General features: G+C 57.8%; 48 protein-coding genes and 1 tRNA gene (2 of these 49 running past the window's edge). 27 read left to right on the forward strand and 22 right to left on the reverse strand.

From position 1 onward, the window contains the following. The 3 genes from MPAL_RS14005 to MPAL_RS00280 form a co-directional block, all read right to left on the reverse strand. Positions 1-223: the beginning of a PAS domain S-box protein gene (locus MPAL_RS14005; protein ID WP_012616766.1), read on the reverse strand. It extends 2684 nt beyond the left edge of the window; 223 of the gene's 2907 nt are visible here — the first part of the coding sequence; it begins with the start codon at positions 221-223; the stop codon falls past the left edge of the window. A gap of 219 nt (positions 224-442) precedes the next feature. Beyond that, positions 443-1321 carry a CBS domain-containing protein gene (locus MPAL_RS00275; RefSeq protein WP_012616767.1) on the reverse strand — a complete coding sequence of 293 codons (879 nt, stop codon included), beginning with the start codon at positions 1319-1321 and terminating at the stop codon, positions 443-445. A 54-nt stretch (positions 1322-1375) separates the two neighbouring features. Next, complete coding sequence (locus MPAL_RS00280; RefSeq protein WP_048144944.1) at positions 1376-2284, reverse strand: presenilin family intramembrane aspartyl protease PSH; 909 nt, start codon at positions 2282-2284, stop codon at positions 1376-1378. Between the two features lie 41 nt (positions 2285-2325). Between MPAL_RS00280 and MPAL_RS00285 the strand changes: the two genes are divergently transcribed. Both MPAL_RS00285 and fen read left to right on the forward strand, forming a co-directional pair. After that, complete coding sequence (locus MPAL_RS00285; protein ID WP_012616769.1) at positions 2326-2640, forward strand: hypothetical protein; 315 nt, start codon at positions 2326-2328, stop codon at positions 2638-2640. 1 nt (position 2641) lies between these two features. Beyond that, the gene (gene fen, locus MPAL_RS00290) at positions 2642-3643 is read left to right on the forward strand and encodes a flap endonuclease-1 (protein ID WP_012616770.1); all 1002 of its coding nucleotides are present in this window, start codon (positions 2642-2644) and stop codon (positions 3641-3643) included. A gap of 91 nt (positions 3644-3734) precedes the next feature. Here fen and MPAL_RS16740 read toward each other — a convergent pair whose 3' ends face one another. After that, positions 3735-3980, reverse strand: coding sequence for a hypothetical protein (locus MPAL_RS16740; RefSeq protein WP_236610496.1), 246 nt, complete (start codon positions 3978-3980; stop codon positions 3735-3737). Here MPAL_RS16740 and MPAL_RS14010 point away from each other — a divergent pair. After that, the gene (locus MPAL_RS14010) at positions 3868-5556 is read left to right on the forward strand and encodes a PAS domain S-box protein (RefSeq protein ID WP_236610491.1); all 1689 of its coding nucleotides are present in this window, start codon (positions 3868-3870) and stop codon (positions 5554-5556) included. The genes MPAL_RS16740 and MPAL_RS14010 overlap by 113 nt on opposite strands. 234 nt (positions 5557-5790) lie before the next feature. Here MPAL_RS14010 and MPAL_RS00305 read toward each other — a convergent pair whose 3' ends face one another. Continuing rightward, on the reverse strand, positions 5791-7227 hold the full coding sequence (locus MPAL_RS00305) for an MFS transporter (protein ID WP_012616772.1): 1437 nt from the start codon (positions 7225-7227) through the stop codon (positions 5791-5793). 461 nt (positions 7228-7688) lie between these two features. On the opposite strand from MPAL_RS00305, the gene MPAL_RS00310 reads away from it, so the two are divergent. Beyond that, on the forward strand, positions 7689-8573 hold the full coding sequence (locus MPAL_RS00310; protein ID WP_012616773.1) for a NosD domain-containing protein: 885 nt from the start codon (positions 7689-7691) through the stop codon (positions 8571-8573). A gap of 1128 nt (positions 8574-9701) precedes the next feature. Continuing rightward, positions 9702-10721 carry a hypothetical protein gene (locus MPAL_RS00320; protein WP_148208081.1) on the forward strand — a complete coding sequence of 340 codons (1020 nt, stop codon included), beginning with the start codon at positions 9702-9704 and terminating at the stop codon, positions 10719-10721. 63 nt (positions 10722-10784) lie between these two features. Here the strand turns inward: MPAL_RS00320 and MPAL_RS00325 are convergent, their stop codons facing one another. Next, the gene (locus MPAL_RS00325) at positions 10785-11444 is read right to left on the reverse strand and encodes a PrsW family glutamic-type intramembrane protease (protein WP_012616776.1); all 660 of its coding nucleotides are present in this window, start codon (positions 11442-11444) and stop codon (positions 10785-10787) included. Between the two features lie 398 nt (positions 11445-11842). Between MPAL_RS00325 and MPAL_RS00330 the strand changes: the two genes are divergently transcribed. Further along, positions 11843-12538 (forward strand): ArsR/SmtB family transcription factor, encoded by a 696-nt coding sequence (locus tag MPAL_RS00330; RefSeq protein ID WP_148208082.1) that lies wholly within the window; start codon positions 11843-11845, stop codon positions 12536-12538. A 93-nt stretch (positions 12539-12631) separates the two neighbouring features. On the opposite strand, the gene MPAL_RS00335 is transcribed toward MPAL_RS00330, so the two are convergent. Genes MPAL_RS00335 through MPAL_RS00365 form a run of 7 tightly spaced genes read right to left on the reverse strand, consistent with a single transcriptional unit; the run spans position 12632 to position 18930 of the window. Then, the gene (locus MPAL_RS00335; protein ID WP_012616778.1) at positions 12632-13225 is read right to left on the reverse strand and encodes a CDP-alcohol phosphatidyltransferase family protein; all 594 of its coding nucleotides are present in this window, start codon (positions 13223-13225) and stop codon (positions 12632-12634) included. Next, the gene (locus MPAL_RS00340) at positions 13222-13734 is read right to left on the reverse strand and encodes an adenylate kinase family protein (protein WP_012616779.1); all 513 of its coding nucleotides are present in this window, start codon (positions 13732-13734) and stop codon (positions 13222-13224) included. The genes MPAL_RS00335 and MPAL_RS00340 overlap by 4 nt, the downstream gene beginning before the upstream one ends. Then, positions 13731-14786 (reverse strand): pyridoxal phosphate-dependent aminotransferase, encoded by a 1056-nt coding sequence (locus MPAL_RS00345; protein ID WP_012616780.1) that lies wholly within the window; start codon positions 14784-14786, stop codon positions 13731-13733. The genes MPAL_RS00340 and MPAL_RS00345 overlap by 4 nt, the downstream gene beginning before the upstream one ends. Further along, a complete protein-coding gene (locus MPAL_RS00350; protein ID WP_012616781.1) occupies positions 14770-15897 on the reverse strand; it encodes an aspartate aminotransferase family protein in 1128 nt (375 codons plus the stop codon). The genes MPAL_RS00345 and MPAL_RS00350 overlap by 17 nt, the downstream gene beginning before the upstream one ends. Before the next feature lie 22 nt (positions 15898-15919). After that, entirely contained in the window at positions 15920-16837 is a 918-nt protein-coding gene (gene guaA / locus MPAL_RS00355; protein WP_012616782.1) for a glutamine-hydrolyzing GMP synthase, read from the reverse strand. 19 nt (positions 16838-16856) lie between these two features. After that, the gene (locus MPAL_RS00360) at positions 16857-18434 is read right to left on the reverse strand and encodes a CTP synthase (protein ID WP_012616783.1); all 1578 of its coding nucleotides are present in this window, start codon (positions 18432-18434) and stop codon (positions 16857-16859) included. A gap of 55 nt (positions 18435-18489) precedes the next feature. Then, positions 18490-18930, reverse strand: a complete 441-nt coding sequence (locus tag MPAL_RS00365) for a PaaI family thioesterase (RefSeq protein WP_012616784.1) — start codon at positions 18928-18930, stop codon at positions 18490-18492. A 61-nt stretch (positions 18931-18991) separates the two neighbouring features. Here MPAL_RS00365 and MPAL_RS00370 point away from each other — a divergent pair, with 61 nt between their 5' ends. The 4 genes from MPAL_RS00370 (at position 18992) to brxD (ending at position 23167) form a co-directional block, all read left to right on the forward strand. Then, positions 18992-19231, forward strand: a complete 240-nt coding sequence (locus tag MPAL_RS00370; RefSeq protein ID WP_012616785.1) for a hypothetical protein — start codon at positions 18992-18994, stop codon at positions 19229-19231. A 147-nt stretch (positions 19232-19378) separates the two neighbouring features. Next, the gene (locus MPAL_RS00375; protein WP_012616786.1) at positions 19379-20077 is read left to right on the forward strand and encodes a dolichyl-phosphate beta-glucosyltransferase; all 699 of its coding nucleotides are present in this window, start codon (positions 19379-19381) and stop codon (positions 20075-20077) included. Next, positions 20074-21879 (forward strand): tetratricopeptide repeat protein, encoded by a 1806-nt coding sequence (locus MPAL_RS00380; protein WP_012616787.1) that lies wholly within the window; start codon positions 20074-20076, stop codon positions 21877-21879. The genes MPAL_RS00375 and MPAL_RS00380 overlap by 4 nt, the downstream gene beginning before the upstream one ends. After that, a complete protein-coding gene (brxD, locus tag MPAL_RS00385; RefSeq protein WP_012616788.1) occupies positions 21860-23167 on the forward strand; it encodes a BREX system ATP-binding protein BrxD in 1308 nt (435 codons plus the stop codon). The genes MPAL_RS00380 and brxD overlap by 20 nt, the downstream gene beginning before the upstream one ends. Before the next feature lie 86 nt (positions 23168-23253). Here brxD and MPAL_RS00390 read toward each other — a convergent pair. Then, positions 23254-23326 (reverse strand) — tRNA-Gln (locus MPAL_RS00390). A gap of 32 nt (positions 23327-23358) precedes the next feature. Further along, complete coding sequence (locus MPAL_RS00395; RefSeq protein WP_012616789.1) at positions 23359-24093, reverse strand: thymidylate synthase; 735 nt, start codon at positions 24091-24093, stop codon at positions 23359-23361. A 446-nt stretch (positions 24094-24539) separates the two neighbouring features. Between MPAL_RS00395 and MPAL_RS14015 the strand changes: the two genes are divergently transcribed. Next, positions 24540-28244: a carbohydrate-binding protein gene (locus MPAL_RS14015; protein WP_012616791.1), complete on the forward strand. Its 3705-nt coding sequence runs from the start codon at positions 24540-24542 to the stop codon at positions 28242-28244. Between the two features lie 87 nt (positions 28245-28331). On the opposite strand, the gene MPAL_RS00410 is transcribed toward MPAL_RS14015, so the two are convergent. Together MPAL_RS00410 and MPAL_RS00415 are read right to left on the reverse strand one after the other, a co-directional pair. Then, the gene (locus tag MPAL_RS00410) at positions 28332-31061 is read right to left on the reverse strand and encodes a response regulator (RefSeq protein WP_012616792.1); all 2730 of its coding nucleotides are present in this window, start codon (positions 31059-31061) and stop codon (positions 28332-28334) included. Positions 31062-31207: 146 nt separating this feature from the next. Beyond that, entirely contained in the window at positions 31208-31819 is a 612-nt protein-coding gene (locus MPAL_RS00415; protein WP_012616793.1) for a translation initiation factor IF-2 subunit beta, read from the reverse strand. Positions 31820-31909: 90 nt separating this feature from the next. Between MPAL_RS00415 and purL the strand changes: the two genes are divergently transcribed. Beyond that, positions 31910-33991, forward strand: a complete 2082-nt coding sequence (gene purL, locus MPAL_RS00420) for a phosphoribosylformylglycinamidine synthase subunit PurL (protein WP_012616794.1) — start codon at positions 31910-31912, stop codon at positions 33989-33991. Positions 33992-34111: 120 nt separating this feature from the next. Here the strand turns inward: purL and ilvC are convergent, their stop codons facing one another. Next, complete coding sequence (gene ilvC / locus MPAL_RS00425; RefSeq protein WP_012616795.1) at positions 34112-35107, reverse strand: ketol-acid reductoisomerase; 996 nt, start codon at positions 35105-35107, stop codon at positions 34112-34114. Between the two features lie 126 nt (positions 35108-35233). Here ilvC and mptA point away from each other — a divergent pair, with 126 nt between their 5' ends. The 5 genes from mptA (at position 35234) to frhB (ending at position 40382) form a co-directional block, all read left to right on the forward strand. Beyond that, positions 35234-36187, forward strand: coding sequence for a GTP cyclohydrolase MptA (gene mptA / locus MPAL_RS00430; RefSeq protein ID WP_012616796.1), 954 nt, complete (start codon positions 35234-35236; stop codon positions 36185-36187). A 456-nt stretch (positions 36188-36643) separates the two neighbouring features. Next, on the forward strand, positions 36644-38011 hold the full coding sequence (gene frhA, locus MPAL_RS00435; protein ID WP_012616797.1) for a coenzyme F420 hydrogenase subunit alpha: 1368 nt from the start codon (positions 36644-36646) through the stop codon (positions 38009-38011). A gap of 10 nt (positions 38012-38021) precedes the next feature. Next, positions 38022-38567 carry a coenzyme F420-reducing hydrogenase, FrhD protein gene (gene frhD / locus MPAL_RS00440; RefSeq protein ID WP_012616798.1) on the forward strand — a complete coding sequence of 182 codons (546 nt, stop codon included), beginning with the start codon at positions 38022-38024 and terminating at the stop codon, positions 38565-38567. Then, positions 38482-39501: a coenzyme F420 hydrogenase subunit gamma gene (gene frhG / locus MPAL_RS00445; RefSeq protein WP_083766973.1), complete on the forward strand. Its 1020-nt coding sequence runs from the start codon at positions 38482-38484 to the stop codon at positions 39499-39501. The genes frhD and frhG overlap by 86 nt, the downstream gene beginning before the upstream one ends. A gap of 5 nt (positions 39502-39506) precedes the next feature. Further along, the gene (gene frhB, locus MPAL_RS00450) at positions 39507-40382 is read left to right on the forward strand and encodes a coenzyme F420 hydrogenase subunit beta (RefSeq protein WP_012616800.1); all 876 of its coding nucleotides are present in this window, start codon (positions 39507-39509) and stop codon (positions 40380-40382) included. 106 nt (positions 40383-40488) lie between these two features. Here the strand turns inward: frhB and MPAL_RS00455 are convergent, their stop codons facing one another. After that, positions 40489-41316 carry a tetratricopeptide repeat protein gene (locus MPAL_RS00455; RefSeq protein WP_012616801.1) on the reverse strand — a complete coding sequence of 276 codons (828 nt, stop codon included), beginning with the start codon at positions 41314-41316 and terminating at the stop codon, positions 40489-40491. A 122-nt stretch (positions 41317-41438) separates the two neighbouring features. Between MPAL_RS00455 and MPAL_RS00460 the strand changes: the two genes are divergently transcribed. The 10 genes from MPAL_RS00460 to MPAL_RS00505 all read left to right on the forward strand — a co-directional run bounded on the left by MPAL_RS00460 (position 41439) and on the right by MPAL_RS00505 (position 51144). Further along, positions 41439-42083 (forward strand): VTT domain-containing protein, encoded by a 645-nt coding sequence (locus MPAL_RS00460; RefSeq protein WP_012616802.1) that lies wholly within the window; start codon positions 41439-41441, stop codon positions 42081-42083. 232 nt (positions 42084-42315) lie between these two features. Next, on the forward strand, positions 42316-43593 hold the full coding sequence (locus tag MPAL_RS00465) for an Nramp family divalent metal transporter (RefSeq protein WP_012616803.1): 1278 nt from the start codon (positions 42316-42318) through the stop codon (positions 43591-43593). Further along, positions 43590-43796 carry a hypothetical protein gene (locus MPAL_RS00470; protein ID WP_012616804.1) on the forward strand — a complete coding sequence of 69 codons (207 nt, stop codon included), beginning with the start codon at positions 43590-43592 and terminating at the stop codon, positions 43794-43796. The genes MPAL_RS00465 and MPAL_RS00470 overlap by 4 nt, the downstream gene beginning before the upstream one ends. Before the next feature lie 14 nt (positions 43797-43810). After that, positions 43811-45088: a magnesium transporter MgtE N-terminal domain-containing protein gene (locus tag MPAL_RS00475; protein ID WP_012616805.1), complete on the forward strand. Its 1278-nt coding sequence runs from the start codon at positions 43811-43813 to the stop codon at positions 45086-45088. 278 nt (positions 45089-45366) lie between these two features. Continuing rightward, positions 45367-46902, forward strand: a complete 1536-nt coding sequence (locus MPAL_RS00480; RefSeq protein WP_012616806.1) for a nitrogenase component 1 — start codon at positions 45367-45369, stop codon at positions 46900-46902. Then, on the forward strand, positions 46899-48251 hold the full coding sequence (locus MPAL_RS00485) for a nitrogenase component 1 (protein ID WP_012616807.1): 1353 nt from the start codon (positions 46899-46901) through the stop codon (positions 48249-48251). The genes MPAL_RS00480 and MPAL_RS00485 overlap by 4 nt, the downstream gene beginning before the upstream one ends. A 250-nt stretch (positions 48252-48501) precedes the next feature. Next, positions 48502-49401 (forward strand): nucleotide-binding protein, encoded by a 900-nt coding sequence (locus tag MPAL_RS00490; protein ID WP_012616808.1) that lies wholly within the window; start codon positions 48502-48504, stop codon positions 49399-49401. A 150-nt stretch (positions 49402-49551) separates the two neighbouring features. Then, positions 49552-49800: a hypothetical protein gene (locus MPAL_RS00495; protein ID WP_012616809.1), complete on the forward strand. Its 249-nt coding sequence runs from the start codon at positions 49552-49554 to the stop codon at positions 49798-49800. Between the two features lie 93 nt (positions 49801-49893). Continuing rightward, on the forward strand, positions 49894-50139 hold the full coding sequence (locus tag MPAL_RS00500; protein WP_236610405.1) for a winged helix-turn-helix transcriptional regulator: 246 nt from the start codon (positions 49894-49896) through the stop codon (positions 50137-50139). Positions 50140-50400: 261 nt separating this feature from the next. Beyond that, positions 50401-51144, forward strand: coding sequence for a 4Fe-4S double cluster binding domain-containing protein (locus MPAL_RS00505; RefSeq protein ID WP_012616811.1), 744 nt, complete (start codon positions 50401-50403; stop codon positions 51142-51144). 104 nt (positions 51145-51248) lie between these two features. On the opposite strand, the gene MPAL_RS00510 is transcribed toward MPAL_RS00505, so the two are convergent. The 3 genes from MPAL_RS00510 to MPAL_RS14020 all read right to left on the reverse strand — a co-directional run. After that, positions 51249-53729 carry a phage/plasmid primase, P4 family gene (locus MPAL_RS00510; RefSeq protein WP_048144956.1) on the reverse strand — a complete coding sequence of 827 codons (2481 nt, stop codon included), beginning with the start codon at positions 53727-53729 and terminating at the stop codon, positions 51249-51251. A 5-nt stretch (positions 53730-53734) separates the two neighbouring features. Further along, positions 53735-53935, reverse strand: coding sequence for a hypothetical protein (locus tag MPAL_RS00515; protein ID WP_048144958.1), 201 nt, complete (start codon positions 53933-53935; stop codon positions 53735-53737). Between the two features lie 170 nt (positions 53936-54105). Then, on the reverse strand, positions 54106-57671 hold the 3' portion of the coding sequence (locus MPAL_RS14020) for a PKD domain-containing protein (RefSeq protein ID WP_012616812.1). Its footprint extends 1438 nt past the window's final position; the window shows 3566 of its 5004 coding nt (coding positions 1439-5004); its start codon lies off the right edge, out of view; it ends in the stop codon at positions 54106-54108.

Genomic DNA, 57671 nt, shown 5'->3' on the forward strand with positions numbered 1-57671 from the left:
CACAATAGATCGCTGAAATAACCGCTGAGAAGATGATTCCGCGTCGGGGAAAAAAGTACGCGGTGAGGATGATCGGAATATAAAAGAGGTGGGGGAGGACACTGGTCGTTCCGATCATGAGTTCGTATTCGTTCAGGATCAGAGTTATGCCGGTACTGACTGCGATCAGTGCAGCAAGTAGATTTGGACGATCTTGCAGGTGCTGAAGGAAGGAACGATCCATGTCGACAGACTCCCATTTTCTGGGAATAGTCTGTTACTTTTGGGGTATGAGTAATAATAGTTACTGCTTTTTCTCCGGATTCCTCTTTTGGAGTACCCCAGTGAAATAAGATCGTTGGGTTCTTCTTCATTGAAATACAGAAAAAAGAAGATTCGATAATGATCGAAATCTTTGCTCGGTGCAACGGACCTGCTATCAGGACACCCTGTTGGTGTATAATCAGTCTGTCGGGAAGACGCGGAGCACGTCTGACTGGGTCAGGATCCCGACCGGACTCCCGTTCTCGACGACGATCAGACGGCCGATCTCCCGCTCCTTGAACCGCTTCACCACCTCGAAGAGGCGAACCCCGCCGTCGGCTTCGATCACGTCGGGGGTCATCACCGTCGAGACGGGTGCACTGACCGGCAATCCCTCGTCGATCGCCCGGACGATGTCAGAGATCGTAACGATTCCTTTCATCGCCTCGTCGTCCATCACCGGAGCCCCGTGGATGTTTCTGGTATGGAAGAGATGGATCGCTTCGCTGATCGTCGCACTGGTGGCGAGCGTCAGGAGCGGTGTCGACATGTAGCAGCGGATCGGCAGCTTTGGAAGTGAGATCATCTCTGAGATCGAGATGATCAACCCCTGGTCGACCTCATCCTTCCCAAAGACCTCGCCCCGCACAAAGAGTTTGTTCACCGGCGTCGGGCCGATGGCCACCTGGTCGCCGATATCAAACCCCTTCACCGATCCGATCACCTTCACCACCGCATGGCAGACATCCGGGTGGCAGAGGGTGGTGAAGTCGATCTCGGTCGCCGAGACGCCAGGGAGTTCCTCTCCCCGCCGGGTGATCCGGACCTTGGCCTCACCGTCTGCAACCGATATGCTCAGTTCCTTGTAGGCGCGGGCGGTCGGGTTGTACCCCCCTTTGGGCCCTGGCACCCCGTCGACCAGTTCGAGTGCCTTCAAGGCCTGCATCTGATTTCTGATCGTGCCCGGGTTCCGCTTGATCACCTCAGCGATCTCCTCACCCTTGATCGGGTGCGAGTGCTGGTGATAGAGGGTGATCAGGGTGATCAGGATGTCCTTCTGGATGAGCGAAAGATCCATAATGATTAATCATACGGTTATCTTAAATAGGTTGGCGCACCGGCCATTCTCTGTTCAGAGCAGGGTCAGCCAGGCCCAGGCTCCCGTGGCTGCGCACCCGAGCAGAAATCCGAGGATCGTGCCGCCGTTCAGGGGTGGCAGCCCGGCCTGGGGCTTTCCGGTGTTCACGAACCAGAGGAGGACTGCGAGTCCAACGACGGACCCTGCCATCGCTCCGAGCGCAGGGAGGTTCAACCCGAGCGGTAACGTGGCTGGGAGGAAGACCGCGGCTGAGACGACCAGGATCGAGGGCATGATCAGATCTCCCATCCCGATGATGAAGGCCCCGCGCTCCCCGTCCCCGCCGAGGTCCCCGACCCCATCTCTGATAAACGAGTAATCCCGTTTCTTGGGGACCACGAAGAGGATCGGGGTCTTGAGACCGATGACCCCCTCGGCCAGGGCGATCATATGCTTGGTCCGGTAGACCGAGATCGCATCGTAGACAGCCAGCAGCAACAACAGCAGGAGCACCGGCAACAGACCGAGCGAGACACCGAATATCGCCGCGACGCCGGCCCCAAGCAGCAGCCCGAGTCCGTCGATCACGTACCATTCGGGATACCGGTACAGCAGCAGCGAGGCCAGGGCTCCGAGGAGGACGGCCAGTCCAAGGCCGAGGAGCGGGTCCGACAGCAGAGGAAAGACGAGGGCCTGGAAGATGTACACGAACGTCAGCCAGATCGAGAGGCCGATCACGGCGGAGATCAGTTTGAGGTGGTTGGCCCTGATCAGCACCAGCAGAAAGAGCGTGAAGGCCAGCATGATCACGATGAAGATCACCGGATCCGTGAGTGAGGTCGGGTCTTCGAATGCAGTGATCCCTGCGCTCTTCATCAGCGGGGCGAAGAGTACGGCCCCGGTCTCTACGATCAGCAGCATCAGCAGGATACCGAAGAATGGGATCAGGTTGGTCAGCTTCATGGATAGGTAACTTAAAATATACACCGCCATTACCTAAAAGTATGGATATACGCGAATCTCTTCTTGATATCATTCTGACCATTGTACTGGTCATTTCAACCCTGGTGCTGGTCTTCCGGCTCTGGCAGGATGTGACGATCGCGGTCGCTGCCACGCTGATGATGCTCGCCCTGGGCGGGCTTTTCCTCTCGTTCGGGGCCAAAATCTCCATCCTCGACAATACCCTGATCGTGCGCGAACGGTCGATGCGGCTGAACCTTGAGGAGACCTCTCTGATGATGAGCGAGAAGTACGAGACGACTGTGGCGCAGATCGATGCGATCATCCAGGACTTCTCGCGCAGGATGTACCGCTGACATGGGTGTTGCTCTCCGTGAGGTGCTGACCGAGTACAAGCATCCCAGAACCTGGGAGACCCTGGCCGGGACCGCCGCCATCGACGGGAACAATGCCCTTTACCAGTTCCTCTCGATCATCCGGCAACCGGACGGCACCCCGCTGATGAACAGCGAAGGGAGGATCACCTCTCACCTCTCCGGGGTCTTCTTCCGCACGCTCCGGTTCCTTGAGAAGGGGATCCGCCCGGTGTATATCTTCGACGGCAAACCCCCTGCTCTGAAACAGGAGACGATCGAGAGCCGGCGGGAGGTGAGACGGGAGGCCGGCGTCCAGTGGGAGGCTGCTCTGGCCCGGGGGGACCAGGAGGAGGCGTACAAACAGGCCCGTGCCTCCTCCCGGGTCACTCCTGAGATCATCGCCACCTCAAAAGAGCTGCTGACCCTGATGGGCGTCCCCTGCGTGCAGGCTCCGTCCGAGGGGGAGGCCCAGGCCGCCTCGATGGCCGCTTCCGGGGCGGTCACCTACGCCGTCTCGCAGGACTACGACTCCCTCCTCTTCGGAGCCCCGCTGCTGGTCAGGAATCTGACCGTCTCGAGCAAACGGCGGGTGCAGGGGAGGACGATCGCAGTCCAGCCCGAGTCGATCCGTCTCGATGAGGTGCTCGGGGGACTCGGGATCACCCGTGAACAGTTGATTGAGGCCGGCATTCTGATCGGCACCGACTTCAACCCCGGCATTAGGGGAGTCGGACCGAAGACAGCGCTGAAGATCGTGAAGAAGGACGGGTTCGCCGACATGATCGCCGAGAAGTTACCGGACTTCGACCCGTCCCCGATCCTACAGTTCTTCCGCTCCCCGCCGGTGATCGCCAACCTCTCCCTGGACTGGCAGCCGCCGGACCAGGCAGGGATCGAGGATCTCCTCTGTGGGGAGTACGGGTTTGCAACAGAACGGGTAAGAACTGCCCTTCAGAAGATCAGCGGCCCTCCCGGGCAGAAGACCCTGGACCGCTGGTTCTGATTTTTTTGCGTTGAAAGTGGAAAAGACGGGGGAGTGATTGGAAAATTTATTCCGTAACCAGCCGGGAAATTTTCCGGGGAACATCCCTTCGTCAAAAACACAGGATGATACCGGACAGAACATTTTTTGGAATATCCACAGAATAATGAATAAGAGGAGATGTCTGGATGAATTTTTTCGAATTTCTTTTCATCACCTCCTCATTACTTCTTATTTTGCTTGGAATTTTTGTTTTCACCCGGGACCCGAAAAGTCCCCTGCACCAGGCATTCCTGTTGTTAACCCTTGGTGCGTTCTGGTGGGCGTTCTCCTTATTCATGTTCAGGTATTCATCCACCTATTCCGAAGCTTACTTCTGGATGAGAATGAGTGCCTTCTGGACGTTTGTCCCTGCTTTATCGTTGAATTTTATCTGGATATTCAGACGATCTGCTGCACAACGGGGGAGTATCTGGATATATCCGTTCATATACATCCCTGCAATAATCTTCTGCATCCTTGAACTGGTAACGGATGTTATCAATGTCAGACCTGTCAGTGAATATTGGGGATATTCCTTTGGTCTGTCAGAAAACCTGTGGATCTATTATATCGAACTCGCATGGGCATTTAGCCTGATCATCATCTCACTGCTCGTCTGCCTTCACTATTACCTGAGTACTCGTGATATCCGGAAGAAGAAGCAATCCCAATTTATTTTGATTGGATTTGCTTGCCCTGCGATTGCTGTTTTCATGTATCTCATCATATTGCCAGTTTTCGGCATCGCGGTTCTACCGGTCATCAGCATCGCTTTTCCAGAGATAGTCATTATTTTTGTCCTCATCTTCTCCATCTTTGTCGGGTATGCGATCTGGAAGTACGATCTCTTTGTCCTGACACCTGCGACAGCGGCCGACACGATCATCTCCACCATGACAGACCTGTTGATCATGCTGGATGGAGAAGAGAACATCGTTGTGGTGAACCGTGCGACGAGGGAGATGCTTGGATATACTGAAGATGAACTCATCGGAAGTCCAGTGAGCATATTGATCGGTGACCACCCTGAAAAACCCGATTTTTTGGCTGATATAATCAACAATGGGGGTTCGCTCTCTGATATAGAGATGGTATGCCGGAAAAAAGACGGGACCGCCATGCCTGTCAGTGTTTCCGGTTCGGTCATTAGTGATAATGCCCGGAGCATCTCCGGCGTTGTCATCGTATTACGGGACATCACCGAACGGAAACAGGCGGAGAATGCACTGATACTGGTATTGGAAAAATTGAAAAAAATTAATCTCCTCTCCAGCATCACCCGGCATGATATCCTCAACCAGCTGACTGTACTGAAAGGCTATCTTGAGCTCGCAGAGACACTGGAACATGATCAGGATATCGTCATGTATCTAAAAGAGATGCAGGAGATAACTGATGTGATCGACGAACAGATATCGTTTATGAAGGATTACGAGGAGATGGGCGTGCGGGAACCTGTATGGCATGATGTTGCTGCAGGAATTCGGCGATCCATTGCCTCCCTCCCGATGCGAAATGTCAGGACGGTGATCGATATGCATGGTGTAGAGGTGTTTGCTGATCCGCTCTTTGAGAAGGTATTCTACAACCTCATCGATAACGCGTTACGGTATGGTGGGGAGAATCTTACCATAATCCGATTCATGGCCACTGAATCTGGTGCGGGAATCCTACTTGTCTGTGAAGATGATGGCAGCGGGATCTCTCCTGATGACAAAAAAAACCTGTTCATGAAAGGATTTGGGAAACATACCGGTCTTGGTCTCTTCCTGGTCAGGGAGATCCTTTCGATCACTGGTATCACCATCACCGAGAACGGGGGGTCGGGACAGGGAGCCCGGTTCGAGATCATCGTGCCGCAGGAAGCGTACCGGTTCCCCGACATGCACTAACGGTGCAACATGTGGGTCCAAAACCCACCTTCACCGGTAATCCCAAATTGATACACAAAAATCCGCTGAATGGAGCGTTCTGGTCACCGGCTGCGTACATATGACCTGCACCCCTCGTTAGAGATTTCCGCTGCATGTGAAGAGAACGAAGGCTGTTAGGTAATGGTGCGTTCACCACTCCACCTGTCAGAAAAAGGATGGATCTGTCGGGGGATGAACGTATTCCCGGGCACGCTACTCGTCAGCAGAACTGCTAACCGCCGGGGCAGGTTCTCTTCTCTCCCGTACAATGACTGAGAACACGAAGGTAGCGATGGAGAGTACGAACCCGATCAGCGTGGAAAAATGGAAGCCATGCATGAATGTGCCAAGATCCAGGTCGGAAAATGCTACAATACCCCCTCCTGCAGTTGTAATCGTAAAAGCCGTTGCATAGAGCGCAATACCAATAACACTTCCGAGATATATTGCCGTGACCATCAGGGATGATCCGGTCCCTTCTTCGCCAGGGGGGGCATGATCTACAACTCTACTGGCAACCGGTCCTCCGGCAAATCCCCAGAACAGGCCCATCAGGATGAGACCTGCTAAGAGCGGAACAACTCCCATCTCCGGGAGAATTATCAGGTAGATTCCGTTCACTGCAATCAATACCAGACATGCTGCAAGAGCGAACGGTCTGCGGCCGATACTATCCGACCATCTCCCGAGCGGGATCCCGATGATCGTCGTGAGTGCGGGTGGAATCAGCAGATACAGACCGCTCATTGCCGTATCGAACTGCATGCCCGCCTGCAGGAAGAACGGCAGGAGGTACAGCATCCCCGCGTATATAACATTCATGATGAGAAATGCGAGGAATACTGCAGTGAATCTCCATGCGGTAAAGACCCGGATGTTCATCAGCGGCGTTGTACACCGGAGTTCTCGAAGAAGAAACGCGATGGTACATACAAGACAGAGAACGGTGCAGATCTGTATTTGCTGATCGGTGATGCCCAGATGGGGAATACGTTCCAGGGTATAAACCCCGAATCCCATCATGCCGAAGAGCGCGACAGCACCGAACAGGTCGAACGGCTGTTTTTTCCGGGTGTTGTCCTCTGGAATGACATGCAGGGCAAACGGCAGAGCAAGGAGTCCTATTGGGATATTGATCAGGAAGACCCAGTGCCAGGAGAGGTAGTGAGTGAGGAACCCGCCGATCGCAGGGCCTGCAGCAAATCCGATGGAGCTTGCCATGGTCATGGCACCAAGGGCCATCCCCAGCATGGTTTTTGGGAGGTATGTCACGCAGAGCAGGGGTGCGGATGCAGCGATCATGGCCGCCCCTATTCCCTGGAATATGCGGGAGACAAGAAGTATTCCAAAATCGGGAGAGAGTCCGCATACGGCGGATCCCAGGGTGAAGATGAGGAGGCCGCCGAGGAATATCTTTCGGAGAAGACCGCGTTCTGCAACTTTTCCAAAGACGAGAATGAGTCCTGCCATCATCAAGAGATAGGTGATGACGACCCAGGAGACCGTCCCAGTATCGGTGCCGAATGATTCGGATATCTGCGGGAGGACAACATTCACAATAGAACCATCGAGCCCGTCCAACAGCATCCCGATTGTGGCAGCAATGAGGAGGAGTTTCTGATACAGGGGGTCGGTGATGATTCTGGACATGTGGGAAGAAAGTCTGTTGAGAAGGTTCCTATATGTTTGTGTTATCGGTGTGATGGATGGTCTGTATCGGGAGGATTTGCTTGATTCTCAAGGGTATGCCGCTTCCCGGGAAAGGGGGCAGGCATTCCTGAACAGATGACGGTGGGGAGATACTCTCCTTCCCATTCTGAGGCTATATCAATGCGGAATAAGGTAACCAGACGAATAACTGCAATTATTTTTTCACTCAACGCCGCACTTATGTCTCTTCTCTGTGTATGATTAACTACGACACCGTGCTCTCCCTGATAAGAGCGGATGTACTGGTGTCACAGATGCGAACATGAAAGCCTGCCCATTCAACCTGGTACATACCCGGTTACAATGGGACCGGTGTATCCAGGTCTGATCACAATGGCAGAGAAGTTAACAATGGTGAAAGAATGAAGTTCAGATCGAAGTATCTTATGTCAGGGGTTTTGATGCTCCTGCTGATATCTCTGACCCTGATAGGATCAGTCAGTGCCGAGACAAAGATAAACAGTCTCCCGTACACGATTACATCTCCAGGAAACTATGTCCTGGGAGATTATTCCCATGACTACAAGGGTTCCGTGGGTATCACTGTCATGTCCTCAGATGTGACGATAGATGGACAAAACCTTGAATTCAGTGCAGTGGACAAATTGGATTCCAACTCCATTGGTATCAAGGTCTCGAGTTACATGAAGTGTGGAGTCCTGTACACGCCCCACAATGTGAAAATTCAGAATTTCAAAATTAGCGGGTTTGCCACTGGTATCGTCTTCGACAGGGTCAAGGACTCTGTTATTACGAAGAACGAATTCATGGACAACGTCAAAAGTGTAACCCTCAAATCGACCACCCATACTACAATCAATTACAATACCTTCACCAAGGATACAGGGGTCGGGATCACAGCAGAATCCGGATCAACTGAAACAGGTATCCTTACAAACACCTTCAACTCCGAGAAGCTTGCAATGCAGCTGAACGGTGGTTCGACCACTGCGACGATCAAGGGGAACAAAGTTTTAGCAACCACCGATCCCGAAGATGCCGAGAATATCGGGATTAAGATCGACGGATCGAGCGGAAATGCAATCTACAACAACCTCTTCAACACCTTCAACAATGTGAAGGCGACCAACACCGCCAACACCTGGTACCTGCCCACTCTTGGAAGGAACATCGTTGGGGGAGATTCGATCGGCGGTAACGCCTGGATGATGCCGGATGATACCGGATTTTCACAGATTAAGTCCGACGACAATGGGGATGGATTCGTAGATACACCCTATATCATCAACAACCTGAACAAGGACGTGATGCCACTGAAGGCCTGATGAGAACATAGAAGTACTACCATTCTCATATTTGCGATGCCGGCCGGTCCCGTAACCCGGGACTCCGGTCAGGTATCACCTCCTTCTGGTCAATTCTGTTTAGAGAATCTGATTCCTGTAAAACACGCTGCCATCAGCAGGAGCGCACCCCGCTTCGCAGGGCTCGCATAGAAACGTCCTCCTGCTGAACTGCTGAAGAACGCTACCTGACGATGTATCTGCAGTAACGTCCGGATGATGCCTGATGTCGACGGAGATGGATCTTTTGACAGCACGAACTGCCAGCCGACAGTCACCGCAACACGCTTTTTCACCAGGCAGGAACCAGGACCTTCTGCTGAAGTTCCCTGCAGTCGACCAGATCTGAGATGAGAGATTTCAGAACCATTTCAATGTGAAACTGGTAGACTGAACGAATAACTGCAATTATTTTTTCACTCAACGCCGGACTTATCTCTCTTCTCGTGTATGATTACCTGTGACACGGTGATTCCCGGGATGTTGATGGGAGTCGTGGTGTCACGGATATACGCTGAAAAATTGTGTATTCAGCCCGATCACCATGCCCTCTTCCAAGGGGGCTGTCGATATCCTGGTATGAGCACAATGCTGGAGAAGAGTGAAAAATGAAGATCGGATCACAGTATCTCATATCAGGGGCCCTGATGCTTGCTGATATCCCGACCTCAGTTGGATCGGTCAGTGCCGAAACGGATTTCCGACCTCCGCCGTACATGATTACGGATCCGGGCACCTCTGTGCTGGCGGGTACTTTCAAGGATTGTCAGGGTGCTCTGGGTTTCATTGATAGGACGTCAAATGTGGTGATCGACAGTGAGGTCAGAGAGAACAGACTGGTATCTTGGTCGCGATCATCATGGAATTGTCAGAGCCAATAGATCTCCTCCAATGTGAGCGTTCAGCATTTCATTCTGGTGAATACAACACCGCCGTCGACACTTTCAATAGAGTGGAGGCGCCAGCACCAGGAGCATGACCACCGAACAGCGCCGGCAGTCCATCGATCGAGGATGATACCTGATGACAAGTGAGGGTGGATGTGTGGATGCCCCTCTCTCATCATCAACAGGAAGAAGGATGTGATGCTGCTGAAGGTCTGAAGGGAATGTGAGACTCAGAATCACCTATCTATTTGCGATGCCGGACAGATCCGCAACCTGGGGTCTGACCTGGCACCACCTCCTTGTAGTCGATCCACTTTTGAAGATACGCTCTTCTCTCAAACGCTTGTCGGGTTCGCATCGAAATGATCCGTCTCTCTGTGCCAGCGAAAAGGACCTTCTCTCTCCAGATCACAACCTGCACATTTATACCACGAAAAGGGAAGATCCTGCTGATATGTACCCGGGGACAGGAGAACCTCAAAAGAACAGGGTTATCCCCGGCAGCGTGATCCACCTCTTATGGGGCATGGTTCTTCTTACTATCCCCTTTTGTGCCCTGATCGTGTTTATTCCCCTGGAGATATACCGGTTTTATGGTAATTTCCTTGAGGTGGGCGTTGCCCTCATCTGCATGATATCCTGCCTGTATGCCTATCGCGCCTGGTCGGAACGAATCATTATCGTACTTGCTGCATTTGCTTTTGGTGAATATGCACTCTCCAACACGTTCTGGTACCTGTACTCGATCGTGCTCGGGAGACAGAATGTATTCTTTACCATATCTGAACTGGGATTTATAGGATTCATGCTCTTTTTTATCGTTGCATTCCGCATCGAATTCCCACAGAAACCCCGCCCGGTTTCATCACGAATCGTGATGGGGTCCCTTTTTTTGTTCATTGCTCTACTGGTTCTGGGGATATCTGGTGTGACCCTGAACACGGCCCTGTTTATATTCCGTCTTCTGATTCTGACACTGTTCATGGATGGCGCGTTGGACCATGGCGTTGATCAGCATCCCCTGCTCTGGCCGGGCATCTGCCTGTGGAGTTCTGCCTCTATCCTTGATGGACTCAGAGATACTGTCGTTATTACGTACGCCGAAAGGGTTGGAGCGATACCTTTCACCGCAAACCATCTGACCGCGTATGATCTTTTGAGTATTGTCGGGCCGCTCTTTATCCTCTCCTTCCTTCTGATTCAACTGGGGATTTTCAGGTATATCAATTCCCAAAAGAACTGAATTTCTACGGGGATCGTATCAGGGCGATGTGAAATCGATCACTGCCAGATGACAGGGGATCCATTACAGGGAATCAGTCTTTTTAAACAGGATTGGCAGGTTCACATGGTAGCAGGTGAGCAGAAAGAAGAACAAGACCACCGGGAAGATGAGATCGATGATGGTGCCGATCAACTGGTAATGTTCTGATAACAGGTTGAAGATCGCGTGGATTGTTACGGCAAGCGTATAAAACCCGAACAAGAGGATCGGAAGCGCTCCACGGTCAAAATTTTTGATAAGGACAATGCCATACCCGATGATCCCGCATGTGCACCCATGCATCAGGGAGGTTGAAAACGACCGGGCGAGGATACTCAAAACAGGTACGAGCGTGAGCTGGAGGGCACTGGGATCGATGACAGTCCAGGTTTCAATGATGGAGAATCCAATGCCTGCAGCCATCGCATAGGTCAGCAGATCTTCGTCGCTGTTCTTTACACCCATGATAACTGGAATGATGATCGGAAGTGCCTTGAAAAATTCTTCCACGAGAGGGGATACCGTAAGGGAGTAGGGGAGTGTGGGAAATGCAGGGGAAAATATCGGAAAAAGAAGGTTTACCGGTATGGTTGCTACAATACCCCAGAGGAGATAGATCATGAATTTTTTACCACGGTAGCCTATAAACGCTATAAGAAAAAGGATAGGCAGAAGGTAGGCGGCTACAAGGATGATCTCCATATCAGTTCTCCTGCAAACGGGGAATCTCTTCAGACAGAATCCGACCCTGCTGTGAAACAGCGCCGTGACTGGCGTGTGGATCTCTCTCTCACAGATATCAGGTTTTTACAGATAATAAGATCAGGGGTGGATGGTGTCGAGACGACATTGAAACGCCCGGATCTGATGAGTGAAATTTTTTTTTCAGTTATCAGCGGGTATTTATGAATTCACAACAAGATTAAGAATCAATGTAATGGCTGGTGTGGTCGATGACCGACCCGCCGGCACTGTCATCGATATGAGCGTATGCCTTGCATCATTCAACGGTTCATCACCTGATAAGTCCCTGACAGAAGAGGGCCGGGTGTGGACCTGTCGGTTGGGTGATGAATGCAGATATGGTATGGAGTTTAATTATGGATGAAGTAAGGGACGGGGGAGGCATTGTCCAGCGAAGATCGGGGTTTTCATTCGGTACCGGGAGATATGCCGATGGTACTGATGAATTTTCGGCAATTGATGAACCTGCCGATATGACGGAAAAGGTGATCTTTCTTGAGCCAGGGGAGGAGAGAGCCCAGAATATTGTAAAGGCGATGGCTCACCAGAATGCCGGGGACGTCGTTCAGCTCCTCTCACTGGAAGGGCCGCTCCGGCTCTCCATTATTGCTGAACGGCTGGATATTTCCTTAAATACTGCAAAATATCATATTGAAAACCTTATGAATGCTGGAATCCTGGAGATCTCCGATACCCGGTACAGTGTGAAAGGGAAGAAAGTCAAGATCTACCGATTGAAGAACCAGGTCTTCATCGTCGCTCCAAAGATGACCTGTCTTGCGGAGGTCCGAAGGGCTCTGACGAAATACTGCACAGCCCTTGGGATCTTTATCAGTGTATTTGGTGTTGCGCTGGTCCAGCCGTTTGTAGATCTGCCAGCGGTTCCTCTGCAACTATCCGGATCGATTCAGCCGGGTTCAACGGTCCCGACAGCAGTTCTGACAGATAGTGGTATCATCCCGGCGTTGATCATTGCAGCGGCAGTCACCCTTCTCCTGCTGGTGATCTATGAGATGCATACCACCTGGAAGAACCGGCAATCCTGTGTTTGACCAGTGGAACCTGATATCGTCAGGGTACTCTCTAAAATAGGGATATTTCGGGTCAGCCCGTAATTCCCACTTATTTAATTTTAATTCTATTGTTCACAGTTGCTTCCAGACGAACCGGAACCGTTGGTAGGCAGTGTAGTGACCGAGCACCCCAAAGAGGCCGAGTACCCAGCCGAGCTGGGTCAGCCCAAAGTACTGACCCGGGAAGATCATACCGAGGATCCCGGCCAGGATCACCAGCACGAGCCGGTCGGCCCGGCCGAGCAGCCCGCCGTAGTACCGCCCGACTCCGACGGCCTGGGCCTGGGTACCTAAGTATGACGACATCAGCACCCCGGTCAGGGCGAAGACCCCGATCTGCCAGGAGACCGCACCGCCCGCGAAGATACCGGTGATGATGAAGATGTCGGCGTACCGGTCGACGGCGTGGTCGAGGAAGTCCCCTTTCTTGGACTGAAGGCTACCGGCCCTGGCCACCGCCCCGTCCAGCGCATCGAAGACGGCGTTCAGGGCGACCATCACCACTCCAAGGCCGAGTGAACCTTTATAGAATGCGACCCCCGCTCCGCCGGCCGCAAAGAACGAGAGGATCGTCAGGGCGTTGGGGGTCAGGTGCAGTCTCTGCGCCAGGGCGACGAACGGGGGGAAGAAACGGGCCACATGCGGGCGGTAGGAGTCGAGGGTCATAGCAGGTCTCCGAGCATCGTCGACCAGTCGATCGATCCGCAGGACGGGGGGACCGTTCCGTTGACGAACCCCTCGATCAGGTCGGCGCAGTCCTCTGGTGAACGGTCGGTGGTATCGATCTCCAGCAGGTTCTCCTCTCCATGAATATCGTAGGCCTCGGAGAGGATCAGGTCCATCGCTTCGGCCTCGCAGTTCTCCCGGATCTTTTCGGCACTGTACCCCCGGCTTTCCAGCCTGACGCTGAGCCGGTCGGGCCGGCACCTGAGCACCACAATGCGGTCAACGGCGAGGAGATGGACGAGGTGTCCCTCGATGAACGGGGCGGTCGGTGTATACCTGTCAGCCCAGGCATCGGCGTCGACGATCCGGGCATCACGTTCCTCGTCCCTGCCGGTGAGGAACGGCTCCATCGTATCGTTCTGCCGGATCACCTGATACCCGCGGCTCTGCAGCACCCCACTGACCACACTCTTCCCCGTTCCCGGGGTCCCGGTGATTCCACAGGTCATATTCTGTTGATCTCTTCGATAAAACGTTCGTTCTCCCATGCATCCCCGATCGAGACCCGGACATAGTGGTCGCCGAGGCCGGGGAACGACCGGCACGACCGGATCAGTACTCCCCTGCCTGCCAGGGTGGCAACGACATCGTCTGCGGTGTGGGGGGCCACATCGATCATCAGAAAGTTCGCCTCTGATGGTAGCACCGGGAATCTGACCGCCGAGCGGACTCGCTCCCGCCATTCGAGCATATGTGCCAGCGTTCTCTCCCGATGCTCCCGGTCGGCAAGGGCCGCCACCGCGGCGGCAGCCGAGACCGACGAGATCCCGGAGAACGGGGTCGCGGCCTTCATATAGAATGGTTCCAGCCAGGCCGGGATGAACGCATAGCCCACCCGTAGGCCGGCCAGCCCGAAGATCTTGGACATCGTCCTGCCGATGATCAGGTTCTCATACTCCCCCATCAGCGGGCGGTAGTCGTCCCGGGCAAAGTCCACGTAGGCATTGTCGAGGAAGAGCATGCAGTCGCCGATCCCATCGAGCACCTTCCGCACCTCTGCCGGCGTCGTCACCGTACCGGTCGGGTTGTTTGGGGTACAGAGGAACGCGACCTTTGCGCCCGTACAGGCCCGGGTGAAGGCCGGGATGTCGACCGTAAAGTCCTCCTTTCGCTGGATGTTCTCGACGATCGCTCCCTGCCCGGCTGCGGCGATCCCGTAGAACGAGAAGGTTGGGGTCGAGACGACGACCCGGTCCCCATGCCCTATAAAGCACCGGAGGACGGTCTCGATGATCCCGTCCATCCCGTTGCCGACGACGAAGGTGTGATCCCCGTGGAGACGTTTCAGCGCCTCGGTCAGATCGGTCATCCTGTCGTCAGGGTACCGGTTCACGGTCGCAAGAGCCGCAGCACCTGCAGCTATCGCTGCTTCTGACGGCGGGAACGGATTCTCATTGGAGGCGAGGCAGGCGATCCGGCCCGTTTCCCTGGCTGTCCCAGAGTGTGCAGCGTAGACATACCCGGGACCGGTCCTGAGATAGGATCTAATCGATGGCTGCACGGAGTACTCCGGTCGCTGTCTCGATCTCCTCCGGGGTGATCACCAGCGGCGGCACCAGCCGGAGGTTACCGTCCGCGGCGCAGTTGATCAGCACCCCGTGCTCTCTGCAGGTATCCCTGACCTCGGCGCACCGATCCCCGAGGGTGACTCCGATCATCAGCCCCCGCGACCGGGGGTTGTAGGCTGCGAGCGCCTTGTGGAACTGCTCGCCTTTGGCCGGCACGTCCGGCAGTACCGCTTCGATCACATCGATGGTGGCCAGGGCTGCCGCACAGGCGATCGGTCCGCCCGAGAAGGTGGAGCCGTGCTCTCCCTTCTTAAACTCGAGGCCATCCCTGGCGACGAGGGCCCCCATCGGGAACCCACTTGCAATCCCCTTTGCGAGGGTCACGATATCGGGCTTTACGCCGGTATGCTCGATCCCGAGCCATTTTCCGGTCCTTCCCATCCCGGTCTGGACCTCGTCGACGATCATCAGGGCGTCGTGCTCATCGCAGCACTCCCGGATCCCCTCGAAGAACGAGTCCGGTGGGATCAGCACCCCGGCCTCCCCCTGGATCGGCTCGACGATCACGCCGGCTGTCTGATCATCGACCGCCGCCATCAACCCATCCAGATCGCCGTAGTCGACAAAGGTGCAGGCCGGTTCGAGGGGCAGGAAGGGCTCCCGAATCGCAGGCTTGTAGGTGACCGAGAGCGCCCCCATTGTCCTCCCGTGGAACCCATGGTTGAACGCGATGAACTTCTTCTTTCCGGTACTGATCCGTGCGAGTTTCAGGGCTCCCTCATTCGCTTCTGCCCCCGAGTTCGAGAAGAAGGCCTTGGCGAAGCCGGTGATCCCGACCAGCCGCTCTGCCAGTTCTGCCTGGTGCGGTACGTAATACAGGTTCGAGCAGTGGATCAGCTCCTGTGCCTGATCACAGATCGCCTTGACCACAGCCGGGTGGCAGTGGCCGGTGGAGCAGACGGCAATCCCTGCCACGCAGTCGATGTATTCGTTTCCCTTGTCGTCCCAGACCCTCGAGCCCCTGCCCCGCACCAGCATCATATCGCGGGTGTTGGCAGGCATATAGTAGCGTGCGTCGAGAGCTTTGTAATCCTCTGTAATCATCCTTGTTCACCAGTTTTTTCGTTCACTCGTACTCGATCGTTGCCGGGGGTTTGGGGGTCACGTCGTAGACAACCCTCGCGACCGAAGGGATCTCGGCCGTGATCCGGGATGCTATCTTAAAGAGGACCGGGTACGGCACTTCGAGCGGGTCGGCGGTCATCCCGTCGCGGGAGTTGACCGCCCTGACCGCCACAATCCAGCCGTGGAGCCTGATGTCCCCCTTGACCCCGGTCCCGAGTCCGACCAGCGCCGCCAGGCACTGCCATGGGCGGAACTCCTCGACCAGTTCCTCCTCTGTGATCGCGTTCGCCTCACGGATCACCGCGACCTTCTCGCGGGTCACCTCGCCGATGATTCTGACAGCGAGTCCCGGGCCCGGGAACGGCATCCGGTGCTGGATCTCCCGCGGCAGCCCGAGTGCGCCGGCCACCTCCCGCACCTCGTCCTTGTAGAGGTCGCGGAGCGGCTCGAGCACTTGGGTGAAAGCGATCCCGAGCGGCATCCCGCCGACATTGTGGTGGCTCTTGATCCCGCCCTCGCTCTCGATTCGGTCGGGATAGATCGTTCCCTGCAGCAGCACCGTCGCCCCGGTCTTCTCGGCCTCCCGCTCGAAGACCCTGATGAACCGTTCGCCGATGATCTTCCGTTTCGTCTCCGGGTCGGCTACCCCGGCCAGGGCGTCGAGGAATTCATCGGATGCGTCGACGATTCGGAGGTTCAGGTGGCCGAAGAGGTGGCGGATCCGGTCGGTCTCTCCTTTGCGCATCAGCCCGGTATCGACATAGATCGGTTCGAGCCGTTCCCCGATCGCCTGTGCGGCCAGGGCTGCACAGACCGAGGAGTCCACCCCGCCTGAGAGGGCCATCACGACCCTGGCATCCGCGGTCAGTTCTCTGATCTCGCTGACGGCCTGTTGAATAAATCTCTCTGTATTGACCATTGTATGCTTCTCCGCATTCTTATGGAGTCTTTTTGTTCTTTCTGCACGCACTGACAAAACCGAGAAACGCCGGCGCCGGCCTGGTCGGCCGGGATCGGAATTCGGGGTGGAACTGAGTGGCAAAGAAGAACGGATGGCCGGGAAGCTCGCAGATCTCCATCCGTGGACCGTTCAGCCCGGAGAAGACCAGCCCTGCCTCTTCGAGGGCTGATATCTCCTCAGGGTTCACCTCGTACCGGTGCCGGTGCCGCTCAGTGATGGTGCTCCGCCGGTACAGTTGTTCTGCGATCGTCCCGGCCTTGACCGTCACCGGGTAGTTCCCGAGTCGCATCGTCCCGCCCAGGTCGTCGACCCCTTCCTGCTCGGGGAGAATGGCGATCACATGCCGTCCGTCCCCGATCTCCTCAGAGCAGGCATCCTTCCAGCCGAGCACGTGCCGCGCAAACTCGACCACGGCCAGTTGGAATCCGAGGCAGAGGCCGAGGAAGGGAATGTTATGCTCTCGTGCATACTGAATCGCCCTGATCTTCCCTTCAATCCCGCGGATCCCGAACCCCCCGGGGATCAGGATCCCGTCCACATCGGCCAGCTGGCAGGGCTCGTAGCGTTCGGCGTCCAGCCAGACGATCTTCACCTCGGTGGCGAGCGCCCTGCCGGCATGCTTCAGCGCCTCCTTGATCGAGAGGTAGACGTCCTCGATCCCGTACTTGGAGACGATGGCCACGGTGATCCGCGAGGTGTACTCCCGGGCGACCACGTTGTACCATTCCTCCAGAGCCTCCCGCCGATCGAGGTGCAGGTGCGTGGTGATCGCATCGGCCAGACCCTCCTTCTCCAGTTCCACCGGCACCTGGTAGATATCGGGGACGGTGGTGGCACTGACCACGGCCTGTGCGGCGACGTCGCAGAACGAGGCGATCTTCCGCTTGGTGTGCAGCCCTATCGGGTGCTCGCTCCTGCCGACGATCATGTCCGCATAGAGGCCGGCCTCACGGAGCGCCTTCACCGAGTGCTGGGTCGGTTTGGTCTTCATGTCTCCCATCGTGTCCTCAGGGATCAGGGTTACATGGATCAGCACCATCTCGTCCTCGGGCAGTTCGCCGCGCATCTGCCTGACCGCTTCGAGGAACGGCATCGATTCGATATCGCCGACGGTCCCTCCGACTTCAACCAGACAGATCTCGGCCGCCCCGTTCTCGTCCCCCTCGGTGGCGGCCTGCTCGATGCGGCACTTGATCTCATCGGTGATATGTGGGATGATCTGGACCGTGTCCCCGAGGTAGTCCCCGCGCCGTTCCTTCTCGATCACTGACCGGTAGACCTTGCCGGTCGTGATGTTGTGCGGCCCTGAGAGTTCGATGTCCAGAAACCGCTCGTAGTTGCCGAGGTCCAGGTCCACCTCGCTCCCATCGCCCAGCACGAAGACCTCCCCGTGCTGCGCAGGGTTCATCGTCCCTGCATCGATGTTCAGGTACGGATCGATCTTGACGGCCGTGACCCGATACCCACGATTCTTCAGGATACGCCCGATGGATGCGGCTGTGATCCCCTTCCCCAGGCCACTCATCACTCCGCCGGTCACTATGATGTACTTCACGATCTGTCTCCCAGTGGGTACTCTCTATGCTTTTAATATTCAATTAGTGTTCGCATCAGCGGGTCTGTTCCTCTCCAGCAGGGGCCTGTCTCGTCACTGCATAGGCTGCGGTGGTGCGGGAGAGCACCTTCTCGGAACCCCTGGCTATGAGCGTCCCCTCGGCAAAGATCACATTCCTTCCCCGCTTCACGATCTTTCCCCTGGCCACAATCGTCCCTTCGTTCACCCCGTGGAAGAAGTCGGTGGTCGCCGAGATGGTCGCTATCCCTTCCCTTTCCTGAAGCCCGGGGTAGATGGCCAGCACTATCGCCTCGTCAGCGAGTGCGGTGTACAGACCGCCCTGCAGCCACCCCTCGCCGTTCAGCATATCAGGTCGGACCACCATCGAGAGTTCGCCGTGCCCTTCCTCCATCGCGACGACCTCGATTCCCATCAGGGTGAAGAACGGGTTGGCCTTTGCCCCCTGCTGCTCCAGTGCAGTACAGTAATTGTTCATCTGATCAGGTTCAGGGGGACGGGGAAAAAAGGTTTACCTGCCGGCCTGCAAAGAGAGATGCATGGAATCTGACACCCTGGAGAGGATCGAAGCGATGCTCGGCGACCTCGTCTGGCTGAACGCCGTCATCGCCACAGAACTGATTCAGATCACCGAGAACTCCTCTTCGATCCTCCGCAAGGAGGCGCCCCCGGAGATCTGTAGAGAGGACCACAATGCCATCCGGGCCGAGGCCCTCCGGATCGTCGGTCAGTACAGCCAGGACGCGACACTGAGTCGGCACCTGAACCGGCACCAGTGATCAGATCTGACCGGGCGCATCGATAATGTTAATGAGGTCACCATGCCAACTCTTCTTCAGTATGGAGCGGCTATCAGCAGCGAGACCTGCTGCCGGGGAAGCGGCAGGACCTGATCCGAGAGGGTGCACCCCCTGAGGTCTGCACTGGTGGATGAGCGAGCCTGCACGGTGGTCATCCCTGCCTACAACGAGGAGGACCGGGTTCTTCCCCTCCTCGCCGGCCTGGAACAGTTCCACTGGAGGGTGATCGTCGTCTGTGATGGCACCGACCGGACGGCCGATACGGTCGAGACCTTTGCGGCTGCCCATCCCGGGATGGCCCTCACCTGCCTCCGGTTCGATCACCGGCTTGGCAAGGGGGGCGGGGTGCTGGCCGGCATCAGGGCGGCTGAAACGGCGTATGTTGGTTTTCTGGATGCGGATGGGTCCACTGCCCCCGACCAGATGGCCAGCCTCTTCGATCATCTCGATGAGGTGGACGGTGCCATCGGTTCGCGGTGGGTGCCAGGGGCGGTTCTTGCAGTACCGCAGGGACTGCTCCGGAGGCTTCAGAGCAGGGCCTTCAACCTGCTGATACGGCTCCTCTTTCACCTGAACTACCAGGATACCCAGTGCGGGGCCAAGGTTTTCCGTCGGTCGGTCCTGATCAGGGTGCTGCCCCAGATGATCTCGACCGGGTTTGAGTTCGACGTCGAACTCCTCTGGCTTCTCTCCAGGGCTGGATTCCGGGTGAGCGAGGTGCCGATCGTCTGGGCAGATCATGGTGGCTCCAAGGTCGGTGGGAGCGATGCGTTTCATATGGCAGAGAGTCTGGTCAAACTGAGGTTCTCCGGGCGCAACGTATGAAGCGGGAGGAAGAGAAGAAGCGGGCGTTCTCGCTCTATCAGGAGGGAGCGTTCCAGGCGTCGCTCGACCTCTGCACGGTCCTGGCCCGGGACGAAAAGGACCAGTCGCTCGATGTGCTGGCGGCCACCAACCTCTTCTCCCTCGGCGCGCTCGAGGAGGCGGAGGCCCGGTTTCGGGATCTCGCGCTCCTGACCCCCGACTCCTCGTACGTCCACTCGTACCTCGGCAAGGTGCTGGCTGCGGCTGGCAATGAGGAGGCGACCGCCGAGTACATCGAGGCTGTCAGGCTGGACCCTGAGAATCAGGAGGGACTTCGGGCCTACGGTGCCTACCTGGCCGGGAAGAACGATACGGCGGGGGCCGTCCCGGTTCTCTCCCAACTGGTCCGCCTCTCCGGCCGTGAGGAGGACGTGAAGACGCTCGCCTCGATGCTGCTCGAGCAGGGGAACGGGGCGGTGGCACTGGACCTGTATGCCCGGTACCCTCCGGCAGGGGACTGGTATATGTATATCGAGGCGCTGATGGCTACCGATGACCAGGTTGAGGCTCTCCGGGTCGCCGAGCAGGCGTACCGCAAGACTGGAGAACAGCGGTACCTGCATCAGTACCTCTCGGCCCTCGCGGTGGTCGATCAGTCAAGGGCACTGACCGAATATGCGGTCTACGCCGATGAGGAGGCTGACCCTGCGATCCGGTTCGACTATCTCCTCCTCCTCCGGTCCAAAGGGGATCTGGAAGGGGCTTTGTCGGTGGCGACAGCCCTGGTCGCTTCGGCGGGAGCGCCGGTCTATCATCTGGTCAGGGCGGAGCTGCTGGCCGCCCTCGACCGGAAGGACGAGGCAGAGGCCGCGTTCGTTGCGGTGATCAAACAGGAACTCTCGTCGATGGAGGATCCCGAGACCCTGGACCTGCTGATCCGGCGGTACCGGGAGTTCCTGATGGTAAGGTATGATCAGCAGACAGTGCTGGTCCGGTTTCGGGCCGTGATCGGGGACGGAGCGGATGTGGTCTCTCTGCTGGCCATGGCGGCCCTGTACACCTCGCTCGACGATCCGGTCGAGGCACGTTCCTGGTATTACCGGGCCTACCGTGCTGACTTCCTGAATGGTGGGCTGCTCTATGCAGAGTTTCTGATCGGCACCGGAGATCAGCGCGAGTGTGAGAAGGTGGTGCTCTACCTGCTCGGCACCCTCACCCGGGTTGCCGACCTGGAACGGGTGGCCGCGGTGGTCCTCGATCAGCGGTACGGCATGTACCGCCTCCCGCGGCTGCTTGAAAAACTGATCGCCTGCTGCGAGGCCTCCCTGCACCTGCTCAGTTCGGCCGGCAGGGAACTCTGTGCGGTCGCGTTCCTGGTCTCGGCCACCGATGCGTTCGAAGCGGGGCAGTACCCCCGGTGCAAGGAGTGCTGCCTCCGGGGTCTCGACCTGATGCCGGGCCACCCCCGTTCCCTGCAGCCCGGGGACTTCTTTGCCCTGCTGGTCCGGTGCAAGGAGGAGTCGCTTGCTGATACCCCGGTGCTCGGGGAGCAGCGTGCACCTGAGGTGCAGGTGGTCGACCAGGCCGGCCCGGAGGAGTCCGGCCCAGACCTCGATCTCGATCCGGTCGAGGAGCAGGTGGTTGCGTTCCTCCGCACCCATACCCGTGCCGAGGAGCAGGACCTCAGGACGTTGCTTGGAACCCGGCGGGTCTCGGGGATCGTGAACAGGCTGATCCGGAAGGCCGCCGCCGCCGGGGTGGAGATCATTGCAAAACAGGGTGTTGGGGAGAATGGTGAGATCTATGAGTACGTGGGACGATGAACCAGGGACCGCTGTCAGTGAACAGGAACGGTCAAAGTGTATCACAATGATCAATGCGCTCCGACGGGGGACCGTCCCTGCGCTGGGGCTTTCCGAGCTGGCAGTAGGGCTTGAGGCCGAGGAAGGGGTGATCCGGCAGCAGCTCACCTACGTGGCCGGCGGTGGTGGAGACCTGAAGTTTATTCGGGGGGATTACGGGGCTGGCAAGACGTTTCTGATCGCCCGTGCCCTCGAACTGGCCACTGAACAGGGGTTCGTGACCGCCCATGTGGTGATCTCAGCAGAGACCCCGCTCCACCGGTTGCGGAGTCTGTACCAGCGGATCTGTGCGAATATGCGCCTCCCGACGGACGGCCCGGCCTTAAAAACCCTGATCGACACTTGGCTCTTCGGGATCGAGGAACGGGTGATCGCAGTCAGGGGAACAGAGACCCCTGACGAGGTGCTGGAGGCCGAGACAGTTCGGGCGATCGAGGGGGCACTGGCTGGAGTCAGCGCCGAGAACAGTGCCCTCGCAGCGGCGGTCAGGACCTACTACCTGGCCAACAACAAAGCCGAGTACCCGCTCGCTCAGGCCGCCCTCGGCTGGATCGCCGGCGAGCCGAATGTCGGCAGAACATTCCGGCAGAAGGCCGGGATCAAGGGGGATGTCGACGACTCGGTCGCCCTCTCGTTCCTCCGCGGACTGGTCTCCATCATCTGCAGCGCCGGGTATGCCGGGCTGGCGGTGGCCTTCGACGAGGTCGAGACGACGCAGGGTCTCGTCCGGGCGCAGCGCGAGAAGGGATACGGCAACCTCCGGCAGCTGGTCGACGGGCTGGACCGGGGGGAGATGGAGCACTGTTATCTCCTCTTCACCGGGACGCCGGCGTTCTTCGAGGGGTCGCGGGGGATCCGGGCTCTCCCACCGCTGGCCGACCGGATCAGTCTACCGGCCTCGGACGGCTACCGGAACCCGCATCAGGCCCAGATCGTGCTGGTTCCGTTCGATGCGCAGAAACTTGAGAAGGTGGCCATGCGGGTGGCTGATATCTATGCGGCTGCCTGCGGCCCGGTGGACCGGGAACGGATCTCGCACCGGTTCATCCGGGGGATGATCCGGTCGATGACTGCCAAGTTCGGCGGCAGGGTCGACGTGATCCCGCGGGTTTTCCTCCGCGAGTTTGTGGACGTGCTCGACAAGTGCGCCCTGTACCCCGAGTACGACCCGGCGACGTCGTACCAGGAGAGCCGGCTTCCCGAGGACCTGCGCGAAGAGGAGCAGGCCTTCATCAGCATGCAGTTCTGATCCGTGCTGCAGTGATCTCCACCTCTTTTTTTATCCATGATCGAAGACGTTCCGTAGATGCGAAGTGATGATAAAAAGCGAATCGATAGCCCGGAGCAGATTCGAACTGCTGTCGGGGGATCCAGAGTCCCCCATGATTGACCACTACACTACCGGGCTTCTAGCCTTACTCTATTCGCCACGGTGCCTAATTAAGATGACGGCTTTGGGGCTGCCCGATTGCACCCTCTGCATCGGCAGCAGACCTCCTGGACCGGGTGGAAACGCTCTCCCCTGTTGCAGAATGCTTTCAGATCATCCATGTCGCGCGTGAAGTAGACGTGTGGTACCAGGGCGATATGGGTGTACCTCCCGATCCTGACCCCGAGTGCTTCCGCGATCATCAGCTGCAGGTGGACGAGCGCGAACATGTTGGCCCCTGATGCGGTCAGCATGTCGTTGGAGCGGAAGACCACCTTCATCTGCAGGGCTCCGTCCCTGATCACGCACTGGACCAGCTGCAGACACGGACAGTCCTTGACCTGCTCGTCGACGACCGGATTCCAGGTGATGGCCAGCGCCCGCCGGGTAGCCGGAGCCTCCTGCAACTTCCTGATGATATACGCGATCTGGTCGACCTGGACCGGTGCTTCGTCCGCGGCGAGCCGGTCGCCCCAGTTAAAGAGGCGACCGTGGTAGTCATACTCGAAGATCCCGTCCGAGCCGTGCAGCAGATCGGCAGCGTACTTCTCCATGAACCGTCGCTGGAACCGTGATCCGGTGCTGATCATCGGTTCGGTCGTCGGGTTCTCCACCTGCAGAGCCAGTTCCTCACACTCGATGGTCGCCTCGCCGTCCTCGGTGCCGAGCACCCATCCCTTCTCAAGGACTGTCTTCACTGCCAGTTCGTGGGCACGTGCCAGGTTCGGGGCGCTGATGATCCGCATATTAGTAGTAGGTGGGGGGGTCGACCACAAATATTTGTTGAGCTCCCTCATGAGGTCTCTGGGGTTGCGCTGGTTGATCCGGGTCAAACTCAGAGTGGCTGGTGAGATCTTCTGGAATGATCCTGTCGGCCGATCATCCCACCCCAGATTCATGGAAAATACGTGGTTTAACGCTCAATTAATTGAAAATATGGCCATTAATTCAAAATCTCCCCGCATCGGAGTATATCGGAATGCCAGTGTTTATATAACAATAATAGATTACGTATAACTCATCAACCGAGGGAGTGATCCAGGGAGAGGCCAGGTCCTGCAGGCCGAACGTTCTCTTCATATCGACGCCGGATCCGGAGAAGCCCTGCTCATACATGATAGGGGCCCCCTCCCTGCACACCAGCCGCATCCTTGCCAGGTGTCTCTGGGGCAGTGAATCAGGAGAATGATCTATGAGGAGTGAGATTCTGTGCTGTTATATCGTGCTTGCCATGCTGCTGGGAGGGTCACTCCTGGTCATCCATGCAGATGCGACCGTGAATATCCTGCCGCTTGGCGATTCGATCACGCGGGGCGGGACCACCGCTGACTCTCCGTATCCCAGTTATCGATACCTGCTCTGGAACTACCTCAAGACCGGCGGCTACGATGTCAACTTCATCGGCTCCACGACTTTTCCCACCTTCAGCTCGTTCTCGTTCGATCAGAACCATGAAGGGCATGGGGGGTATACCACCGGTATGGAACTGGCGGGGGACTCCTCCGATGATCCCTCGGCCAAACTCTCCAACTGGCTGAAACTCTATACCCCTGACATCGTCCTCCTCCACATCGGGACCAACGATGTGATCCAGCAGGTGCCGCTTGCGACGCGGCTGAGCAATGACGCTCAGATCATCGATACGCTCAGGGCGGACAATCCGAACGTGAAGATCCTGATAGCGCAGATCATACCGACCAGCGATTCGTTCAGGAACACGAACTCCCAGCTGATCGCTTATAATAACGCGCTTCCGGCTCTGGCGGCCCAGAAGAGCACGGCCCAATCGCCGGTGATTGTGGTCGACCAGTACACCGGGTATAACGGATTTTCGGACAACCAGTACGACGGGATCCACCCACAGACCTCTGGTGAGAAGAAGATGGCCGACCGTTGGTATGCCGCACTGGTACCGCTGCTCAGCGGCGGTACAACAGTCGAACCGACACCGGTACCAACATCTGCGCCATGGGACTCGCCACAGGCGATCCCTGGTTCGATCCAGGCAACTGACTATGCTTCCGGTGGCGAGGGTGTCGCTTACCATGACACGACCACCGGCAACCAGGGTGGTGCCTACCGGAATGACGACGTGGATATCGAGTACTCTTCGGTGGAGCAGGAGTTTGTGGTCGCATATATCCGGTCAGGCGAGTGGCTCACCTACGATGTGAACATCGCCTCGGGCGGGATCTATACCGTCAACTTCAGGGTCTCCTCCCCCAACACCGGGAGTACCATCGATCTGGAGGTCGACGGGTCCGAGGTGACGATGATCCAGGTGCCCAACACCGGCTCCTTTGATACCTACACCGCGGTACAGCGGCCGGTCTACCTGCCGAGCGGCCATCACACCCTGAAACTCGACTTCAGTGGATCCTCCAATGTGAACTATCTGAAGTTCACGACCGGGATGCCGACGCCGGTGCCGACTGGGACCACAGTCTCACCGACACCGACCGGCAGCCAGACGATCACACCGACTGTGACTCCAACCGGGGTGGAGCGGGCCTATGTTTCGCATACCTTCCCCTGCAAAGTCGAAGCTGAGGACTATGACCTGGGTGGCGAAGGGATTGCGTACCATGACACGACGCCCGGCAATCTAGGCGGTGAATATCGAAGTGACGATGTCGATATCGAGGCGATGTCCGGTGGCGGAAGCAATGTCGGGTATATCAAGAATGGAGAATGGCTGGCCTATACGGTGTCCGTCCCAGTCACCAGAACCTACGTCGCGACCTTCAAATCGAGTAGCTGGGCTCCGGGCCGTTCGATCCTTGTGCAGGTGGACGGGACACCGGTCACAGCGGTCGGCGTTCCAAACACCAATTCAAGCAACGTCTATGACTCCGCTCAGGTCGCGCTTCCGATGACACAGGGAATGCACCGCATCACATTGACCTTCAATGGGGACTGTCAGAACCTGGACTGGTTCGATGTGACCAACGACATGCCCACGACCGTCACGACGCCGGTGCCGACCACGGTAGTGACGACGGTACCGACCACCATAGTAACGACGAAACCAACCACCACCACGACCACGGTGCCGACGACTGCCCCTACAACGGTCGTGACTACGGTGAAGCCGACCCAGACCTCTCTCCCGTACGTGGCTCACCGACCACCGATCAGGGTCGAGGCCGAGGATTATGACCAGGGTGGCGAAGGGGTCGCATATCATGATACGACGCTCGGCAACCTTGGTGGGCAGTACCGGCAGGACGACGTGGACATCGAGACGATAGCAGCCGGCGGGTACGATGTCGGATATATCAAGGACGGAGAATGGCTGACCTATACGATCGATGCGCCCTCCACCTCAGCGTACACCGCAGTCTTCCGGATGGCGTCATGGGGTGCCGGCCGATCGATCGGTGTCAGTGTCGACGGCGTTCAGGTCACGACGGTACCGGTTGCCATGACCGGGTCGTACAGCACGTTCACACTCTCTGCGGCTTCGTTTACGATGACCCAGGGGACCCATAAGGTCAGGTTGACCTTCAACGGAGACAGCCAGAACCTGGACTACTTCGATCTGATCCCTGGAAACTATGCGCCGACGACAACCACCGTCACGCCCGTCCCCACAACCGTGATGACCACAGCGACGGTTACGACGACGGCGGCGACCACGACAGTGCCGACGACGACACCAACCACTACTGTCCCCACGACGGTCGTGACCACAGGTACCACGACGGTTACGACGACAGCGGCGACCACGACGGTGCCGACCACTGCAGTAACAACGGTGACAACGACACCAGCCCCGTCAGGCACCGTCTGGCAGATCCCGACCCATATCGAGGCCGAGGATTATGACCAGGGTGGCGAAGGGGTCGCATACCATGATACGACGCTCGGCAACCTTGGCGGGCAGTACAGACAGGACGATGTGGATATCGAGGCTATATCCGGCGGCGGGTACGATGTCTGCTACATCAGGGACGGTGAATGGCTGCGGTATCATATTACGGTCCAGAACACCGGCATTTACACCGCGACCTTCAGGGTCGGAAGCTGGAACCAGGGGAGGGCGATCACCATCGGGGTCGACGGTGTTGGGGTAGCCGTGGCCGCGGTCCCGAACACCGGTTCGAGCAGTGCCTATACCACCACTGCGGTGGCGGTTCCACTGGCTGCCGGGGATCATATGCTCACCCTGACCTTCAACGGTGATGGCCAGAATCTGGACTGGTTCACACTGGGTAATGGTGTGATCCAGACGACGACACCGACGACTGTGGCGCCGACGACTGCCCCCACGACGGTGCCTACCACCGTGGTGACGACCGTGAAACCCACGACCACGGTGACGACCGTCACCCCGACGACCATGGCGACCACTGTGAAACCCACGACGGTGGTCACGACCACTATTTCCCCGACGATCCCGACGATTCCAGTCAGCACCACGGCGACGACCCTCCCTCTCCCCGATACCAAGGCCTACACGAGTCTCTCTCTTCCGGGTCGGCTGCAGGCCGAGAACTATGACAACGGCGGCGAAGGGGTTGGCTACCATGATACCACCCCTAGCAACCAGGGCGGTGCCTATCGGAACGATGATGCTGACGTCGAAAGCCTGATCGACAACAGCGGATACGATGTCTGCTGGATCCGGGATGGCGAATGGCTGAAGTACACCGTGACCGTCCAGCAGAGCAGAACGTATGGGGCCGCCTTCAGGGTTGCCTCCCCACAGGCCGGGGGGCAGGTCGAGCTGAAGGTCGACGGTACAAGCGAGGTGACCGTCAACGTCCCGAACACCGGGTCGTTCGACATCTACCAGTCGATCGGCACCCAGGTACCGCTGACCGCTGGACAGCATACGATCACCCTGGCCTTCCATGGATCACGGATGAACGTCGACTACGTTGACTTCGTCTGAACGGCAGTCCGGGAGAGGTTCTCTCCTCTCTGAAAATCCCTTTTTTTCAGTTTATCGTTCGATGAAAATAGGATTGCTGGCTTCTGGTCATTCCCTACTCTGGATCAACGTCCATGGAATATGTATCGTGAACCTGGTTCCGTCCCTCTCTTCAAGGTCCACCCGTCCGCGGAGCTGGTGGCAGGCCAGAGCCCTGACGAGTTGGAACCCCAGGGTCTTTGTGGTCGTCCAGTCGAACCGTTCGGGCAGTCCTGCCCCATTGTCCCCGACCGATAGGATGAACCCGTCCTGGGTCTGCATGAAGGAGACTGTGATGGTACAGGCTTGATCGGTGTCAGCGGGGATCGGCCTGTCGATGGGAAACGCATATTTCAGGGAGTTTGTGACCAGTTCGTTGACAATGAGTCCACAGGGGACGGCGATCTCGAGGGGGAGGAGGGCCTGGTCGACCTCATACAGCACCTTCACCGGGGTGGAACCACCCAGCGACTGGATCAGTTTCGGGACCAGGTCCTGCAGATACTGGCCGAAGTTTATCTGCGAGAGATCCCTGGATCCATACAGAAACTCATGGACCAGTGCCATCGTGGCCACTCTTCCCCGCAGGTCGTGCAACAGTTGAAGGGTCTGTTCGTCGGTGATATCGTCGGCCTGGAGGTCGATCAGCGAGATGATCACGGCCAGGTTGTTCTTCACCCGATGATGGATCTCCTTCATCATCACCTCCTTCTCTTCGAGCGAGTTCCGTATCCGGTCCTCTGCAGCGACCCGCTGGATTGCGGTGATCATCTGGGGGGTGACCTCTTCAATCACCACCACCCGGGCAAGGGGAACCCTCTGTTCCCGTCGATCGGCCAGGCAGATGAGACCGATGACCCGGTTGTTCTGCCAGAGGGGGACAAGGGCGACGGACTCAAAATCTGCCTGGTTGGTGAGGTTCCAGGTCGGGTCGCCGGCCTCCTTCTGGAGCATGGTCGGTCCTGTCGTGGTGGCGTTGATGAAGAACGAACCGCTGCTGGTGAAGATGGGTAGATCTGGATCGGTGACACCCTCGATGACCGCAGTGCTGATCGTCTCGTCGACGATCCTCGACAATGGGTTACCGAACGCGTCTCCCGCTCCAGGGTTCCCGCTCCAGATTTCATACGGGGTCATCCCTGCCTGATCGAAGAGATGGATCCCCACCACATCGCAGCCGGCATACTCCTGGATCACCTGGAGATACTCCTGCAGGAGGACCGGACAGTCCAGTGGCCGGTTGGCGACCTCGAGCAGGGTATGGGAGAGCCGGATGGTATCCGATGCATGCCTCTGTTCAGTGATGTCAGTGGCGATGCTGATCAGTACCTCCTCTCCAAAGTACGTCCCTTTGTAGAAGCGGACATCCTTGGGGAAGATCTCTCCATTTTTGCGCACTCCCCAGTATTCTATCTGCTGTGGCTCTCCAGTGAACGCCTTCTGGATCAGTTCCTCAATCTTCTTCAGATCATTCATGCCCGGAGCCGAGAGGAACTCTGGATATCTCCCGAGGAATGCCTCCCGGGGATAGCCGTACATCGACACCGCACCATCATTCGCATCAAGAAACCTCCCTTTCTGATCCAGGATGAAGATCGTCTGTCGGATGGTGTTGAAGAGGCCATGGTAACTCGCTTCGCTCTCCTTGAGTTCCTCCTCCGCCCGTCTCCGTTCGGTGACATCCCGGGCAATACCCCGGAATCCGGTGACCTGTCCGGTCTTATCCCTGATCTTTGCAGAGCGGATCTCGATACTGCGTGGCGTCCCATCGGCATGATGCGCCGGGACTTCGAAGGTATTGATCTCCTCCCTGCTCTGCAGGTGTGAGCCGAGGATCTTCTGCACCGTGGGAATAAAACTGGGGATTATAAGGAAGAGAATCGGTTTTCCGAGCATCTCCTCAGTGGAATAACCGAGAATATCTCCAATCTGCGGACTCAGATAGGTGAAGATCCCCCGGGTGTCGATCTCCCAGATCATGTCAGGCGACGTCTCCACTATCGTTCGGAATTTAGTCTCTCTCTCCCTGAGGATCTCCTCTGCCTGCTTCTGACTGGTGATATCGGAGAAGAGGGTGGTGAACTCTCCGGGACGGGGGCTATAGACCGTCACTTCATAATATCTGTTCAGGGCCGCGGTGAACTGTTCAAATGACTGGGACTTCCCGGTGAGTGCTGTTCTGCCGTAGCGTTCGATCCAGAACGGTTCGATATCCGGAAGCACCTCCAGCACGGTCTTTCCAAGAATCTCGTTCCTTTTCAGCCCGGTCAACCGTTCGAACGCCGGATTGACATCGATGAACCGGTAATCCACCGGCCTGCCTTCGGCATCACAGATGATCTGATGGTGGGCGAAACCATTGAAGATCGAAGTGAAGAGGGATCGGAACCGCTCCTCGCTCTCCTGCAATGCCACTTTACCCTGCCGGGCCTCGATGGCCTGCAGAACCCGGTGCTCCAGCTCGGCGAACTGGGGGCGGGGGTCCCCGCCCTTCTGGACATAGTGATCCACTCCGCTGTCGATCGCCTCGATCACCACCTCCTCTCGCCCCCGTCCGGTGAAGAGGATGAAAGGGAGGTCTCTGTACCGGGACCTGACCTCTTTGAGGAAGGTGATCCCGTTCATCCCGGGCATCTGGTAGTCGGAGATGACGGCATCGTAGGTCTGGAGGTTCCCGCAGGTCAATGCATCCTCTGCTGACGTTGCAGTATCTATGGTGATCTGATGTGACTGCTCCAGGAAGATCTTCCCCAAGTTCAGCAGGTCCGATTCATCATCGACGTAGAGTACATGAAACACGGAAGACACCAGGTTTGTGGTTTGATAGTGCCTTGCCCCCGCAAGATATAAAATAATTGTAATTGTCCCCTCTCTTCACCAGTGCAGATGTCGAGAGCCAGTGCTGGTCTGCCAGGACTTCCGGATGTTCTAAAAAAAGGAGAGATTCAGGCCCGTTCGGTGAAGACGATCGAACCCGATATCCGGGTGATCTTTATCTTCACGGTCTGCCCGGGCTTGGATTTTGGGACATACATGATGTACTTCCCTTCACGGGCAACCCCGTCACCACGCTTGCTGACCGACTGGATCATCACATCCATGATCTTCCCTTCGACCAGCCCCTTGTTGGCGTCCTCGCTTCTGGCCTTCCGCTTCTTCACCGGCCTGTGGCTACCACAGGCATCGCAGCGGAGGAGCAGGATCCGGTCGTCCTTAACCAGCCGGGTGTCAGGACGTCCGCACTCACTGCAGAGGACATAGTCATCGAAGTAACTCTTGACGGCGGCAGTGAACTGCGCAGGGTCGAACTTGCCGTTGAAGACCGCACGGGTCCCATCGATCTTGCCGGCAGTGCCGAGTTCGCCGACCAGGAACTTCATCAGGTGTTCAGGCTCACGCCGGAGCGTGTCCGCAATCTCGCGGAAGTTCTCAAAGACCGTGGCCTTCCCCTCGATATAGGACTTCACCTCGGGGATTGTGAACCGTTCTGAGGACTCACTCACCTCAGTAACATGCTCGTACGCTTTCTTGAGGAGCGTCTCGTACGGATCAGCCATGGGTAGTATATGGGGGGGCAGGGCTAAATAATCTGGCACCCTGCCCCCTATCAGGATCTATTTTTAGCCTATGCAGGTGAGGTTGTACATATGTTATCTGCTGAGGATCTCACGGTGATTCGGGACGCCCTCCAACGCGATCTGACCCCGGTCGAGGCCGCCTGTTTTGAGAACCTCTGGTCTGAACACTGCAGTTACCGTTCGACCAGACATCTGCTCAAGATGATGCCGACGACCGGGCCGGCGGTCCTTCTCGGGCCAGGGGACGATGCTGCGATCGTCTCGTTCAGCGAGACCTGTGCCCTTGCGATCGGGATGGAGAGTCACAACCATCCCTCGTACGTGGATCCCTATGACGGGTCCGCGACGGGAGTCGGCGGGATCGTCAGGGACGTGATCTCGATGGGGGCGAAGCCGATCGCCCTGATGGATCCGCTCTACTTCGGGCCGCTCACCGACGAGAAGAACCGGTACCTCTTCTCCCATGTGATCAGCGGGATCAGCGGATACGGCAACTGTATCGGCGTCCCGGTGGTGCGTGGGGAGGTGGTCTTCGATGAGGGCTACAGCGGCAACCCGCTCGTGAACGTGGTCTGTGTCGGGACCGTCGACCCCACAAAGTACCTGACGGCCCGGGTGAAGGTGCCGGGCAACCACCTGGTGCTGGTCGGGGCCAGGACCGGTAGGGACGGTCTCGGCGGGGCCTCGTTCGCCTCCCGGGACATCGCCGAGGACGCAGAGGCGGTGGACCGGCCGAGTGTTCAGATCGGCGACCCGTTCACCGAGAAACTGATCATCGATGCGATGCTTGCGATGGCGGCGACCGGAAAGGTCCTCTCCTGCCGGGACCTCGGGGCGGCCGGGCTGGCCGGCGCCTCTTCAGAGATGTGCTCGACCTTCGGCGGGATCATCCATGCTGAAAAGGTCCACCTCCGTGAGACCGGGATGACCGCGCTGGAGATCATGCTCGCCGAGAGCCAGGAGCGGATGCTCCTCGAGGTGGCGCCGGAGGACGTGGCCCAGATCGGCTCCCTGGCCGAGCGGTTCGATCTCTGCTGGTCGGACATCGGGGAAGTGACGAGCGATCCGCGGTACGTCGTCGACTTCCACGGTGAGGTGGTCTGCGACCTGCCGATCGATCTGCTGATCGACGGGGCCCCCCGCTGCAGCACCCTCTCCCAGGAGCGGTATGAGGCGGTGGACCTCTTCACCCGGCCCGTCACCGACCTTCACACCCTGGCCCTGCAGGTCCTCTCCCATCCGGAGGTGGCCTCCCGGGAGTGGATCGTCAGCCAGTACGACCATGATGTGCAGCTCCGAACCGTTTCGCTCGCCCATGACGCCGCGGTGCTCCGGCTCGAGGACGCCGCTCTCGGTCTCTCGTGCGGGTGTAACCCCCGGCACATTCACCTCCGACCCTTCGACGGGACTGCCTGTGCTGTCATCGAGAACGCGGCCAACCTGGCCTGTATGGGGATTGCACCGCTCTGTATCGTCAACTGCCTGAACTTTGCCAGCCCGCTCGATCCGAAGGTGTACTGGCAGCTCTCGGAGTCGATCCGCGGCCTCTCGATGATGGCCGGAGCACTGCAGATCCCGGTCGTCGGTGGGAACGTCTCGCTGTACAACCAGAGCGACGAACAGAACACCCAGATCCTCCCGACCCCGTCGCTCGGGATGGTCGGGAAGGGGGCCGTCCGCCGCTTGCAGAAACCAGAGGCAGGGTGGAGGCTGGCCCTCGTCGGAGCGACTCATCCCGACTTCGGCGGCTCGATCCTCGATACCTTGACCGGCTGTCATGGACAGGCTCCGGGGATCCCGGACCCGGCTGTGGTTGCAGCGGTCAGGAACGTGATGGCGAGGAACCCCGACCTGGTCACGACCGATCTCTCACAGGGCGGACTGCTGGCAGCGCTCGCAGGGCTCGCCCCCGATGCGACGGTCACGCTCGCCGGCGATCTGCTGACCCAGCTCCTCTCAGAGACCTACGGCAGGTTCCTGATCGCCACTCCTGACGAGACGATGCTGGCTCCGCTGGAGTACACGCTGATCGGTACCATCGGCGGCGAGGGTCTGACGATCACCGGCGAGGGTGAGTCCCTGCATCTCTCCCGCGACGAACTGATCTCTGCAGACCAGACACTGACCCGGACGATGCGCCAGTCCGCCTGATCGGCCGGTAGACCCGATCCTCCACTTTTCTAGTATTCTCTTTTTCGAAGAGCTGCGACGGCGATGGCCCGGACTCTGATAGACAAACCGGATCGATCGTGCTGAAAAAAAGGAGTGGGATTATGCGTTCTTCTTGAACTGGGGCATCAGACCCCTGATCTCTGCACCGACCTCTTCGAGGAGGTGTTCCTCGTCGTTTCTCTTTAGAGCGGTGAAGACCGGCCTGTTCACGATGTTCTCGAGCATCCATTCCCTGGCGAACTCGCCGTTCTGGATCTCCTCGAGGATCTCCTCCATCGCGATCCGTGAATCTTCGCCGATCACCCGCGGTCCCCTGGTCAGGTCGCCGTACAGGGCGGTGTTGGAGATCGAGTCCCGCATATTGGTGAACCCGCCCTCATAGATCATGTCCACGATCAGCTTCATCTCGTGGAGCACTTCGAGGTAGGCCATCTCGGGTGCGTACCCGGCGTCGACCAGGGTCTCAAACCCTGCCTTGATCAGCGAGGTGACCCCGCCGCAGAGCACAGCCTGTTCGCCGAAGAGATCGGTCTCGGTCTCCTCTCTGAAGGTGGTCTCGAAGACAACGGCTCTGGTCGCTCCGATCCCCTTGGCGTAGCCGAGCGCGATCGCCTGAGCGTCGCCGGTATAGTCCTGCTCGATGGCGATCAGCGCGGGGACTCCTTTCCCTTCCTCAAAGGTCCTGCGCACCATGTGCCCTGGCCCCTTGGGTGCCACCATCACCACGTCGACGTTGGGCGGCGGGACGATCTGGCCGTAGTGGATATTGAACCCGTGTGAAAACATCAGACATTTTTTGTCAGCAAGGTACGGGCGGATCTCAGTCTTGTATACGGCCCCCTGCGACTCGTCGGGAAGAAGGATCTGGATGATATCTGCCTTCTTCACTGCGTCTGCTACGGGAAAGACCTCGAATCCATCCTCAGAGGCCTGTTGGAACGACCGTCCGGGCCGAAGCCCGATGATCACAGAGAGACCGCTGTCGCGAAGGTTCAGGGCCTGGCCCCGTCCCTGCGATCCATAGCCGATCACTGCGATCTGCTTTCCCTGCACAGCGGCAAGGTCGGCGTCCGACTCATAGTATTTCTTGATCATTTCGCACCTATTTCCATATCTGCGCGACTACATAAATATAATATCATAAACGATAAACTAAATTACTTTCATTTTTCATATGTGGAAGCGACAATACAGAGATATACAGACAATTGAGGGTTTATAATGGATTTACCAGATGTCCAGTCCACCTGTCCTGATGTCCGCATCAATCTGACACGGGTCGGGGTGAAGAATGTCAAGAAACTGGTTGAAGTGATGCGGCCGAACAAACGGCCCATGATCTTCATCTCCAACTTTGATGTCTTTGTCGACCTCCCGGGGTCGCTGAAGGGTGCCAACCTCTCGCGGAATTTTGAGGTGATCGATGAGGTGCTCCAGCAGGCGATCGATGGCGAGGTGAGCGGGATCGAGGAGCTCTGTTCTGTTGTAGCACGCAAACTGCTCGATCGGCATGAATATGCCGATCGGACCGAAGTGCAGATGCGATCAGAGTTCATGGTCAAGCGGGAGACCCCGGTCAGCAAGACCAGTTGTCACGAGGTCGTGAAGGTACATGCACGGGCCATCGCCCAGCGGACCTTCCACGAACCACTGATCAGGAAGAGTATCGGGGCTGAAGTGACCGGCATGACCGCCTGCCCCTGTGCGCAGAATATCATGCAGGAGCATGCGCATCATGTGCTGACCGAACTCGGTATCGAACAGGAGAAGATCGAGAAGTTCTTTGCAGAGGTTCCGATGGCCACCCATAATCAGCGGGGACGGGGCTTCCTCTGCATCGAGACCGATGATGAAGAGCATGTCAACCTTGAGACGATCATCTCGATCCTGAAGGATTCGATGAGTGCCCGCACCTATGAACTGCTGAAACGGGGCGATGAGTCGTTTGTGGTGATGGCCGCCCACAAGAACCCGCGGTTTGTTGAGGACTGTGTTCGCGAGATGGCGAAGCGGGTGCTCGCGGCCTTTGCGTACCTCCCGGGAGACTCCCGAATCACGATCAGGCAGACCAACGAGGAGTCCATCCATCAGCATGACGCCTATGCAGAGCGGAAGGCGACGCTTGCAGAACTGATCGTTGAGATGGAAGAGGATAACAATAGAAAAAACCACTGATCTTCTTTTTTACCACAACGCGCGTGAATAATCCTTCTTTTTCTTCAGATTCTGCTGGGCGAGCCCCTATGGTCCGGGTTACCTCTGGGATCGAAAGCCAGATCTGATCCGGTCGTCGCTTCACTCCGGGAGATGCCGGTAATATTTGCCTCATCTCGAAATATTCGTTTATTTTGAATATTGAGCATCTTTCTATGGTTTTATTCAGAATAATCTCACGGAAGGGATCTGCATGTGATCGATTAACTTGTGGTACTTTCTCTAAGAATTGTATAATTTCCTCCCGATTCTTAAATAGACGGCACTGCTGGGAATAAAAGGAAAAAAGATATATGCTGGATAGTCAACAGTAAGATTATACGTACAATGTACGTCCAAATCTTCCCGATTCATGGAAAATTTGTCGATTGTATTGTATCGAACGAAGAACAACTCAATTCATATGAGGAGATTTAATTGTCGAAAGTTGTAGAGATATCCCCAACGACGAGACACGAGGGACATTCCAAGCTCGTTTTGAAGGTAGACGACGCGGGCATCATTGAGCGTGGTGACTGGCTCAGTATCACCCCGGTCAGGGGTGTCGAGAAACTGGCAATTGGCAAGACGATGGATCAGGTGCCAAAGATCGCATCACGGGTCTGTGGTATCTGTCCGGTTGCACACACCATTGCAGCGACCGAAGCGATGGAAGCATCGATTGGATGTATCATCCCTGACGATGCCTACCTGCTTCGTGTGATCATGCAGTGTGCCAACCGTGCCCACTCGATTGCACTGCACAACATCCTTTCCCTGCCGGACATGTACCTGCCAGGGACTGACACCAAGATCAACCCGTTCAGCCCAGAGGAACCGGTCAGATCGGTTGCCAAGCGGATCCAGCGGATCCGTGAGATCAGTCAGACGATCGGAGAGATCGCCGGTGGCGAAGCGGTTCACCCCAGCAACACCCGTGTTGGTGGTATGTTCGTCAACGTCAGCCCACGGGCCAAGGCCAAGATGTACGATCTCGCCAAGGAAGGGCTCGCCCTTGCTCGCGACCAGATGGAGTTCATGATCGCAATCTTCAGGAACTACCAGAAGCGTGACTGGGCAGAGGTCGGCGGCATGAAGGTCGACATTCCCGAGACGCTCGGATACCACAACCAGGGATACATGGCGACTGACCCGATCTATGGATCGAGCAGCCTCGATGAGAACCCAACCTGGGACATCTCGCGGTTCAACGAAGTCCGCCCCTGGGACTGGTATATGGGTGAGATGGAAGTCACCGACGACTATCCAGACTATCCAGTCGGCGGCACCACCGCGAAGGGGACCAAGACCTGGCCACAGATGGAAGCAAACACCGGTGTGCCACTGTACGACGGACAGCCTGTTGAGGTTGGACCCCGTGCCCGTATGGTCACGTTCAAGAACTTCGATGAGAAGGGAACGATCGGTCAGCAGGTCGCACGTCAGATGGAATACACTGACTCCTTCTACAAGTTGATCGAGTGCCTGGATGCACTGAACACGAACGGCAAGGTCTTTGTGGACGAGCTCCCAACAGGCGACGGTTCACTCGGTTGGGCAGCCAACGAGGCTCCCCGTGGCAGCGATGTCCACCTGGCCCGTGTCAACAACGGCAAGGTCGAGTTCTTCTCGATGCTGGTCCCGACGACCTGGAATTTCCCAACCTGCAGTCGTGCCCTGACCGGTGCACCCTGGCAGCTCGCAGAAGTTATCATGCGCGGGTACGACCCGTGTGTATCATGTGCCACCCACATGATTGTTGTAGACGAAGATCAGAGGATAGTAGCCCAGAAGCTCATTCAGTGAGTGTAATGTGATGTTGTTTTCTGAGATCGTGGTGGTCGGTTGTGGCAATCCCCTCTTTGCGGATGACGGGTACGGACCCGCTGTGATAGAGGCATTGCAGAAACTACCGCTTCCTGAGAACGTCAAGGTGATCGATGTCGGCCTGGGAGGTCCGCACTTCGTCTTCACGCTTCTCGATGATACGGTCACCAAGAAACTGGTGATCGTCGATATTGCAGACTTTGGTGCCGCGCCAGGTTCCCTTACCAAGTTAAGGGTTGAAGACCTGCCGCCGGGCAGTTATCGTGACGCTCATTCGTGGGATCTCGCCGAACCACTGCAGCGCATCAAGGATACAATAGACATCACGGTCATTGGATGCCAGCCAAAACGCGTTACCGCGCCCGAATTTGAGATTGGGCTCACTGAAGAGGTTCGAAAGGCAATACCCAGAACGGTAGAGTTAATACTCCAGGAGGTTGGAGTCGATCATGGGACTGCTATCAAACATCTTCAATATCTTCAAGAAGAAGAACGTCACGGTGGAGACCCCGCAGCAGACTGCACCAGCACCTGAGCGGCCTGAAAAGACCGCGCCGGCGCCAGCGGCCCCCAGTGCTCCAAAGAGCAGTACGCCAAAGAGCAGTACTCCAAAGAGCACCCGGGTCAAGATGCAGAGACCTGCACAAAATCCCCCTGATGTTAACGTAAAGAAATCGGCGGAATCAGAGAAAAAGGAGGAAAAACCTGTGTCAAACAAGATTAGTGTCGGCCATGTGCACATGAGTGGATGCACCGGCTGCCTTGTATCCTTCGCGGATAATTATGGTGGATTATTAACAATTCTCGACAAGTATGCAGACCTTGTATACTGTCTGACACTTGCCGACGTCAGGCACATCCCTGAGATGGATGTCGCCCTGGTCGAGGGCTCGGTCTGTCTTCAGGACAAGACAGCAGTCGAGGAGATCAAGGAGACCCGTGAGCGGGCCAAGATCGTTGTAGCACTCGGCGGATGCGCCTGCTACGGAAACATCACCCGGTTCTCCCGCGGTGGTCAGCAGAACCAGCCACAGCACGAATCATATCTCCCAATCGGAGATCTGATCGATGTCGATGTCTACATCCCCGGATGTGCGCCGACACCCCAGATGATCAGAAACGTCTGTGTGATGGCCTACCTGCTCCTCAAGGGCAACGACGACCAGAAGAAACTCGCAGCAGAGTATCTCAAGCCACTGATGTCCCTTGCAAAGGCCTGCACCTCGTCCTGCGGTTGCGACATCATGGACAGTGTGATCAACCAGGGACTCTGCATGGGCTGTGGCAGCTGCGCAGCATCATGCCCAACCCGTGCGATCACGATGCAGTACGGCAAACCGAACGTCGACCGCGAACAGTGCATCAAGTGTGGCGCCTGTGTTTCACAGTGCCCACGGTCCTGGTTCAGTTTCGATGTTGTCAGCCAGTTTGAGGGCATCACCGATGCGATCAATGGAGCCATGGAGTGAGTAAGATGGTATCAGATAATTTCCTCGGAAACTACGCATCGGTTGTTGCAGCACGCAGCACTGATAAGAGCATCCTCAAGGGTGCACAGGACGGCGGGATCGTTACCCAGCTCTTTGCCTATGCGCTCGAAGAGGGTATCATCGACGGCGCGATTGTAGCAGGGCCTGGCGACGAGCCATGGAAGCCCGTCCCGGTCGTCGCAACCACCGTTGAAGAGCTGCTCGCAGCACGCGGCACCAAGTACAACATCAGCCCGAACATGCAGCTGATCAAGGAAGCGACCAGATCCTACGGGCTCGACAAGGTCGGTATCGTCGGCACACCCTGCCAGATCCAGGCGCTCCGCAAGGGGCAGCTCTATCCGGTCGGCCTGCGGGACGTCCCCGACAAGATCGCCCTTGCAGTCGGTATCTTCTGCATGGAGAACTTCCCGTACCAGTCGATCGTTCAGCTGGTCGAGGACCACGCGAACACCAAGCTCGAGAATGTCACCAAGATGGACATCGGGAAGGGCAAGTTCTGGGTTTACACCGGCCGCGGCGCATCCGTGCAGCTGCCTCTGAAGATCACCCACAAGTACGAGCAGGCAGGCTGCCACGTCTGCCTTGACTACGTCTCCAACCTTGCGGATGTCTCGACTGGTTCAGTCGGCACGCCAGACGGCTGGTCGACGGTCTTTGTCAGGACAAAGAACGGCGGGGACATCTGGGCAAAGGCTATTGCAGCCGGATGCTTCGAGACCAAGCCGATGGACTCTGTCAAGCCAGGGCTTGACCTGGTCACCAAGCTGGCCACCGAGAAGATCACCAAGAACCAGAAGACGCTCGCAGAGCGTGCAACGTTCGGTGTCGGCAAGGGTCTCCGGAACCCTTACATCTAATCTTTTTTTCTTTTCTCAGTTCGTCGTTCTGTCTCGTCTGTCTGCTCTCTTGAGAGCCATCGCTGTACTGCCGAGAATTTTTAACGTTGGTAAAAAGAGGGAGTGATTATCTTCGCCTGGCGGCAATGCACCAGCCGGCAAGGACGAGGGCCAGGATCGGTACGGCGATGGGGAGCGGGGATCCCCGGGTGGTGGTCTGGGTGGTTGCGGTTCTCCGCGGGTCGGTCAGGCTCGCGTTCACAAACGATTCGTTTGCTTCCTTGTAGAGGGAGAGGTTCTGCAGGGCCAGCCCCCGGTTGTTCCAGGCCACTGAGTCGTTCATGTTCAGGGCGAGGACATGGTCGTACGAGGTGACGGCATCGCTGTCCAGCAGGAGGGTCTGCTGGGTGACGCCCCGGTTGAACCAGGCCTTCGAGTAGTTGCCGTCGATGGCCAGGGCCTGGTCGTACGAGGCGATGGCGTCAGAGTACCGCGAGAGGTTCACAGCCAGGGTGTTGGCCTGATTGAACCAGGTCAGCTTGTTCTTCGGGTCGAGGGTCAGGGAGCGGTTGTACGACTTCAGCGCCTCTTCAGGCTGGCCTGCCGCCTTCTGGGTGTTGCCCAGGTTGAACCAGGTGACCGAGGAGTTGGGATCGATGCTGACCGCCTTCTGATAGGCTTCCACAGCCCCGGTGTAGTTGCCCTGGGTCGTGAGGTTCGCACCGAGGGTGGACCAGCGCTGGGCCTCCTGGTTGGTGGAGACGTTCAGCATCATCACGTTCCCCTGCGAAACGTTCGCCTGTGCGGCGGTCTGGTTCGCATCCATGCTGCCGGATGCTGTGATGTTGGATGTGCTGTTCAGAAGTGTAATGCCCTGATCTGCGAGCGCCGGCCCTGCAGAGAGAGCGATGCAGGCCATGATCAGGAGGACCATGGCCAGAGATCGCTGTACCATGGAGAGAGGTCTCCTTCTGGTCATAAATAAATGTACTGCCCGGGCGGTCTTCCCCTTCGTTGCCAGTCCAGGTTTGTGACTGGAATGACTTTATACTCTGGGGTAAGATCTCTATCATAACGATGGATATATTGCTCTTTCTCATCGATTTCATCCTCCATATCGATACTCATCTGAACCTTTTGATCCAGCAGTACGGGATCTGGACGTACTTGCTGCTGTTTCTGGTCATCTTTATCGAGACCGGGGCGGTCGTGACTCCGTTCCTTCCAGGGGACTCGCTCCTCTTCATCGCCGGGGCGCTCTCGGTGACCGGTTCGCTGAAGGTGGAGATCCTGATCCCGCTGCTGATCGTGGCAGCGGTTCTCGGTGATCACACCAACTACTGGATCGGTCACCGGCTCGGGGGCGCGTTCCTCACCGGTGAGCATCGGTTTGTCAAGAAGGAGTACATCGAGCAGGCTGAATTTTTCTTTGCGAAGCATGGGTCCAAGGCGATCTTCTTCGCCCGGTTCGTCCCGTTCGTTCGGACCTTCATCCCATTCCTCTCAGGGGTCGGGCAGATGAACTACCGGGTCTTTACCATCTATGAACTGATCGGATCGGTCTCCTGGGTGGTGCTCTTCGTCCTCGGTGGATACTTCTTTGGGAACGTCCCCGTGGTCAAGGATAATCTGACCCTCACGATCATCCTGATCCTGATCGTTACGGTTGGAATTGCAGTCATTGGGGGCGGGAAGGCGATGGTTCTGAAGCGGAAGAACTGAACAGTTCACCTTTTTTCGATACTGCGACCCCCCGGCCGGAACGCGGTAAATCTCGCACATTTTTTCGTTATTTGTTGAATGAGAACCTCACGTGCCTGGGTTGCGAAGAAGACTATTCATAGTATAGCCCGTATATTCAGTACAACACTCTGGAGAGAGCGTTGCCGCTGGGGGTGAGAGCCCCATGAACTGGGTAGGGAGATTACGATGGATATGACAGGGGATGACGCAGATGAACCTAATAGCACGCTCGTACTACAACTACCGGAGATTCTCCAAGGCCTTCAAGCTCTATCTCCTCCTCGCCGGGCCGGGGCTGATCGTGATGATCGCGGACAACGATGCCGGCGGGATCACCACCTATGCGACCACCGGTGCCCAGTACGGGTATAACCTGATCTGGTTTCTCGTACTGCTGCTCCCGGTCGCCTATTTTGTCCAGGAGATGACGGTCCGTCTCGGGGCTGTCACCAAGCACGGGCATGCCGAGGCGATCTTCGACGCGTTCGGTTCGTTCTGGGGCTGGTTCTCACTCTTCGATCTTGGGCTTGTCAACTGGCTGACTCTGATCACCGAGTTCATCGGGATGACGGCAGCGCTGAGCATCTTCGGCATCCCGGCGCCGCTGACGATCGCGATCGTCTGTCTGGTGATGTTCGGCATGGTGCTGCAGGGGCGGTACTGGACCTGGGAGAAGATCGCGATGGTCTTCTGTGTTTTAAACCTGGTCTATATCCCGGCTGCGTTCCTGGTCCACCCGTCAGTCCCTGATATCATCAGCCATGGGCTGATCCCGAACTTCCCCGGCGGCCTCTCAGGGGACCTCTTCTTCATCCTGATGGCGAACATCGGGACGACGATCGCGCCCTGGATGGTCTTCTTCCAGCAGAGCGCGGTTGTCGACAAGGGGATGAGCGAGAAGGACATCCCCTGGGGGAAGTTCGATACCCTGCTCGGTTCGTTCGTCACGGTGATCGTGGCGATCTTCATCGTGCTGGTGACCGGGACGGTCCTCCGCGGGACGGTGGTGGATTCGGCAGCCCAGGCCTCGGTTCTGTTGATGACGGTCCACCCCTTTGTCGGGACGATGCTCGCGATCGGCCTCTTCAATGCCGGGTTCCTCGGTGCGATCTGTATCTCGCTGGCCAGTTCCTGGGCGTTCGGGGAGGTCTTCGGATGGGCGCACTCGCTCAACAACAAGGTGCGGGAGGCGCCGTGGTTCTACGTGATGTATCTCGCGACCCTGATCACGGCCGGCCTGGTGGTGCTGATCCCGAAAGCCCCGCTGGTGGTGATCACCCTCTTCGTCCAGGTGATCGCAGTCACGCTGCTGCCGGCGGCGCTGGTCTTTCTGATCCTGCTCCTCAACAATGAGGAGATCATGGGGAAGTACAGGAACACGCTCCTTCAGAATGTGGTCAGTTATGCGATCGTGGCGCTGATCATCGTCCTCTCGACGATGTATGCGATCAACACCCTCTTTCCGGGGATCTTCGGCGGTGCATCATGACCGGCCCTGACCACATCGATGGGCAGGGGGTCAAGGGGTGGCTGGCCAGACGGTTCGCGCCGATCACCGAGATCAATCGGAAGTACCGGCACCCACGGATCAAGATGACCCGGATGGTCAGCGTCGTGCTGCTCTTTCTGCGGCTGTACCTGATCTTCCTGGTGGTGCTGCTGGGGTACAAGTTCGTGACGCTGCTGGTGTAGAGGGGGTGAAAGGAATGACAGATGCTGAAATGAAGGTACAGACCGGAACGGATCAGGAGATATTTCTGAGCGAGGTGATCGGGCGGCGGGTGACCGGCAGGAAGAAGATTGGGAAGCTGTCGGACCTGGTCATTCAGGAGACCGAGCCGCTGCCGCAGGTGACGCATATCGTGGTCTCCAGACCGTTCGGCCATCATCAACTGCTGATTCCGATCGACAGGGTCTCTGCGATCGGGTCGCAGGGGGTGCAGGTTGCGGTGGAGAGTCCTGATGCGTTCGAGCAGGACCCGGCGGCCGGTGCCGTCCTCCTCAAGGATTATGTCCTCGACAAGAAGGTGATCGATGTCGACGACAAGGAGGTGGAGATGGTCTACGATGTTCGGCTGGTCAGGAGGAACGGAGTCGTCTATGTGACCGATGTGGACACGAGCCGGTTCGGGTTGCTCCGCCGAATCGGGCTGAAGTGGCTGGCCACGTACATCTATGCCCATGGCGAGGGGATGGACGAGGAGATGATCTCCTGGCGGTTCATCCAGCCGCTCCCCTCCACCATCACCGGGTTTCGGGGGAATGTGAAGCTGAAGGTGCTGAAGGAGACGCTCGAGAAGATCCATCCGATGGACCTGGCCGACATCCTTGAGGAGCTGGATCCGGATCAGCGGGTGATGATCTTCTCTGAGCTGGAGACCGAGACGGCCTCGGATGCGCTGGAGGAGATCGAGCCGAATGTGCAGCGCGAGCTGGTCTCGTCGCTGAGCCGGGATCGGGTGGTGCAGCTGATCGATGAGATGACCCCCGGCCAGGCCGCCGACCTCCTCTCAGTGTTGCCGCATACCGAGGCGAACGAACTCCTCGAACTGCTCGATACGGTGAATGCGCGAAAGATCAGGGCGATCCTCGAGAAGCAGGAGGAGACGATCCTGAACTATGCGACGATGAATTGCCTGATGGTGCCGCCGGATAAGACGGCCGAGCAGGTGCGGGTGGAGTACCAGACGGCGGCCCGGGGGATGGATGTGGTGATGTACCTGTACATCGTCGACTCGGACCAGCATCTGATCGGGGTGCTGGATATCAAGGAACTGCTCGTGGCCGGGGACGAAGCACTGATGCGGGAGATCATGATCCCCGAGGTGATCGCCCTGACCCCGGAGAGCACGCTGAAGGAGGCGTATACGCTCTTCGAACGGTATAATCTCCGGGCCCTGCCGATGGTCGACGGGGAGGACCGGTTGCTCGGGGTGATCCCGTTCCGGGATATCATGAACTTAAAGCACAACTTTCTGGAGTGAGCGGGCCGGCCCTTTTTTTGATGGAGGTGTCTCTCTGGTCTGTAGTTGGATGAAAGGCTATTCTGAGGAACGTGTGGTCATGTCGGTGATATCATGATCACGCTGAGGATCCCGATCAGTTCTCCATGATCAGCAATAGGAAAGGTTTGCCGGGATCGATAGGGGATGATCCCTACAATTGCCGCAAGTTCCGGGAAAACCGGTAATTTTCGCCAATTATTGCTGGTTGGACAGCCGCTTTATCTGCACCAGGAGACTGTTTTACCAGTGATCGCCAGATGGTAACCATTGAAGAACCGTTGATCCAAAAGATTGATCTCTCCCAGCCCACCTCTCCGAACCGCGAGCAACGGGCCTCCGGGATCAATGTCTACTACGGAAAGGCAAGCCAGCTTACGGAGGATGCACGGAACGGATGCCTGAGAGGTCATAATCGTAAATTTCAGCAGACCTCGGGATGTGCCCTGAACTTCTACCTCTCTGTTCGGATCGGTACGATTCGGGATGCAGTCGCGATCTACCATGCGCCGGTCGGTTGCTCTGCCGCGGCCCTCGGGTACCGGGAGATCTACCGGGGGGTCCCGGTGGAGCTTGGCAGACCTGCAAACTTTGAACTTCACTGGATCACGACGAATCTCCGTGAGAACGATGTGGTCTATGGTGCAGGAGAGAAACTGAAGGAAGCTATCCGGGAAGCCGAGCGGAGGTACTCCCCCAAGGCGATCTTCATCATGACCTCCTGCACCTCAGGGATCATCGGTGAGGATATCGAAGGAGTCGTCGCAGAGATGCAGCCGGTGACCAAGGCCGTGCTGGTCCCGATCCACTGTGAGGGGGTCAGGTCCCGTCTGGTCCAGACCGGGTACGACGCGTTCTGGCATGGCGTGCTGAAGTATCTGGTCAGAAAACCGGAGAAGAAGCAGAAGGATCTCGTCAATGTGGCGAGTATGCTCTCCTATACCTGGCAGGACCGGCTTGAGATCAAGCGGCTGCTCACCAAACTCGGTCTTCGGGTGAACTTCATCCCGGAATTCGCCACCGTCGAGGAACTGCAGCAGCTCTCCGAGGCCGCGGTCACCGCCCCGATCTGCCCGACCTACACCGATTATCTCTCCCGTGGTCTTGAACAGGAGTACGGAGTTCCGTTCTTCCTCTATCCCTCGCCGATGGGGATTGCAAATACAGACGCCTGGCTGCGGGAGATCGCAAAGTACACCGGCAAAGAGGTCGAAGTCGAGCAGTTGATCGAGGAGGAGCATAAGCGCTGGGTTCCGCAGATCGAGCGGATCAAGGACGAACTGGCCCATATCAAGAAGGACGGTTCGAAGATCTCTGTACTCGGCTCACTCGGACAGGGGAGGTTACTTGCTCAACTTCCCTACTTCGACGAACTCGGGCTTTCATCTCCTGCGGCGATGTGCCAGGACTTCGATAACCTGATCCTCGAGGAGCTCGAAGGGCTGATCAAAAAGTACGGGGACTTCAACATCCTGGTCAACACCTTCCAGGCTGCAGAACAGTCCCATATCACCAGGGAGCTCGACCCGGATATCACCCTGACCTGCCCGTTCCAGGGCGGGGCCTTCAAACGGAAGAAGGGGGTGACCAGGATCCATGCGCTCCGTGGTGACGCAAGCCCCTGGTCCACCCAGTCGGGCTATGCCGGGGCCGTGGCCTTCGGCAACTTCCTGCTTCAGGCACTCAAGAGTGGTGCATTCCAGGAGTTGATGCTCAAAAAGACCGAGGACAGTTACAAGCAGTGGTGGTATCAGCAGCCCGATCCGCTCCACTACCTCGCCAGGGAGGAAGAATGACTTTATCAGAATCTGACGAGCAGCAGACCAGCACAGAGACGACCTCGTCGTCGATCATGGAGGCACCGCGGTACTCCTGCGCCCTTGCCGGCGCGTACGCCACAGCCACCGGGATCTACGGTGTGGTTCCGATCCTTCATTCCGGAGCGGGCTGTGGTATCGCCCAGCTCTTCGGCCAGTTTTACGCCGCAGGGCAGAACGCCGGCGGGCCGATCGGAGGGACCAACACTCCCTGCTCGGGGCTGGTCGAGGAGCACGTGATCTTCGGCGGGGAGAAGAAACTCCGCCAGCTCATCCAGTCGACGACGGAACTGATGAATGGCACCTTCTATGCGGTCATCGCCGGGTGTGTCCCGTCCCTGATCGGAGACGACATGGCCTCGGTGGTCGGGGAGTTTCGGAAGCAGGTTCCGATCGTCTTCGTCAACACCAGCGGGTTCAAGGGGACCTCGTACGATGGGTACGAACTCTTCTTCACCTCGGTCATCGACCAGTTCCTGACGGAGTTACCGGTGGAGAAGGGGACCGTCAACGTCTTTGGAATCGTCCCAGACCAGCATATCTTCTGGAAAGGAGAGTCGCGGGTGATCAAGGAGACCCTCGCAGAGATCGGGGTGAAGGCGAACGTGATCCTGACCGAACCGGACGGTCTTGAACGGCTGAAGGCCATCCCTGCGGCCGAGTACAACCTGGTCCTGTCACCATGGAACGGGCACGCGATCGCAGAGCTCCTCAAGGAGAAGTTCAACACCCCGTACCTGACCTTTCCCGGCGTGCCGATCGGCCCGAAGCAGACCTCAGTCTTCCTCCGCACCATTGCAGAGACGCTGGGCATCCCCTCAGACCGGGTCGAAGCGGTGATCAAAAAAGAGGAGAAACGTGTCTATCGGGTGATGGAACACCTCGGTGATATGCACCTGCTCGTTCGTCCGCACCCGTACTTTGCGGTGGTGGCCGATGCGGGCACGGCAGTCAGTATCACCAACTATCTGACCAACGAGATGGGGTACCTGCCGGAGATCGTCCAGATCACCGACAGCCCTCCTGACGAGGTTCGGGACGCGATCGTCGATGCGATCGCGGGCCACCTCGAAACTCCGGTCAGACCAGAGGTGATCTTCGAGGCAGATTCGTACAAGATCCGCCAGAACCTGAAGGGACGGTCCTTCATGTTCCTGTACGCCAGTTCTCTCGAAGCACCGACTGCTATGGAGGAGTTCTCGGCCCTCTCGCTGAGCGTGGCCTTCCCAACCCTGAACCGGCTGATCCTTGAACGGAACTATGCCGGCTTCTCGGGAGGTCTGACTCTGATGGAGGACAGTATGAGCCCGTTCGCCGGTCCGCTCTAGATCTGGTCCTGAAGAGATCCCTTCAGGGGGATTTCCTCTATTTTTTGTATATCTGGTGTCCAAAGGGTTGTTCCCCGATGCAGATCGCCCTTTACGTCTTTTACCACTCTTCTCTCATCTCCTGGATCAATCTCTGGGGACAGTCACAGGATCTTGCCGCAATATCCCGAAATATCGGTAGTACGAGCCAAATTTTGCTCAATTCTGACCGTATTTATCAATTCAATCCCAATAATCGTATGGTGACCAGATGACAGCATCACGTAATATTGCCATTTATGGAAAAGGAGGTATAGGAAAGTCGACGACCTCATCAAATCTCTCTGCAGCCCTCTCTGAACTGGGCCTCACTGTCATGCAGATCGGGTGCGATCCCAAGGCCGACTCGACCAACAACCTCCGTGGCGGGGAGTCGATCCCCTCGGTGCTGGACGCCCTGCGAAGTGGAAAGAAGATCGAGATCGGAGATATCGTCTTCAAAGGATTCAATGGGGTTCTCTGTGTCGAGGCCGGCGGGCCCGAGCCCGGAGTCGGCTGCGCAGGCCGGGGAATCATCACGGCCATCGAACTGCTGAAACAGAAGAAGGTCTTTGAGGAGTTCTCCCCTGATATCGTGCTGTACGATGTGCTCGGCGATGTGGTCTGCGGTGGTTTCTCTGTCCCGATCCGGGAAGGAGTGGCAGAGCAGGTCTATACCGTCGCCTCTTCCGACTTCATGGCTCTCTATGCCGCCAATAATCTCTTCAAGGGGATCAAGAAGTATGCGAACAATGGTGGAGCTCTCTTCAGCGGGATCATCGCAAACTCGATGAGCAAGCCGGTCCAGCGGGAGATCATCGATGATTTCGCCGTTCATACGTCGACGACCGTCGCAGGCTACGTGGAGCGATCTCTGGCCGTGACCAGGAGTGAACTCCGGGGGCAGACGGTCATCGAACGGGATCCTGACTCCCCCCAGGCCGATGTCTATCGAAGGCTTGCGAAGGGGATTGTCGAGAATCAGAAGCGGTATGTTCCCGCTCCGCTCGATGCCGAAGAACTCAAAAAGTGGGCTTCCAGCTGGTCTGATCGGATCATCGGGCAGGACGCTGACGAGGAGGCCCCCAAGAGCACATCATATCCACCAGCAGGGAGTGAGGGACTCAGTTAATCTCTTTCCCCTCTCTGATGAACATCTATTTTTGTATATCCTCAGGGGGTTCTGTAGATATTATCATGGATTTACTCAGCACGGTGTGCACCGCGGGGATGATGATCCCTGTCCTCTGAACGACTGATCTCCAGGACAGATCAGTATCGGGTGCTGATCGATCAACAGGGGACCGGGCATATCCGGATCACGAGGCGGGTGAACTTCCGGGTGATCCTCTCTCTGCTGGGCGATCTCTTCACCACGCTTCAGGATGAGGGGAAAGATCCGGTGATCACCCTGTATCTCACCCAGTCACTCTGTGCCGATATGTCGGATAACATCTCTGCGTTCATCGAATTCTGTAACCGCTGTCTTGCAGGGACGGTCAGTCTGGTGGTCATCGATCAGGAGCCATGACCTGCAGATCACAATTGTTAACAATTGTGAACTCCTAGATAGTAGTGTGAGAAATCATGAGTGATCGTTTTTGTCTCCGCACATGAAAATCCCGTGAAGAGCTCTGCAGACCGAATGATCCACCTGCCCCCTTCGGCGAAGCTCGTGTACAGGGTGATCGAGACGGATGGTGCACAGACCCAGAAGGATCTGATCCAGAAGACCACGCTCCCTTCCCGGACTGTCAGGTATGCAATCAGCAGATTGCGGGAAGCAGATATCATATCAGAGCGGTTTCACTTCATCGATGCTCGTCAGAGTCTCTATGGGTTGAAGGTCGCTTCTGACCGGGGGGTATGAAGTACCCGTGCCGGTCATATCAGAACCTGGTGCCGATCTATCGGTAATCATCACGAAAATTCCTTTTTTTTTCGCGCTCTCCGTCTGGCGCATGGTTTAACCCACCCGTGGCTTCCTGACGGAGCCGGCTGATTCAAGCGACATATGGATACGGGGGGTTTGGATGCCTACCTCGATAGCCCCCTGCAATGAGGAGAGAGCGAATCCCTCCTCAATCTTTTTCTCAGATCAGTGTTTCAGATCACTGTACCAGGAGATTGCATGGATATCGGAGATCGGATACAGTCATGTGCGGAATCGCTCGGAGTCGACTATGTCGGTGTCGCGGACCTGACAGAGGCCCGGGAGTTCATCATCGAGCAGGGCGGGCCGGCGATCGGTCAGTACCCGTTCGGGGTGACGATGGGAATAGCCCTCATCGATCCCATCGTCGACCTGCTGCCCGACCGGGAGCGGAACGGAGGCGGGATTCTCTATAAGCACCATGCCTATGATGTGGTGAACACTACGCTCGATCAGATCGCCATGCGGGTGGCGAACAGACTCCAGCGGGAGGGATACCGGGCGTTGCCGGTGCCGGCATCGAAGAGGACCGATAACGATCGGATCTGCGGGCCGTTCTCACAGAAGCTTGCCGCCCATCTCGCCGGTTTTGGATGGATCGGCAGGAGTTGCCTCCTGATCACGCCTGACCACGGGCCCCGGGTCCGCTGGGTGACGGTGCTGACCGATGCACCCCTGACCCCGACCGGTTCCCCAATGGAGAGCCGGTGTGGGACCTGCCAGGCCTGTGTGACGGCCTGTCCGGTGCAGGCGTTCACCGGGCGGGGCTTCGACCCGGACGAACCCCGAGAGGCCCGGTATGATGCAGCGGCCTGCGAGCGGTTCTTTAAGGCGGAGGAGGAGCGGACCGGCAATGCGGTATGCGGGATGTGCGTCTGGGTCTGCCCGTATGGACAGGGTCGGCCGGCGCCAGTTCCTGATAGTTCGGCTTTTCAAAAGTGACAGGTGACAGGGAGTGACACCTGTTTTGTATATGTTCTCCACAGGAGTACCCTAGAGAAGTTATCCAAAAAAGGTGTCACCACCTGTCACCTGTCACCAGATAATCAGAGGGGGATCTGGTAACTCGCATCCCCCGACTCCAGTTCTTTTTCAAAATCAGCCAGTTCCCTGGAATTTTTAAGTCTGATCCCGACAAAGTACCGCCCGAATTTACCTCGTTTCTCCTCGAAATTGTGATCACGCAGCGCCTGATAGAAGTCTTTGGGCTGGAGCGTCTCTTCGGAATATTTCGCACACCATGCGGCGTATTCATTATGGAGCTCGGTTCTCAGGCATCGCTCCTCCCCTCCTGTGATACACCGCTCCGGGATGAATCCCTTGAGAATATCCTGCTGTGCCCGGTAGGCGTTGGTGTTCGCCACCAGTTCAGGGGGTTTGGCGAGTGTGCCGGCTGTATGGTATCTCCGGAGACCAGCGAGCATCCAGTTCAGGATGCCGCTCCCCTCCCCGGCGAGCCGCTGATCATAGTTCGGGATCTTCTGATCATCAGGGATCTCGACGGTGAACGGCCAGAGCCGGATCCGTCTCCAGATGGCACCATCCATCCCCCGGATGACGGGGGCGTGGTTGGTGGCCAGGATCGGCGTAAACAGTGGGGGAAAGGTCTCCTGATTCCGAAAGAGTTCGCGGGCGGAGATCGGGTCGCCACCGGTCATGGCCTTGATCTGTCCCTCGGCCAGCCGCCTTCCCTGATCGGTCTCCACGGCGGTGACCAGCCTGGCTCCGCGGAGGGACATCAGGTCGGGGCGGGCCGAGGCGCTATTCTGCCGGCTCTCCATGAAGGTATCTGCTGATATGTGACATGCATACGCCCCGAAGACGGCTCGAAGCGTGGAGAGAGTGACGGATTTGCCGTTGCTGCCGGTGGCCCCATGCCAGATCTCAAAGACATTTTCAGGGTTGGTGTCCAGGAGGCAGTATCCGGTGTGTTCCTGAAACGCCTGGATCAGGTCCTCCTTCCCCCCGAAGATCAGCCGGAGGTGAGCGTCCCAGAGGGGGCAGGCCGCCGCCGGGTCGTAGGCCACGCCGGCAACCTTCGTGAGCAGGTCCTCCTTCCGGTGCTCCCTGAAGGTGAGCGTATCCAGTTCAAGGGTCCCGTTCGTCAGGTTGAAGAGGTTGCCGTCTGCATCGAGTTCGTCGGACAGGATCCCGATCGTCTCCTCGCTCGATGCCATGAAGAGCATGTCATCCAGCCGTTTCTTCCCCTCGCTGATGACAGCCCATTTCGCCAGGGCCGGCCTCTTCGCGTCGTCGCGTTCACGATCAGCCTCGCGATAAATTGCCCGTGCGGTCTCCTTCGCACGACGGTATACCGCCCGCTTCGGGTCTTCACGCCAGCGCGTACCGTCCCATTCGAGCCATATCTTTCTGGGATGGCAGTACCTCGTCGTCTCTCCCCATCGAGCGGCGAACCGTTCCCCGTTGCCGGCATCTGTCATCGGGTAGTCCTTGCACTGCCGGTCGAGATCCTCGCCGGCCGCCTCCGTCTCGTTCGCCGGTGTTGCAGGGGAGATCCGGGTGGACGATGAGAGGGCTGTGTCGATGGTGATCCCGCCGTAGGTCTCCTGACCTCGCCGTTCATCCCACTTGGGACGCATGAGTGCCGACCTTCGGAAGATACGATCGATCTGGTTCCGATCCCTTGTCCAGAAGGCCAGGATCGTACAGAGGGCCAGGTCTGCTGCCGAGTGGTCTCCTCTGTACTCCCCGAGGTCGCCGGCCCGGAAGAGTGCGGTGAACTTTTGTCCGTTCAGGGCTGACGCTGCCCGCCGGATCACCTCGGCATCCTCCAGGTGAACCGGAAGAGCGGAGGGCCTCGCCGGGGGCCGGACGGTGTGACGGCCGGGATCGATCTGTTGATACAGGGTCTCCAGCGTTCCGGTTGCGGCCTCCTGCACGTCGGCCGGGGTCTGTGGGATGTGCCGGCCTGTCATCACAAAGAACCTGCCGGCATCGTAGATCTCGAGGTCTCCGCTCCGGCATCGTGTGCCCGGTTTCTCACCGAGCAGGATCACGTGGGCGCCGGTCCCGGATTGCGAGATCTCAGCGTAGGAGGCGAATGAGCGGATCTTCTCCAGTATCCCGTCCTCCCACCGGCCGGTGACGGGATCGCGCTGATGGTCCAGGTCGATGCCGACGATGCCGTCCCCTTCGACAAAGACGAATCCGATCCCGCTGACCAGGTCGAACGCGACGAATTTCTCGAACGCTTCCCGGATCTTATCGAAAGAACTCCAGGTCGCGGGATCGGTGGTGCTCGCCGGCCTCACCTGCATTCCGTCGTCCGTCGCCTCGACGCAGTATGGTACTTTCGTGGGTTTCCCCGCTCGGTACTCCAATCTCCAGAGAATCCACTGGTCACGTGCCTGGAGAAGAGCCGGGATCGCGCCGAAGTCCGGGGCTGCCGGTCGCTGGTTTTTCCTCTCTGCCGGTGCCGCTGCCAGTGTCGGAGCCGGCTTCTCCTTCTGTGCCGCAGTGATCACCCATCCGAGCGCCTCCGCTTCAGCCATGTCATTCATGTCCATTGGGATCACCCCGCCCGGTCTGCTGTGCGATCCGGTGGAGAGCAGATCATTTCGTGGGGAAGCGTGATCCTTCCGCTGGTTGTTCTGATCGTGATCGCCGGGCTCGGTGCTTTCCGGAGGGCGGCCACTCGTCGATTCATGAAATGGCCTGAGGCACCGATCGGCGTTGCGGTCTTCTCTGAGGATCTGTGTACGAACGTTTCCATACTGGACTATCGACCTGGATCCTCGATAAGCAATAATCCGAATTCCTGCTGGCTTTCACCTCTCCGTTCTTTCCCTGATCAGATACTATTTAGCGAACGGATCAGATTCGGGCCGGTCGGCTTTTTGGGAGAGTTAAACGGTAGGATGGTGATCGATAAAAATGGGGGAATCAGGGGAGGAGCTGATAGGTGCCGGTGCTTCCGATGATATAGATGTCGGCGCCAACCTGAAGGTTGAGCCCTCCATCAGTGCCGGTGGTGACGTTGTACAGGTTGATGATCCGGTTGTCGTTCTGGCCCGGGATGACCTGTCCACCGTTCACCGTGAAACTGGTCCAGACATTCTGCGAGGGAACGGTCACTGCCAGGGTCGACTGGAGGGTGTCGAATCCGTGGATGGCGATCCCGGTTACGGCACCTCTCTGGATGACGACGCCGTTGATCGAGAGGGTCGCGTCCGGAGCTGTGAAGGTCCAGATCCCTCCGCTCGAGATCTGGATGTTTGCACTCCCGCTCTTCTCGATGGTCAGTCTGACGATATCGTCCTGGTTGATCTGGTGGAAGGTGCCGTCGATCGAGACCCCGGTCGACCCGGACCAGGCGACGGTGTCCCTGAACTGGAAGTAACCGCCGCTCACCAGGGATCCCGGTTTGGCAGCGTTCAGCGTGATGGGTCCGCCTGGAGAGACCGGCTTGTAGTAGTTCCAGAAGTTGGTGTTCGTGTAGGCACTCTTGCTGCCCGGGTTGATCTGAACTGAACCGGTGGTTCCACCTGCCGGGTTCGTTCCCCTCCAGCCCATCGGAAGCACCTCCACGACGGTGTAGCCCTTTGCATTGTCCAGCCCGTAGAATGCATAGGCTCCGTTTGCATCGCTCGTCGTCGTTGCGATGACATTTCCGTTCAGGAACAGGTTGATCGTCCAGCCGGCGAGCTTCGGGTCAGCGGTGTTCGCCACGCCGTCGCCGTTCTGATCGTTGTAGATCGTTCCGTTGATCAGCCCTCCTGCCGGGGTCGGCGTCGTCGCTGGCGCGTTGACGGTGATCGTTCTCGTGGCCTGGGTGCTCTGCCCGAACGGATTGGTGACGACCAGGGTGGCTGTGTAAGTGCCTGGCGTGTTGTAGGAGTGGCTCACGTTCTGACTGATCCCTGTCTGGCTGCCGTCGCCGAAGTTCCAGGTCCAGGCGATGATGTTGTAGCCGGTCGAGGTGTCGGTGAAGTCGACCTGCAGCGGGGCATATCCGGTGGTCGCGGTCGTCGTGAAGTTGGCGACCAGCGGCGGGTAGACGGTGATGTACCCGGTTTTGGTGGTCGTGCCGCTTCCATAGGCGTTGGTGACAGTCAGGGTGACATTGAACGTCTTCGGGATGGTTCCCTGGTTGGTATACAGGTGCTGCGGGCTCCTGGTGGTGGCGGTGTTTCCGTCACCGAAGGTCCAGGCCCAGGTGATGATGCCGTCCCCGGTGGACTGGTCGGTGAACGTGACGTTCGCCTGCCCGTTGCCGACGGTCGGTGTGCCGGTGAAGGCGGCGACCGGTGGGTTCAGGACGGTGATGTAGTTGGTCCTGATCGTGGTGGTGTTTCCATACGGGTTGAACGCGGTCAGGGAGACCGTGTAGTTCCCTGCGGTGGTGTAGGTGTGGGTCGGGTTCTGGGCTGATGTCGTGGTGTTGTCGCCGAAGTTCCATGACCAGCCGTTGATCCCGCTCCCGGTCGAGGTGTCGGTGAACTGGACCGGGAACTGTGCGTTGCCGGCCGTCCTGTTGGCGGTGAAGTTCGCGACCAGCTGCGGCAGGACCGTGACGAAGGCCGGCTTTGAGATGCTGGCGGTGCCATACGCGTTGGTGATCGTCAGGGTGACGGTGTAGTTCCCTCCGGCGGTGTAGGTGTGCTGCGGGCTCTGGCTTGTTGAGGTGGTGCCGTCGCCGAAGGTCCAGTTCCAGCCGCTGATGGTGAACCCGGTGGATTGATCTACGAACGAAACATTGAGCGGTGCGTTGCCGAGGAGCGGTGCTCCGCCGAAGGCCGCGACGAGCGGTGGGTAGACGGTGATGTATCCGGTCCTGGTGACCGTACCGTTTCCATAGGCATTGCCGGCGGTCAGGGTGACGGTGTAGGTGCCCGGCGTGGTGTAGGTGTGGGTCGGGTTCTGGAGGGTGGAGGTGTTCCCATCGCCGAGGTTCCAGGTCCAGGTGGTGATCGAGGTGCCGGTGGTGGTGTCGGTGAACTGGACCGGGACCTGTCCGTTGCCGGCGGTTCTGTTGGCGGTGAAGTTCGGCACCAGCGGCTGGAGGACGGTGATGTAGGCGCTCTTCGTGGTGGTGTTGGTGAACCCGAGGCTGGTGTTGGAGACGGTCAGGGTGACGGTGTAGATTCCGGGTGTCGTGTAGGAGTGGGTTGGGCTCTGGGTGGTGGCGGTGCTGTTGTCCCCGAAGTTCCAGGTCCAGGCGTTGACGGCAAGGTCGCTCGTCGTGGTGTCGGTGAAGAGGACCGGGAGTGGTGCGTTGCCGATCGTCCTGTTTGCGGTGAAGTTCGGGTTCAGCGAGTGGACGGTGATCGTCTTCGTCGTTGAGGCGCTGGCATAGGGGTTGGTGACGGTCAGGGTGACGTTGTAGGTACCCGGCAAGGTGTAGGTGTGGGTTGGGTTCTGGATGGTGGAGGTGGCACCGTCGCCGAAGGTCCAGGACCAGTTCGAGATCCCGTTTCCGGTGGAGGTGTCGGTGAACCCGACTGCGAGCGGGGCGATGCCGGTGGTCGGATTCGCGGTGAAGTTCGCGGCCAGGGCCGGCCCGACGGTGATGTAGTCTTTCTTCACGACTGTTCCGCTCTGGTTGGCGTTCCCGGCGGTCAGCATCACCTTGTAGGTACCCGGCAAGGTGTAGGTGTGGGTTGGGTTCTGGATGGTGGAGGTGGCACCGTCGCCGAAGTCCCAGAACCACCTGTTCACCGTTCCTGTTGATGTGTCGTTGAACTGGACCGGGAGCTGTGTGTTTCCGATCGTCTGGTTGGCGGTGAAGGCCGGCGAGACCCAGGTCGAGGCGGGGGCGATGCCGATCGCCGCGATCATCGGCTGTCCGGTGGTGCCCTTCAGGACGACATGGATCAGGTTGTCGATGACGGTCACGTTCGAGTACAGGTCTGCCGTGGAGTTGGCTCCGACGGTGCCATAGACGTCAAAACTGGAGGCCACCGGGTTATTGTTGACAGTGACATCGAACTTCCTCGGGTTGCCGGCGTTGATGCTCGTGTCGGTCTCTGCAAACTTTAACTGCACATTGTAGTTCCCGTTCGGTACATTGAACTGATAGTCGACCGTTCCGGTGGTGGACCACCTGCTGGTCCGATACAGGGCTGGGTCTGATGTGTTGGCGATGGATCCATTCACCGAGTAGAGCGGGGCTCCGGTCGGGCTGTAGCCCCACATGCCTGAGGTGTACTCCCGATCTGCCAGCCAGACATTGCCCAGGCAGTCGGTGGAGTTTGCACCGTACCCGGCGTCGACCCGGATCGTGTTCTGGTTGTTGTACACCATGACTGTCTTCGTCGCCGTGCTGTTTCCGACTGCGTTGCTGACCGTCAGGGTGACGGTATAAGCACCTGGCGTGGTGTAGGTGTGGGTCGGATTCTGGAGGGTGGCGGTGTTCCCGTCACCGAACGACCAGTTCCAGGTAGTCGGGGTGTTGGTTGACGTGTCTGTGAAGGTGACCAGGAGCGGTGCTGTGCCGTTCATCGGGGTGG

The sequence above is a fragment of the Methanosphaerula palustris E1-9c genome, assembly GCF_000021965.1.
Taxonomy (GTDB): Archaea; Halobacteriota; Methanomicrobia; order Methanomicrobiales; family Methanospirillaceae; genus Methanosphaerula; species Methanosphaerula palustris.

Excerpts from the sequence above, each read along its gene's own strand:
- purL (WP_012616794.1), top strand. The coding sequence starts at position 31,910 with ATGTTATCTGCTGAGGATCTCACGGTGATTCGGGACGCCCTCCAACGC.
- MPAL_RS00465 (WP_012616803.1), top strand. The coding sequence starts at position 42,316 with ATGAACCTAATAGCACGCTCGTACTACAACTACCGGAGATTCTCCAAG.
- MPAL_RS00275 (WP_012616767.1), bottom strand. The coding sequence starts at position 1,321 with ATGGATCTTTCGCTCATCCAGAAGGACATCCTGATCACCCTGATCACC.
- MPAL_RS00280 (WP_048144944.1), bottom strand. The coding sequence starts at position 2,284 with ATGAAGCTGACCAACCTGATCCCATTCTTCGGTATCCTGCTGATGCTG.
- MPAL_RS00515 (WP_048144958.1), bottom strand. The coding sequence starts at position 53,935 with ATGGAAACGTTCGTACACAGATCCTCAGAGAAGACCGCAACGCCGATC.
- MPAL_RS00380 (WP_012616787.1), top strand. The coding sequence starts at position 20,074 with ATGAAGCGGGAGGAAGAGAAGAAGCGGGCGTTCTCGCTCTATCAGGAG.
- MPAL_RS00370 (WP_012616785.1), top strand. The coding sequence starts at position 18,992 with ATGGAATCTGACACCCTGGAGAGGATCGAAGCGATGCTCGGCGACCTC.
- frhG (WP_083766973.1), top strand. The coding sequence starts at position 38,482 with ATGGGACTGCTATCAAACATCTTCAATATCTTCAAGAAGAAGAACGTC.
- MPAL_RS00365 (WP_012616784.1), bottom strand. The coding sequence starts at position 18,930 with ATGAACAATTACTGTACTGCACTGGAGCAGCAGGGGGCAAAGGCCAAC.
- ilvC (WP_012616795.1), bottom strand. The coding sequence starts at position 35,107 with ATGATCAAGAAATACTATGAGTCGGACGCCGACCTTGCCGCTGTGCAG.
- MPAL_RS00335 (WP_012616778.1), bottom strand. The coding sequence starts at position 13,225 with ATGACCCTCGACTCCTACCGCCCGCATGTGGCCCGTTTCTTCCCCCCG.
- MPAL_RS14015 (WP_012616791.1), top strand. The coding sequence starts at position 24,540 with ATGAGGAGTGAGATTCTGTGCTGTTATATCGTGCTTGCCATGCTGCTG.
- MPAL_RS00415 (WP_012616793.1), bottom strand. The coding sequence starts at position 31,819 with ATGGCTGATCCGTACGAGACGCTCCTCAAGAAAGCGTACGAGCATGTT.
- MPAL_RS00350 (WP_012616781.1), bottom strand. The coding sequence starts at position 15,897 with ATGATTACAGAGGATTACAAAGCTCTCGACGCACGCTACTATATGCCT.
- MPAL_RS00490 (WP_012616808.1), top strand. The coding sequence starts at position 48,502 with ATGACAGCATCACGTAATATTGCCATTTATGGAAAAGGAGGTATAGGA.
- mptA (WP_012616796.1), top strand. The coding sequence starts at position 35,234 with ATGGATTTACCAGATGTCCAGTCCACCTGTCCTGATGTCCGCATCAAT.
- MPAL_RS00330 (WP_148208082.1), top strand. The coding sequence starts at position 11,843 with ATGGATGAAGTAAGGGACGGGGGAGGCATTGTCCAGCGAAGATCGGGG.
- MPAL_RS00510 (WP_048144956.1), bottom strand. The coding sequence starts at position 53,729 with ATGGACATGAATGACATGGCTGAAGCGGAGGCGCTCGGATGGGTGATC.
- MPAL_RS00310 (WP_012616773.1), top strand. The coding sequence starts at position 7,689 with ATGCTCCTGCTGATATCTCTGACCCTGATAGGATCAGTCAGTGCCGAG.
- MPAL_RS00395 (WP_012616789.1), bottom strand. The coding sequence starts at position 24,093 with ATGCGGATCATCAGCGCCCCGAACCTGGCACGTGCCCACGAACTGGCA.
- frhD (WP_012616798.1), top strand. The coding sequence starts at position 38,022 with ATGTTGTTTTCTGAGATCGTGGTGGTCGGTTGTGGCAATCCCCTCTTT.
- MPAL_RS00460 (WP_012616802.1), top strand. The coding sequence starts at position 41,439 with ATGGATATATTGCTCTTTCTCATCGATTTCATCCTCCATATCGATACT.
- frhB (WP_012616800.1), top strand. The coding sequence starts at position 39,507 with ATGGTATCAGATAATTTCCTCGGAAACTACGCATCGGTTGTTGCAGCA.
- MPAL_RS00485 (WP_012616807.1), top strand. The coding sequence starts at position 46,899 with ATGACTTTATCAGAATCTGACGAGCAGCAGACCAGCACAGAGACGACC.
- MPAL_RS00475 (WP_012616805.1), top strand. The coding sequence starts at position 43,811 with ATGACAGATGCTGAAATGAAGGTACAGACCGGAACGGATCAGGAGATA.
- MPAL_RS00325 (WP_012616776.1), bottom strand. The coding sequence starts at position 11,444 with ATGGAGATCATCCTTGTAGCCGCCTACCTTCTGCCTATCCTTTTTCTT.
- MPAL_RS00455 (WP_012616801.1), bottom strand. The coding sequence starts at position 41,316 with ATGGTACAGCGATCTCTGGCCATGGTCCTCCTGATCATGGCCTGCATC.
- MPAL_RS00470 (WP_012616804.1), top strand. The coding sequence starts at position 43,590 with ATGACCGGCCCTGACCACATCGATGGGCAGGGGGTCAAGGGGTGGCTG.
- MPAL_RS00305 (WP_012616772.1), bottom strand. The coding sequence starts at position 7,227 with ATGTCCAGAATCATCACCGACCCCCTGTATCAGAAACTCCTCCTCATT.
- MPAL_RS00480 (WP_012616806.1), top strand. The coding sequence starts at position 45,367 with ATGGTAACCATTGAAGAACCGTTGATCCAAAAGATTGATCTCTCCCAG.
- MPAL_RS00285 (WP_012616769.1), top strand. The coding sequence starts at position 2,326 with ATGGATATACGCGAATCTCTTCTTGATATCATTCTGACCATTGTACTG.
- brxD (WP_012616788.1), top strand. The coding sequence starts at position 21,860 with ATGAGTACGTGGGACGATGAACCAGGGACCGCTGTCAGTGAACAGGAA.
- MPAL_RS00505 (WP_012616811.1), top strand. The coding sequence starts at position 50,401 with ATGGATATCGGAGATCGGATACAGTCATGTGCGGAATCGCTCGGAGTC.
- fen (WP_012616770.1), top strand. The coding sequence starts at position 2,642 with ATGGGTGTTGCTCTCCGTGAGGTGCTGACCGAGTACAAGCATCCCAGA.
- MPAL_RS00340 (WP_012616779.1), bottom strand. The coding sequence starts at position 13,734 with ATGACCTGTGGAATCACCGGGACCCCGGGAACGGGGAAGAGTGTGGTC.
- guaA (WP_012616782.1), bottom strand. The coding sequence starts at position 16,837 with ATGGTCAATACAGAGAGATTTATTCAACAGGCCGTCAGCGAGATCAGA.